Below are 56,967 nucleotides of genomic sequence, written 5' to 3'. Positions count from 1 at the left end.
AGACTTCGCCCGCCGGAACCGGCGTCGCTTGCGCTTGTTCTATGGCCTCCGCGAGCGAACCCAGCCGAGCGATGACCGCGGCGAACGAGGAAAGGGACTGGAAGTTGGTTACGATCAGGGAGAACGCTCCCAGAAGATGCGCGAAGGCCATGGCCGCCTGGGGAATCACGCCGAACTCGACCTCCCCGCGGATGAAGAGCGGAGCCACGATCAGGGCGGGGATGATCTGTATGAGGTAATTGTAACCGGTGGTAAAGAATCCGAGATTACGGTTCACACTGATGATTTTCCGGAAATTGGCCGTCAATTCATCGAGATGACGCAGGATTCTGGCTTTGGCCCGGCCCTCGCGCCGCAACAGCGCGACCGCCTCGGCATTCTCCCGGAGATGGATGAGATCCGCCCTGAAATTGGCCTCTTTGTCGAGCTGGCTGTAATTCAACTCGATCAGGGGATAGCCGAATCGGATGGTCAGATAGGAACCCGCCACCGCGTAAACGACGGCCACGCCGAACAGCAAGGGGCTGATCGACCACATCACCCCCGAGAAAGCCACCACGGTAAAGGCGCCGTTGAGGAACATCAACAGGAAAGAAAGCGTCGTCGTCGTGAATGCGCGCACGTCGTCGGCAATCCGCTGGTCCGGATTGGCGATTTCCCCGTTGGCGATCAACCGATCGTTGAGCCGGTAATAAGTGGGATGTTCCAGATAAGTATTGACGAACCGGCGGGTCAACCATTCCCGCCACAGCAGCCCCAGGCGCTCTTCGGCAAAACGGTAAAAAACCGCGACCAGGGTACTGCCCATCAAGACGCCGACATAGACCATCCCCTGCCAGACGAACCCATCCCAATCCCGTTGCGCGATAGCCGTCATGAAATCGCGGCCGACGTAGCTGTTAAGAACGTTCAAGCCGTTGATCGCAAACAGAAACGCGATCAACCCCGCGAACAGCATGATGGCTTTGTGGCCGACCTCGGAAACGACAAAACTCTTGATGCCCCGGACGAAACGAGCCCAGGTCAGCCGGTTGATATGTGAAAATGCTGCACTCATAACAATAGTCTTTACGTTATCCGCCGCAGATCGTCCCTCACCCGGCGCACGGTTCCGAGAAGCATTCGGCCTTACAGGAACCAAAGTTGATCTTATCCGGCCCCCTGGCACGGCCGGGCCGCGATACCTTTTTTCATTTCAGACTGGGCGGCAGTGTGAATCAAACCCCGTATTGACCGCAAGGGGCCGGACCGCCGCGGCCATCGCCGGAGACGCCGATCGAAACACGGAGGAACGCACGGGCGATCATGAGGCTTCGATAGGATCCGTCATCATCCAAGCTTCGCTCGCGACCTATATCCTATCCGCCGGAATCGGCTAAACTGCTAACCGGATCCGGTCGAAAATCGAACGCCCGAACGAACATGAATTCCGAGGATGATGTCATGGCCGCCAAAACCGTCGAGCGCGAATTGAGTGAACAGACCCTTGCCGCGTTATGGAAGTATGTGAAATACATCCTGCGGATACACATATCGGGAATCCTCGACGAAGCGGAAACGAACGGCCGCGCCGGAAACATCGGCACGCATTCGACGTGACCGTTTCGGACCGCCCCGAAAATTCCCGCGGGCGGCCGAAATCGTCCTCCGATTTCGAGGAAATTTGACGAACGGCTAACGAAGCGGCGGACTCGCCGGAGAGAACGGCCGATTGTTCGAAACCCTTACCGTATCGGAGAAGCCCGCCATCTCCGCGGCGATCATCCGGTAAAGTTCGGGCGTCCAGGACGGCAGCCCGTAACCCTCGGGATCGAGCGGCAAGATGCGCGGATCGCGCGGCGCGATGATCACTTTGACGTTTTCTTCCCCGACCTGGGCCGTAAGCACGAACAGATCTTCTATCGCTTCGTCACCCATGGCGAGGCAGCCCGCGGATACGGCATTGCCGTGGATAAAAATGTCCGAGCCCGGATCGAAACGGCCTTCGCGCCGGGCATGGAACCAGTCGAACTCGTTCGGATAGTTCAGCTTCATCGACAGATGATAGTTGCTGTTCGGGTTTAGCCCGACGATGCGATAGACTCCTTCGGGAACCTGTTTGTCGCCTTGCCGCAGCTTCGGTCCGGTCACGCCGCTGGCCGCCTTGATGTCGTAGTCGCGGATGAAACGGAATTCGCCTCCGTCTCTGGCCCAAACCTCGAGTTTCTTTTCCTGTTTCAGCGCGATGAAGGTGACTTCCCGCGGCGGATAGGCCACCCCGGCTTTCTGGAAAAAGGGCTTCAGTTGCCGGGCGGCGTAGGGTCCGAACTGGTCGAGCACGTCGCCGGTGGTCCGCTGGCCGGATTCGAGGATGCGTGGCGTAAGCATGGGAGATTGAGTCATGATCGGCTCGGACGACTGAGCGGCGGGCGAATGGTGTTTCTTGGCCACTTTCAAAATTTGTTTGCCGCCCGTCCGCGCGGTTTTTTTACCGGCCCCGGCACAGGCCGCCAAAAGAGCCGCCACCACTATCAGCAACAGAATATTCTCGAATTTCGATTTCATACGCTGATCCCTCAAAAAGAATCTCGCTTCCTTGGCGATGCGGCTGTCGGTCGAACGAATATCGGTTGCAAGCCCCTACCCCTTCGACCGCAAAAGCTCAGTTCATGTCGTGACATGTCTCGCGCCAAACAATATATCTTCATATGTCTCCAAGCAACCCGATCGGCGGCCCTGCTCAGTCGGCCGTATCGGGTTCGAAAAACACCCATTTCACCTGGGGAAAAGCCGTCTTCAAACCCGTCTCGCAGCGATTGATATCGGCAATCATGTCGCTCGTTCCGGCTACCCGGCGCATCTCCGCCTTCACCGCCACCATCACGTCGCTGCCGAGTTGCAACGTGATCAGATTGAATATTTGGGCAACTTCCTCGCGCTTGTCCAGATAATTATGAATGGCTTGCTTGACCTCGGACTCCACACTTTGGCCGATCAGCAGACCGGAAACTTCCGCGCCGATGCCCACGGCAACCAGCACCAGCAACGCGCCGATAGCGATACTGCCGGCCGCATCGTAAACCGGATCGCCGGTCATCATGGCCAAGACGACGGCGATCAGCGCAAACACCAAGCCCGCCAAAGCGGCCACGTCTTCTCCCAAAACCACGATCAATTCGCTCTGGCGCGTGTCGCGAAACCATCGCCAAAGTCCTCGCTTGCCTCGTGCCTTGTTGACTTCCCGCAGACATCCGTAAAGCGAGATGCTCTCCATGATGATGCTGAACGCCAGGATTCCGATCGCCAGCCACGGCGACTCCAGCCCTTCATGCGCCTCCAGCTTGTGTATGCCTTCGTAAATCGAGAATAATCCGCCCATGCTGAACAGAATCAGCGCAACGATGAACGACCAGAAATAAATCGCCTTGCCGTAGCCCAGGGGAAAGTCGGGCGAAGGCGGACGTTTCGCCCGCTTGAGGCCGAGGATCAGCAATCCCTGATTGCCGCAATCGGCAAATGAGTGGATGGCCTCCGCAAGCATCGAATTGGAGCCGGTATGAACGGCCGCGAACAGCTTGGCCGCCGCGATGGCCGCATTCGCACCCAAGGCAAAAAAGATAGACTTTAGAGAATCGGTTTGATGGGACATGACTCTTTGTGGCTTATTTTTCTTTTGCGGACGGAAAGCCGGAAAAGCATAGCATTCCTCGGGCGCGGTGCAGAACGGCCGGCCCTGCGCGCCGGGGAAAAGACATGATGCGGCGCGTACTGACGATCGTCGCCGCACTCGTCTTCACGCTATCCGTTGCGGCCGACGAGCCGCCGGGCCGGCTGGTGGACGTAGGCGGCTATCGTTTGCATATTCGCTGCATGGGCCGCGGCACGCCGCCGGTGATTCTCGATCACGGACTCGGCGGCTCGTCGGCGGATTGGGCCAAGGTGCAGAGCAGGCTCGCGACCGTTACGCAGGTATGCGTTTACGACCGGGCCGGCTACGGATTCAGCGACCGCGGGCCCTCGCCGCGCACCAGCAGCCGCATTGCCGGCGAGCTGCGGACCTTGCTGGACCGCGTCCGGCAAGACGTCCCGCCGCCCTATGTTCTGGCCGGGCACTCTTTCGGCGGCTATAACATGCGCATGTTCGCGGGGCTTTTTCCGGAACAAACGGCCGGATTGGTTCTGGTGGATACGCCGCACGAAGATCAGGCGGAAGGCATCTTCGAACACCGCCTCATACGCGAAATCGATCCCCACGGGATGTTGCAGGGCCTTTGGGAGCCCGGGTTGCTGAGTGCCGTGGCCGAACTGATCGACCCGGGACTCCTGGCGCCTTCGTTCGGCGTATCCGCCAAAACGTTGCAGGCGATCCTCGCCGAAGCGGGCGCCTACGAAGAAAGCGGCCGAGAACTTCGTTCCGCCGACATTCATCCGGATATGCCGTTCGCCGTCATCATGCATGGCGTTCGAATCATGCCGGACGGCCAACTCGGGGACGATATCGAGCGCGAATGGTTGCGACTGCAAAGAGGGCTGGCCGGGCGCTACAAAACCGGCGAAGTTTTGCTGGCCGAAAAAAGCGCGCACAACATCCCGCTCGACGAACCGGAGCTGATCGTCGACGCGATACGAAAAATGATCGATTCCCTTCGAAACGCCAATTCATTGAGAAAACACGATGGATAAACGCCGCTTTCCCGCCGATTTCATCTGGGGCGCCGCCACCTCCGCCTATCAGATCGAAGGTTCGCCCTTGGCCGACGGAGCCGGCCCCAGCAACTGGCATCGGTTCTGCCGCACGCCGGGAGCGATTCACGCCGGCGATACCGGCGACGTGGCTTGCGACCACTACCGGCGCTGGGCGGACGACGTGAAACTGATGAAGGAACTGGGCCTCGAGGCTTACCGGTTCAGCATTGCCTGGAGCCGCGTTCTGCCGAGCGGACGCGGAAAACCGAATGAAAAAGGTCTGGAGTTCTACCGCAATCTGACGGATGCGCTGATCGCCAACGGTATCGAACCCTTCGTCACGCTGCATCACTGGGATCTCCCGGCGGCGCTCGACGATCTCGGCGGCTGGGCCAACCGCGACTCGGTCCATTGGTTCGCCGATTACGCCCATCTGATTTTCAGGGCCCTGGAAGACCGGGTCCGCTACTGGACCACCCTCAACGAACCGTGGGTGATCGTCGATGCTGGATACCTGCACGGCGTCCATCCTCCGGGTCTCGAGTCGCTCGAAAAAACGCCGCAGGCGGCCCACAATCTGTTGCGCGCGCATGCCTCGGCGGTGCAAGCCTTCCGCGCCGACGGCAAAGGTCAAATCGGTCTGGTGGTGAACCTCGAACCCAAATATGCCGCCTCGAACGATCCCGAGGATGCGGCCGCCATGGCGCGAACCCATGCCTATATGAACCGGCAATTTCTCGATCCGGTTTTTCTCGGCGCCTATCCCGAAGAACTCGCCGAAATCTTCGGCCGTGATTGGCCCCGCTTTCCCGAAGACGATCTGAAGCTGATCCGGGAGCCCATCGATTTTCTCGGCATCAACTATTACACCCGATCGGTGGTCCGCAGCGCCCCATCCTCCCCACCTTTCTACGCCGCCCCGGTGCCGCAAACCAATGCCGAACACACGGAAATGAATTGGGAAGTGTTTCCGGAGGGTCTCAAGTCCTGCCTGCTCTGGGTGAAAAGGCGGTACGGCGACATTCCGCTGTATGTCACGGAAAACGGCGCCGCCCTGCCCGACCCGCCGTCGGCGGAAGGACGCATAGAAGACTCGCGCCGGATCGATTATTTTCGAACTCATCTCCGCGCGGCGCACGAAGCCGTTCGACAAGGCGCCAATCTGAAAGGCTATTTCGCCTGGTCCCTGCTCGACAATTTCGAATGGGCTTGCGGCTTTTCCAAGCGATTCGGCTTGGTACGGGTCGATTACGCGACCCAGAAGCGCACTCCGAAAGCCAGTGCATCGTTTTACCGGCAGGTTATCGAGAGCAATGGAGAGGCGATTTGGGACTGAACGATCGAAGCTTCGACGTTTTTTCTCCATAGGGCACGGCCACGTCACGACTGTCCGGAGCGCGGCGCGAGTCGGCGATGCCTCGGACAGCATTGCAGGAAACGCTGAACGCGTCGATTCTCTTCGCACCATTGTTCCGGCATCCGGCCCGGCCGCGAACCGCATCGGCTCTTATTAATCAGGCCCGTAAATATGCTCCCGGTATTTCGGGCCGATGCAGGCCCGGTTACACGCCCGGCCTTGCCGATGCGGTTCGCGGCCGGGCCTGATCGAAGCCTCCTTGGTTCGTAACTCGATCTAAAAACAACGTTGTTATCATTCGATGCTTACAAGATAATCCTCACTCACGCGCAACACACTATTCACTTGATTGCCATAATGCGCGATCATGCACAGACTGAATAACCACACTCTCACCGAGGGTTAAGTGATTTCGGTTTTAAAATATATAAAGAAATTTCGAGGAGGATCTGCTTATGAGAAAAATCGGCACTTTAATTTTGAGTACGGGCCTCATCGTCGCCGCAGCGCCCTGTGCCTTTTCCGACGAGGACTCCCGTTATCCCGCGCATCACTTCAAATCCTCGGTGATTTACCAAGATCGCGAATTGATCGCCCAAAAAGGTTCAAACTCTCCCGCGGATAACCATTCCGATACCTATCGAGACCCCAAGTATCCGGGTTCCAGCTTCACGCCGACCGTGATTTATCAAAATCCCGAATTCATCAAGAAGTAGGCTCGATACCATCCGAGCATTGTGGAATGCACCGCCGAGCCCGATGTCGACCATGTCGGGCCGTCAATTTTCCGGAGAAACCGATGTCCGATTTGTCATCCCCTACGTCAAACTCAGGCTTCGGCCTGAAAACAGTCCTTGAGCGCTTGAACGGAGAGGTCTTTTTGAATTATCCGCTGCTGACCAGCCTGTTCGTGACGGACTTCGCCTTGCTGAGCTTCGGACGAGAGCCGCTGCTGCTCCGTTTCTTTCTGCTCGCGGGGCTGGTTTATCTCGCCATGTTCTTCAGTACAAAGTCGGTCGCTCGAGGCGCGGGTTCCCGAAAACCATCCTGACGCAAGGACGGATTTCGCGAACTCGAACGAAAAACCTTGGCATCGTTGGTTCTGAAGTTTTTTCCTTCACTCAAGAGGCGAAAGCGATGAGGAAAATCGATAAGACGTCGACAATGAAAGCCTCGCGCGGCGGTATTCAAGTCGCGCGCAACGGCTCCGTCACGAAGCTGCACGGCGACTCCGCCAATGGAGCGCGGGTATGAACATAGCAAAAACGTCGAAGCCGGAAATCGGCTTGCCGGACTGGCAGAAATTTATCCCGATCCTTCTGGATCATCCGATCCAAACCAGTCTTTTTATCGTCAGTTTTGCGTTTCTCCTTCTGGTCGACGCACCCATTCTGCTGTCGATCCTGCTGCTCTCGGCACTGGTTTATTTTATTTTTGATTTTGGCGGGCAGTTGCCCCGAGCCGCCGAGCGGTCTAAAACTCATCCGAATGCCGCTGTCGAACGCGCCGCAGCCGCGAGTTCGGTCGTTGCCGACAGTGTCGAGCCGCCGAAACGTTCGACGAGACGAGTCGCGCAGAGCGCGAGCAGCCCGCAAGAGCCGCAGACAAAACCGCGCAGAACCCGACGGCGGGCAGGCAAATCCTGAGGGAATCGAGAGTCGTCCGACGAATGGCCGCGCCGGTTTTGTGACGTCCCGGCGGATTATCGCGATAGCACTCGGAGACATTCTTTCCCGCCAAGCAATACCGGATAAACCTAAAAACCGCCGTCGAATCGCCGAAATGACCGCGGTGCCGCGCCAGCCGCCGCAGGCCCTCTCCCCACCCCCTCGCCCGGAGGGCGAGGGGCCAAACGTCCTCTCCCTTTGGGAGAAGGTCGGGGATGAGGGCTCAGGGCTTTCCGGGTTGTCTCCAACGGCCGGATTAGGATAAACGATACAGCGGCAAGAGCGGGCTGTTCCTGCATTTCCCGGTGTGGGACGGAAAAAGCAATGGGCGCCAAGGCGCCCATTCTCGATCGTCGAAACCGGAAGGTCTCGTCGTTCTCTTCAGCCCTCGCCGACTACCGTGATTTTCTTCGGTTGTACGGCGGCTTTCTTCGGTATGGAAATCTCCAACACACCGTTGCCGCAGCGAGCCGAGATGCCTTCTGCATCGGCGGTATCCGGCAGCGAGAAGCGGCGATAGAAGGAGCCGTAAACCCGCTCGATGCGTTTCAGTCCTTCGCGGCGGGCCGTGGCCTCGGTTTTCCGCTCGCCTTTCAGCGTCAGTATGCCGTTCTCCATCGTGATATCGATGCTGTCCGGGCTGACGCCGGGCAGATCGGCCCACAGAATATAGCGGTCGGGTTCCTCTTTGATGTCTACGGCGGGAGTCCATTCCGCGGTGGCCGCGGTATCGGTGCCGGGACGGCCGCCTTCGAACGAACGTTCCAATTCTCTTTGGAGTTGATTCAACAGGCTCCAGGGTTCATACCTACTCATCGTGCTCATCTCCTTTGGTTGAAGCGTTTCTGCTCTAAACCCGATATGGAGATGCGCGTCGGTTTTTCAAGCGCTCGCCCGTCAGCCGACCCAGACCCTCGCGTTTCGGAACAGGCGCATCCACGGCCCGTACTCGCCCCATGCCTTGGGATGCCAGGAATTCTGCACGGTACGGAAGCATCGCTCCGGGTGCGGCATCATGATGGTGAAGCGGCCGTCGAGCGTCGTCAGGCCGGTAATGCCCAGCGGCGAACCGTTCGGGTTATAGGGAAACGCTTCGGTAATTTTCCCGTATGTATCCGTGTAGCAGAGCGATACCAACCCGAGGCTGAGCGCCTTGCGCGCATCGTCGTGGAACTCGGCCCGCCCTTCGCCGTGAGACACGACGACCGGCATCCGCGATCCCTCCATGCCGGCAAACAGGATGGACGGCGATTTCTGAACTTCCACCAGGGCCACCCGCGCCTCGAATTGCTCCGATTCGTTACGGACGAAGCGCGGCCAGTGCAAGGCGCCGGGGACCAGTTCGGCGAGATGGAACATCATCTGGCAGCCGTTGCAGACGCCGAGCCCGAATGTATCCTGCCGATGGAAGAACGCTTCGAATTCGTCGCGGCCGCGCGGATTGAGCAATATCGACTTCGCCCAGCCGCCTCCGGCGCCCAGCACGTCGCCGTAGGAAAATCCGCCGCAAGCGGCCAAGCCGACGAAATCGCGAAGACTCGCGCGCCCGGACAGGATATCGCTCATATGCACGTCGACCGCGGTGAAGCCGGCCCGGTCGAATACCGCCGCCATTTCCACGTGGCCGTTCACGCCTTGTTCCCGGAGGATCGCCACCCGCGGGCGGCCTTTATTGAAAAATGGCGCGGCGACGTCGTGGCCGGGATCGAAGGTCAACTCGGCGCTGAGACCGGGATCATCTTCGTCCGCGATTGATTCGAATTCCTGGCGGGCGCAGTCCGGATTGTCGCGCAGCGCCTGCATGCGGTAGCTGGTTTCCGACCAGATCTGCTGGAGTTCCGCGCGGGTCTGGAACAGCAAGACTTCATCGCCGCGCTTGAACACGATTTGCTTGTCGGCGCGGGGCGCGCCGACGACACGGCTGAACCGGCCGAGTCCCGACCGGCCGAGGCGATCCATGACCTCCTTCAAGTCCGCCTCGCGCACCTGCACCACGGCCCCGAGTTCCTCGGAAAACAGCGCGGCGACGGCATCTTCCCCGAGGTCGGAGACATCGATTTCGAGGCCGCAGCGCGCGGCGAAGGCCATTTCGCAGAGCGTCGCGAACAAACCGCCGTCCGACCGGTCATGATAAGCCAGCAAACGGCCGTCCGCGTTCAAGGACTGAATTGCGGCGAAAAAGGATTTGAATGCCGCCGGATCGTCGAGATCCGGGGATTCGCCCCCCGTTTGCCGGTAAACCTGAGCCAGAGCGGAACCGCCCAGGCGGTTCCTACCTTGGCCGAGGTCGATCAGGATCAAGCGCGTCGGACCGCCGTCGAGTTGAAGCTCCGGCGTCAAGGTGCGGCGGATGTCGGCGACCGGCGCGAATGCGGAAATGATCAGCGACAAAGGCGCCGTCATGACGATGTCCCGCCCGTTCTGCCGCCATACCGTCTTCATCGACAGCGAGTCTTTCCCGACCGGGATGGCGATCCCCAAGGCCGGGCACAATTCCAGGCCGACGGCCTTTACCGTATCGAACAGCTTGGCGTCTTCTCCCGGCGCGCCGGCCGCGGCCATCCAGTTGGCCGACAGCTTCACCCGGCTCAAGGGACCGATCTGAGCGGCGGCGATATTGGTCAAGGCTTCTCCCACGGCCATCCGGCCGGATGCCGGCGCATCGATCACCGCCAACGGCGCGCGTTCGCCCATCGCCATGGCTTCGCCGGTATGCGCCTTAAACCCCGAAGCGGTGACCGCCACGTCGGCCACCGGCACCTGCCACGGTCCGACCATCTGATCGCGCGCCACCAACCCGCCGACCGAGCGGTCGCCGATCGTGACCAAAAAACGCTTATCCGCCACGGCAGGGAAACTCAATATCCGCCGCGCCGCTTCCCGGATTTCGATGCCGTCCCGGCAAATGGGAGATGGCCCGCCGGAAATTCTCGTCACGTCGCGCTGCATTCTCGGCGGTTTGCCGAACAGCAGCGCCATCGGAATATCGATCGGGTGAGTACCGAATCGATTGTCGCCGAGGACCAGGCGCTCTTCTTCGGTGGCATGGCCGATCACGGCATAGGGGCAACGCTCGCGTTCGCAGAAGGCCCGGAATCGGTCCAGCGCCTCCGGCTTGAGCGCCAGGACATAACGCTCCTGCGACTCGTTGCACCAGATCTGCATCGGCGACATGCCCGGCTCGTCGATGAGTATGTCGCGCAGTTCGAAACGCCCTCCCCGTCCCGCGTCGTGAATGATCTCGGGCACGGCATTCGAAAGCCCGCCGGCGCCGACGTCATGGATGGACAGGATCGGGTTGTCCTCGCCCAGCGCGGTGCAGCGGTTGATCACTTCCTGGCAGCGCCGCTGCATCTCGGGATTTTCCCGCTGGACCGAGGCGAAGTCCAAGTCCTCGGCGCTCTCCCCCGATGCGACGGAGGACGCCGCTCCGCCGCCGAGACCGATCAGCATGGCGGGGCCGCCGAGCACGACGATGGGCGCTCCCGCGGGGATCGTCTCCTTGGCGAGATGATGCGGCCGGATATTGCCCATTCCGCCCGCGATCATGATCGGCTTGTGATAGCCGTGCAGCCCGGAACCGCCCGGGGCGGGCTGCTCGAATGCGCGGAAATAGCCGCACAGATTGGGGCGGCCGAATTCGTTGTTGAACGCCGCCCCGCCGATGGGGCCTTGCAGCATGATGTCGAGTGCGGAGGCGATGCGGCCGGGTTTGCCGTGGTCCTGCTCCCAAGGCTGCCCAAATCCCGGAATGCGAAGATGGGATACGGAAAAACCGGTGAGCCCGGCCTTGGTCTGTGAGCCCCGGCCGGTGGCCGCCTCGTCCCGGATTTCGCCGCCGGAACCGGTCGCCGCGCCGGGATGGGGCGAAACCGCCGTCGGATGATTGTGGGTTTCCACCTTCATCAGAAGATGGACCGGCTCTTCCCGATAACCGTATGCCAGGGTTTCCGGGTCGCGCAAAAACACTTTCGCCGCCGTGCCCTGGATGACGGCGGCATTGTCCCGATAAGCGGACAGGACGCCCTCCGGAGACCGCTCGCGCGTATTTTTGATCATGCCGAACAGGGTTTCGCCCTGCGATTGGCCGTCGATGCGCCACTCGGCGTTGAAAATCTTGTGCCGGCAGTGCTCGGAGTTGGCCTGGGCGAACATCATCAGTTCCACGTCGGAAGGATTCCGACGAAGCGCGGTGAAGCTTTCGACCAAATAGTCCAGTTCGTCATCGGACAAAGCCAACCCGAGCTTGCGGTTGGCCTTGATTAGCGCCCATTTTCCCTCTTCGAGCAGCGGAATGTACTCCAACGGCGCCGGCGCATGGTGCTGAAACAGAAGATGCTCTTGCCCGCGCGCGAGCACCGTCTGGGTCATCCGGTCATGGATCAAAGCCTTTATGGCGTCTCGGTTCGAGAGAGCGATCCCGTTATCGCTGCGAATGTGATACTCGATGCCTCTTTCGACGCGCAGAACGGCCGCCAGATTGCTGCGCCGCACGATGTCGGTCGCCTTGCTCGACCACGGCGAAATCGTGCCGAGCCGCGGCACCACGAGAAAATAGTCGCCCGGGACGCTTTGCGAATCGCGCGCCGGCCCGTAATCCAGAAGGCTTTCCAGGGCCCGGTTCTCCAGCCCGTTCAACTCGCGCTTGGTCTCGGCGAAATGCACATAAGCCGCCGAAACCTCGATGATGGACGGCTCGGCGCCCCGAAGATCGGCCAACAGTTTTTGCAGACGGAACGACGAGAGCGCGGGAGGACCTGGAAATTTAGCAAACATGATCTGATTTTCTACCATGATCGGCGATAAACGGCGTCGTTTGATGGAAACAACGCGGAAAAGCTATTGCTTTTCCGGTTGCCGGGGTTCTTCGAGAGACTGTAGCGTTTGGTGCAGACGCTTGAGCAGTTCGAATCCCGGACCTTCGGTCTGAGGCTTGCCCTCTTGGTCGAGAACATAAACCACGGTCACGTCCCTCCGGCTCTCCAGCTTGACCCGATATTCCTTGACCGGCGTTTCGGACCCCGAGAAGAAGGAAGCCAGATCGGCCAGCAGTCCCCGATCTGCGTAGGGCTTGTCGTCGCCGCTGAAATAGACGTAATAAACGCCGTCCGAACGGTTCCGATCGCTGACTTCGAGCTTGAGCCGGCCAAGAGCCTTGTCGATATCGTTCCAGGCCTCGGCATAAGGCCCTTCGAGTTCGATCAGCGGAATGTCGTCGGAATTCTGCGCTAAAGTGGCCGGCGGCCCGTTCGACGGCTCCTGGGTTCCGGTTCGCTTCTCGGCGGACGAACCGTCCCGATCGGAGCGTTCTTCTTCCTCTCCCGCCGACCGGTCGTCGGCTCTTTCGATGGTCGATGCATGCAAATCCGGAGGAATTTCCAAGGGCGGAATCTCGGAACTGTACTTATATTGCTTCTGCTTATCGGGAAAAAGGCCACTGATGAAACTGCAACCGCTCAAAACGAGAGCGCTTGAAATCAAAATAACCGCTCTGAGGTCGAATCGATTCATACTACGCCGGGCATCAAACCACGCCGGCTCGCTGCATTGCGTTGCGCACCGTCTCTCGACACCCTTCCGATAGCCAGGTCAACGGCAGGCGTATGCCCGAATCGATCCATCCCATTTCGTGCACCGCCCACTTGACCGGGATCGGATTCGATTCGATGAACAAGTCGCGATGGAGGGCGGCCAGCTTGGCATCGATGGCGCGGGCGGCTTCCGCGTCGCCTGCGACGCTCGCCGCGCACAGCTCGTGCATCAGCTTGGGCGCCACGTTGGCCGTCACCGAGATCACGCCTTTTCCGCCGAGCAGGCAGAATTCGCACGCGGTCGCATCGTCGCCGGAATAAAGGAAGAAATCCGGGCCGCACAAGCGCATAATTTCCCTAGCGCGATCCAGATTGCCGGTGGCTTCCTTGATCCCGACGACGTTGGGAATTTCGGCAAGGCGCGCGACGGTTGCCGGCAGCATATCGCACGCGGTCCGGCCGGGAACGTTATAAAGGATTTGCGGAATGTCCACCGCCTCGGCGACGGCCTTGTAATGAAGATAAAGACCTTCCTGCGTGGGCTTGTTGTAATAGGGCGTCACCAGCAGACAGGCGTCCGCTCCGGCCTCCTTGGCGCGAGCCGTCAGGTTGATCGCCTCCGTGGTGGAGTTGGCGCCGGTGCCGGCGATCACGGGAATCCGCCCGGCAACCCGGTCCACGACGAATTGAATGACGCGGCAGTGTTCCGCCTCGTCGAGCGTCGCCGATTCTCCGGTGGTTCCCACGGCAACGATGGCATCGGTTCCCTGCTCGATATGAAATTCGATCAAGCGGCTCAAACTTTCGTCGTCCAGTGCGCCGCCCCGCTTCATCGGGGTCACCAATGCGACGATGCTACCTTGAATCATGCAACTTAACTCGGTTCAATAAAAAAAACATGTTACCGTGCGTCGCGGGCATCTGACAACCGCGTGCGCCGCGCGAACGAGGCGAAATCGGCAGGAGCCGAAGCCGCGTCGGCAGCGGCGCCGCCTGATTGAAAGTGATACACTTTTCGCATTTTTGATGAAGAGAAACGACACCTCTATGCAGCTCGCCATTACCGTCCTAGGCGAAGACCGCCCCGATCTGATCGTGGAGATCACCCGTGCGATCAAGGACTGCAAATGCACGATTCTCGAAAGCCGGATGACCGAACTCGGGCATGAGTTCGCCGGTCATTTGCTGGTCGAGGGCAACTGGAACCATATCGTGCGGCTGGAAAGCGCGTTCGAAGTCCTGGCCAATCGCTTTGCCTTGAAGATCAACGTGTTGCGCGGACGGGAGCCGGAAGACCGGGAAGACAGCACCCTGCCCTACGCGATCGATATTTTCGCCACCGATCAAATCAACAGTATTCACGAGCTCAGCGCGTTTCTTACCGGCCGCAACATCAAAATCCTGGATCTCAGCACCAGCCGCTATCCGGCGCCGTTCAGCGGCACTCCGTTGTTTCTCGCGCATATGGTCGTCAAGATTCCGACCGAAATGCGCATCGTCTCGCTGCGCGACGAATTCCTGGATTTCTGCGATCAGCAGAACCTGGACGCCATACTCGAACCCGTAAAACGCTAACCCCAGGAATCTCCATGACCACGATTTCTCCCGGCCGGGCGGCGCCGGATTTCTCGGCTCCGGCCACTTCGGGCAAAACCGTCACGCTGGCGGATTATCGAAACAAGTACGTCGTCCTTTACTTCTATCCCAAGGACAATACGCCCGGCTGCACCCAGGAAGGCCTGGATTTTCGGGATCTGTACGCCGAGTTTCAAAATCTGGACGCCGAGATTCTGGGAGTTTCACGGGACGGCGTGAAATCCCACGAAGGCTTCAAATGCAAGTTCGAATTTCCGTTCGAACTGATCTCCGACCGGGACGAAACGGTCTGTACGCTCTACGACGTCATCAAGATAAAGAACATGTACGGCAAGCAGGTGCGGGGCATCGAGCGCAGTACCTTTCTCATCGATAAAACCGGCGCGATCGCCGCCGCCTGGCGGAAAGTCGGCGTCAAGGGGCATGCGGCCGAAGTACTGGGGAAAATCCGGGAATTATCCGGCGGCTAAGCTTTCATCCCCGGCCGTTTCCTTCCACTCGCAGAAAATTTTCGAGATGAGCCAAGACCAAAACTCCGAGCGAAAGCTTTTCATCCTGGATACCAACGTACTGATGCACGATCCGGCCTCGCTGTTCCGCTTCCAGGAACACGATATCTACATTCCCATGATCGTGCTGGAAGAACTGGATCATTCGAAAAAGGGCCTCTCGGAAGTCTCCCGCAACGCCCGCCAATCCAGCCGCTTCCTGGATGAATTGATCCAGCACGCCGATATCCACGCCATCAACAACGGCATTCCGCTGAACCAGTTGCAATACGCCGCCCGCATCGACGAAAAATGCAGCGGGCGCCTGTTTTTTCAAGTCCGGCGCATGGATTCGGTACTGCCGGAGAGCCTGCCCGGCGATTTGCCGGACAATTCCATCCTGGCCACCACCCTGGCCTTGTCCAAGGAGCAACCGGAAATCCAGGTGGTGCTGGTGTCGAAAGACATCAACATGCGGATCAAGGCGTCGGTTCTCGGAATACGCGCCGAGGACTACCACAGCGATCAGGTGCTGGACGACATCAACCTGCTGTACAGCGGCGCGCTCGAACTGCCGCTCGACTTCTGGGAAATCCACGGCAACAAGATGGATTCCTGGCAGGACCCGCAGGGTCGCACCTTTTACCGCGTGTCGGGTCCGCTGTTGAAAAACTGGTATCCCAACCAGTTTCTTTATCTGCCCGACGAGTCGAACTTCGAAGCCATCGTCCGCAGCAAGGAGAACGGCAGCGCCGTCATCGAGCTGGCGCGCGACTACCGAAATCCGCAGCATGCCGTATGGGGCATCCGGGCGCGCAACCGGGAACAGAATTTCGCCTTCAACATGCTGCTGGATCCGGAAATCGATTTCGTCACCCTGCTGGGCACCGCCGGAACCGGCAAGACGCTTCTGACCCTGGCGGCCGGCCTTGCCATGACGCTCGAGCAGAAAATCTACCGAGAGATCGTGATGACCCGGGAAACGATTCCTCTGGGCGAAGACATCGGCTTTCTGCCCGGCACCGAGGAAGAAAAGATGACCCCCTGGATGGGCGCGCTGCTCGACAACCTGGAATTGCTGAGCAGCCATGACGGCAACGGCTCCAGTTGGGAGCGGCAGGCCACCAACACATTGCTCCTGAACCGCGTCAAGATGCGCTCGCTCAACTTCATGCGCGGACGCACTTTCCTGGACCGGTTCATCATTCTCGACGAAGCGCAAAACCTGACATCGAAACAGATGAAAACGCTGATCACCCGCGCCGGCCCCGGCAGCAAAATCGTCTGCCTCGGCAACATCGCCCAAATCGATACCCCTTATCTGACCGCCACCACCTCCGGCCTGACCTACGTGGTCGACCGGTTCAAGGATTGGCCCCACGCGGCGCACATCACCCTGAAACGGGGCGAGCGTTCCCGCCTGGCGGACTTTGCCGCGGAAACCCTATAGAACGAGCCCGGCGCCGTTCACTACAAACACGCTCCGCAGGATAAAGAAGCATGGACCAGAATGCCGCACCCGAACCTGAAAGCTGGTACCGCATCCGGCTTTCGCGCGACGAATACGAAGGCGGCGAAGTCGCCGTCATACAAGATGCTTTCCGGCGCATCTATATCGCGCGAAACGGACCGAAGGGAATGGCGATGTTCGGAACCCAGCCGGACGACGAAGAGGCTTACTTTGTCTATTTCACGCCCGAGTCGCTGCCCCATGCCCGCGTGTTGATCGAGGCCTATTCCGCAGAGTCTCATGCGCCGCCACCCTATCGGCGCCTTTCCCTGATCGTCGGAGAAGAACGGAATCGGCGGTAACGCTCCGAGGCGGCCGCCGATGGGGAATGCAATCGGGCAACAATATCGCAAACACGAGGCCCTGCTCCGCCTTCGGAGCGGGTAACGAGCGACCATCGAGACCCTGAGAATGACGACACGATGAGAAAAACATGAGCTCCGCCGTGCGGGCTCTGACAGCAAGGCGGACCACGTCATCGAGGCCGCCAAGGTCTATCCGTCGCTGGAGGCCGCCATCGCCGGTCTCGAATTCGTCTATGCGACGACGGCACGCGACCGCTATGGCTACAAGCAGGTCCGCTCGCCGGCGGTGGCGGCTGGCGATCTGCGCCAGCACTTCCGTGAAGGACGGGCGACGGGCATCCTCTTCGGACGCGAGCGCACGGGCCTCCCAACGAGGAGATGCACTGGCCGACGAGGTGACTTTCCCGGTCAATCCCGCCTTCGCCTCGCTCAATCTTGCCCAGGCCGTGCTGCTGATGAGCTACGCGTGGATGAAGAGCGGCCTCTCGTCGGTCGAGGCGACGCCGTTCGGCGCCTTGCCGCAGCGGCCGGCTCGCAAGGACGAGTTGCAGGGCCTCTTCGATCATGTCGAGGAGACGCTGGATGTGCGCGGCTATTTCCGACCTGCCGACAAGAAGCCGAAGCTCGTCGAGAACCTGCGCACGCTTCTCACCCGCCCCTCCTTCACCGGTTCGGAGATCCAGGTCTTGCGTGGCGTCGTCTCCTGTCTCGACCGGTTCACCCGGGAATCGCCGCGCGGCGCGGGCGGCCCGAACCGCACGCGCAACCGCCGGCCCAAGGTGCCCCGTGACAGCGAGTAGCGCAAAACCCATCCTTGTCTTCGACAGCGGCATCGGCGGACTGACCGTGCTACGCGAGGCGCGCGTGCTGATGCCCGAGCGGCATTTCACCTATGTAGCGGACGATGCGGGCTTTCCCTATGGCGGATGGGAGGAAAGGGCGTTGAAGCGGCGAGTCATCGAGCTCTTCGGCAAGCTGCTTTGCGATCACGACCCGGAAATCTGCGTCATCGCCTGCAATACGGCCTTCACGCTGGTCGGCGCGGACCTGCGCGCCGCCTTTCCCGACATGCCCTTCGTCGGCACCGTGCCGGCGATCAAGCCGGCCGCCGAACGCACGCGCTCCGGCCTCATTTCGGTGCTGGCGACGCCGGGCACCGTCCGGCGCGCCTATACGCGCGGCCTGATCCAGTCCTTCGCCAGCCGCTGCGACGTGCGTCTCGTCGGCTCGGAGAACCTTGCACGCATGGCGGAAGCCTATATTCGCGGCGATGTCCTGGCCGACGAGGCGGTACGCGCCGAAATCGCCGACTGTTTCGTGGAGGAAGGAGCGCGCAAGACCGATATCGTCGTGCTTGCCTGCACCCATTATCCCTTCATGGGCAATGTCTTCCGCAGGCTTGCCCCCTGGCCGGTCGACTGGCTCGATCCCGCCGAGGCGATCGCCCACCAGGCCCGCCGCCTCGTCCCGCCGCTGGAGGCCCTCGCGCCCGGTGAGGACCTTGCCATCTTCACTTCCGGCAAACCCGACTTTGCCACCTGCCGGCTGATGCAGGGGTTCGGGCTGCGCGTTGCCTGAGATGGCTTTCCCTGTGGGTTTCCTCAAAGCCGGGCGTCACGCAGGGGGATTTCATGTTAGGGCTTGCCGGTTGACCGGCGGCGGCCTGGGGAATCGCGGGTGTCAGGAACGAGGAATGGAATAAAGGTCGGCATCGACATGGGAACGGTGCAAGGTGGCGCACCGGCCAGGCTCGATAGCGAGGAACTACTGGCGACGCGTCTTCTGGTGCAGGGCAATTCGGGCTCCGGCAAGTCGCACCTGCTGCGGCGGCTGCTTGAGCAGTCCGCTCAATGAGGGCAGCGGGTTATCATCGACCAGAGGGGGATTTCGTCACGCCCTCCGACCGTTTCGGCCATGTGGTCGTCGACGGCGAGCGCACGGAGGCCGAACTGGTCGGCATCGCTACCCGCATCCGCCAGCACCGTGTCTCCGGCGTCCTCTCGCTGGAGGGGCTTGAAGCCGACGAGCAGGTGCGCGCTGCCGGCATTTTCCTCAACGCGCTATTCGATCGGTTCACTGGCGTTCAAGGATGCTCTGAATAACTGTGACGAACCGTTCGTGTTGAGCGTAGCGCCAGCCACGACCGCTCCTAAAACGGCATTTGAAGCGGGTGGCAGACCGTTCGTGCTGCTATACATCAGGGCAAACGGGATCTTCTGCCGTTTTTAGGATAATCGTAACCGGCTCTGAGCCGGGCCGAACCGGCATTCACAAAATTTGCCCTGTTTGAAAGGCGCTACGCCTCTGCGCAGCGTTTTCCATTCCATTCCTTCACGCGAGACCGGCTGACGTGTCAGCCCGATCTTACACTGTTTTCCATATTTCACTGACTTGACACGTGATCCCGGTGGGCGTCTCCTAGCGGGGCCATTGCGCTCAGTCTTTTTCCCCGATTTAAGCTCCCCAGCTTTTTTGTGTGGCGACTCCTGAGCCGACAATTCGGTTCTTTTTCTTATCTGGTTGATCCGCCTGCCTCGTCGCTCGGGAAAAACGCCCGTGCATTGGCGAACTCGGTGCGATAGCCGGATGAGAAAGGCATCGGCGATGCTTGATGTAGATGGACAATATTGGAGGAATCAATCGAACGCTGTTGACACATTGATCACATGCTGGATTCGACGTTGTTTGACTTACGGCTTCACTTGGATGATTTCGAAAAACGAGGAGTGTTAAATGAATAAGAAGGCAGTTGTTATCTACGCGCTACCCTTATGGCTGACGGCAGCACCGGGCGTGGCGCAGACGTTGACGCCCACCGAAGAATTGGGGAAAGCTATCTTCTTCGACGAACGTTTATCCATCAACGGCAATCAAGCCTGTGCTGCGTGTCATGGCCCCGAATCCGGCTGGACCGGACCCGACTCCGCGATCAATACGGCGGGAGCGGTTTATGAAGGCTCTATAAGCGGGCGCTTCGGCAACCGCAAACCGCCCAGTTCGGCCTACGCGACATTCAGCCCGATCTTGCACTACGTGATCGAAAAGAAGAAGGCAGTATTCGCCGGCGGCAACTTCTGGGACGGTCGCGCCACCGGCGAGAAACTCGGCAGCCCGGCCACCGACCAGGCGCAAGGCCCCTTTCTGAATCCCTTGGAACAGGCCCTGTCCTCGCCGGCCGATGTCGTTTCCCGGGTCTGCGGCGGCGCCTATGCCGGCCTCTTCATGCAGGTCTGGGGGAATGACGCCTGCGATCAGGATAAAGTGAACGCCGCCTATGACGATATCGCGCGCTCCATCGCCGCCTTCGAAGCCTCGCCCGAGTCGAATGCCTTTACCTCGAAGTACGATTATTACCTCAAGGGCATGGTCGACCTGACTCAAGAAGAGAAGAAAGGCCTAAACCTGTTTAAAAGCAAAGGCAAGTGTGCAAACTGCCATGTTGCCGATCCCGGTCCCAACGGCCAGCCTCCGTTGTTCACCGATTTTACCTACGACAATCTCGGCGTACCGCGCAATCCTGACAATCCTTTCTACACTCAGACAGCGTTCAATCCTGCGGGGCTGGGTTGGATCGATCTCGGTTTGGGAGGATTCCTGGCGAACCGCTTGGATTACTCGCAATTTGCACCGGCAAATCTGGGGAAACAGAAGGTGCCCACGGTGCGTAATGTCGACAAGAGGCCGTATGCAGGATTCGTCAAGGCTTATACCCATAACGGCTATTTCAAGAGTTTGAAAGGAATCGTTCATTTTTACAACACGCGAGATGCCAAACCGGCCTGTATCGATCCGTTCACTACCGAAGCGGATGCGTTGGCCCAGAACTGCTGGCCGGCACCGGAGGTTCCCGTGAACGTGAATACCCGGGAACTGGGCAATCTTCATCTGACGGAAGACCAGGAAGATGCGATCGTGGCTTTTCTGAAGACACTGTCGGACGGTTATCAGCCCTGACCCGAAATTCCGGCGCTGCCGACGCAGCGCCGGCGGCCTCCCGGTGTCGGAGCATTTTCAATGCGGATGTAGGGGTGACGTAGGGTGACTTGGGTCGCTCCCACTATATACGACACAGGCATTCTGCACGGAATGCCGTTAAGGAAACTCTGATGAAGTCCTTCGACAGGCTCAGGACAGGCTTGTCGAACGCTCTCCTGAGCAGGGTCGAAGGGCCTGAACGGAATCCACTTGTTCAGAGCTTCCTTAACGCGAGATGAAAACGCTCTAGCCATCCCAAAAGAATAAGAAAACATGAAAAACCTGATCTTGATCATGATCGGAATCATCGGGGGACTCGCCCTGCTCAGCTCGATCGCCATCGTCCATAGCTCGGATGCCGGAAATACTATCGAAGGGTGTGTCGACTTTCTGCCTGCCGGGAAATCGTATTCCTTCAGCATCGTAGGCAGCGTAGATACAACCGGCTCAACGCCGAAGATGGTCGGATCGTTTACGCTTTCAGATCCCGATCTCCTGGCCGGACACGCCGAACTCCCCGAAGAAGCGAAAATTTTCGCATCGTGCGTCGCCGCCCTGATTCAATGAGGGCCGACCGATCGCCCACGGCTCCGTGGGCGTGGCCGACTCTCGGAACATCGCGCGGCATCCCCGCTTCGCCGAGACGGTCTCGCTCTATCGTCGGACGTGCTGCGCAGCCGGCTCTATTGCCCGCACGGCGAAGCGGAAAAGCGCATCCGGAACGCTCGACTCGCGTTGTTCGGCCTCCCGGCAGCGGCCTCCGGGAGGCTACGGTGAACGATCCGGGCTAAGAGCATCAAGCTTCCGAATGATCGAGACCGTCATAGGCGAGCTGTTTGCCGAGCACGCCGGCGACCGCCAGAAAAAAGGCCAGCCCGCGTCGGACATCGGGATCGCGGGCCATGCGCAGCAGCCCCATCAGAGAAGGCGTTTCCGACGTGCCGGAAACACGGGCGCCGGCCATGCGCACGGCATTGCCGGCAGTCCAGGCCGTCGCCATCGCTTCCTCATAGGCCTTGCACAGTTTTTCGATCATGTAGGCATCGCTCATATCGACCGCATCGGCAGCAACCGACAGCAGGTCGACGACCCGGTTCAGCCGGCGTTGGGCCAGCAAGGGCTCGATTTTTTGGATGAGCTCGTTAAGACCCTCCGCGGCCGCCGCGTCTTGCAGCAGGCGCTTGCCATCGAACGAGTCGAGAACGGACGCGGCGGAATCGGCCGCGCGACCGGAAACGGATTGATTCGTCGTACTCATTTTAATTTCTCCTGTGTCGTTGATCCGATGCGGGAGGCATTGCCGGCGCGCTACGCCCTCACACCAAACCTCGGGCGACCGCCCAATAAATGCCTCGGTTGAACGATTTCCGCATCAGGCCGCCCAGCTTGTTGGGAGGATTGGGCTTGACGTCGTTCTTATAGTCGTACCAAAGCGGCATGCCGTCCTCGAGCCCCATCTGAGCGATGGCGACGACTTTGCCGTCATAAGCGTCGCTGATCCGTCCCAAGCGGAGTTCCGAGGCGATGTTGTTGACCACGACGGGGGATTGGTTATGGGCGGCGCCGCCGGCTTTGCTCACGGGAAGATCGACCGTGTCGCCCAGCACGTAAACATTGTCGAGACCCAAGACCTTCAGGGACTCATGGTCGGTGGGCATCCAGCCTTCGTCGGCGGCCGCCCGGGATACCCCGGATTCGCGCACGGCATCGACCGCGCGTATCGGCGGAGTCGCCATAAGAATGTCGAAATTCTCTTCCTGGCCCTCCTCGGAAAACGCGACTTTCGTATCCGGATCGACCCGCTCCAGGGTGAAGCCGCGTTTATATTTGATGTCGCGCTGTTCGAAGATGGCCGGCAGCACCTCGCAAGTTTCTCGCTGCAGGAACAGACAGTTGCGGAGGAGTTGTGACACCGTCGGGTAGGTGTAAACGATCTCCACCCGGTCGCGCACGCCGCGCTGCCGCAAAAGGTCGTCCAGCATCAAGGTGGTTTCGATCGGGGCGATACCGCATTGATGAGGCACGTTGTGGGTCTTCGGAAAGCTGACCGTGATGAAGATCCGTCCCTTTTCGATCGTGCTGAGTTTCTCCGCCAACTGCCGCGCCGGCCGGTATTGGTAGAAATGATCCCCGGCCTCGGCCAGTCCCTCGATGCGCTCGGGCGAAGGAATGCACCCGGTTGCGATGACCAGGAAGTCGTAGCCGTGCTCGCGTCCGCTCCGGCATTTGACCCGGTTTCTTGAAAAATCGAAGCGGACCACCTCGTCGACCTGAAATTCGATTTCCGGCCGCAGGAGCGCGCGCTGCGGACGACGCAATTCATTCAGGAAAAAACTGTTGAACGCCACGTACATGAATGCCGGCTTGTAATAGTGCCAGGGCGAATTGGACAGCATCATGACCTGGACCTTGCCGGATCGAATCTCGGGATACAGCTTGGTGACCAGATGGTTGGCGGTCATGGTTCCGCCGATCCCTCCTCCAACGATCAAAATGCGCGATGCCATAGGATGACTCCTGAGTGGGGTTAATCAACCTAAAAACCGCCGTTGAATCGCCGAAATGACCGCAAGGCTGCGTCAGCCGCCGCAGGCCCTCACCCCCAACTCTTCTCCCGGAGGGCGAGGGGCCAAGCTCCCTTCTCCCGACCTTCAAAACGCCCTCTCCTTTTGGGAGAGGGCCGGGAGAGGGTTTAGGGCTTTTCAGGTTGTATCCAACGACCGAATTTAGGATAAACAGAACGAGCGTTCGTTCTGATTTCGGGGCAAAAAAATTTATGGGCGCAAGGCTTGCCAGGTGTTGGCCCATAGCTCTTCCAAATAGCCGTCCAAGGCTTGTTCGATCACGCCATCGAGACGCAGGCAAATCATGCGGATCGCGCCGCCATAGGTAATCACCGCCGCCATCATCGGGTCCATCCGGCGGATTTCCCCCCGTTCGATGCCCTCGAACACGAAGCCGCGCATCCGGATGAAGGCGGAAGCCGAGCAGATCGCCTTGGCATCGGGCAGGAACTCCCGATGGCGCGCATGGATAATGAAGCCCATGATGTCGGGTTCCGCCTCGGTCAGTTCGAACAGCATCTTGATCACGGCGTGACAACGCGCTTGCGCGGTTCCGTGGGTGGCCTCGATGTCGTCGATCAACGCGTTCATCCGATCCAGCAGGTGGTTGTACAAAGCCCACGCAATCCCTTCCTTATCCCGGAAGTGATGGTAAATGAACCCGACCGAGGTCCCGCTTTCGCTCACGATATTCTGGAGCGAAGTGTTGAAGAATCCTTTCTGGGTAAAAAGCCGCAGCGCGCTCCGGAGCGCGACGGAGCGTCGGGAACCGGAATCGGGGAAAAGCAGGGAAGATTTTATTGCCATGATCGAAATGCTAGAACGAACGTTCGTTCTAGTCAACAAAAAATTTGCGTCTGAAAGCCGGAAGCCCGTGTCCGGGGCGATCCGGCCATTGTTATCATCCGGCGCGACTTCAACACGGTGACGATCGGCCCGATGCCCGAGCACTCGGGCGAACGATGCCGGCATCCGGCGCCGGGCGGCAACCACCACATGAGAGAGGCGAAGGCATGACCCAACTATTTGAATGGCCCGCGAAGGCTCGCGAAATCCACAATCATCATTTCGATTCCACGATCTGGAACGACTTTCGGTTCCGGGACGACGACATCGTCGTCGCGACCTACGGAAAATCGGGGACGACCTGGATGCAGCAGATCATTGGCCAATTGATCTTCGGCGGCGACCCGGACATCGCGGTCGCGACGCTGTCGCCCTGGCTCGACCTGCGCGTTCCGCCGAAAGCGGCAAAGCTGCCGGTCGTAGAGGCGCAAGCCCACAGGCGGTTCCTCAAGACGCATTTGCCGGTAGACGCCCTGGTATTCTCGCCCCGGGCAAAGTACATCTACATCGGACGAGACGGGCGGGACGTGGTCTGGAGTCTGTACAACCACCACGCGAATGCCAATCGGGCGTGGTATGAAGCGCTGAACGACACGCCCGGACGCGTGGGTCCTCCGATCGAGCCGCCGCCCGACGACATCCGGCAGTATTGGCGCGACTGGATGGATCGTGACGGCCACCCTTTCTGGCCGTTCTGGGAAAACGTCCGCAGTTGGTGGAGCATCAGGCATCTGCCCAACGTCATGCTGATCCATTTCACCGATTTGAAGCGAGATCTGCCGGGCCGCATGCGCCGTATCGCGGCCTTTCTCGACATTCCGATAGACGAATCCAGATGGGAAATCATCGTCGAGCATTGCTCCTTCGACTGGATGAAGCGGAACGTGCCGAAAAGCGCCCCGCTGGGAGGCGTGTTCTGGGACGGCGGCGCTCAGGTCTTCATCAACAAAGGGACGAACGGCCGCTGGACCGACACCCTCACGGCGGACGATACGAGCGAGTACGAATCGCGGGCGGTCGCGGAATTGGGCGCCGAGTGCGCGCGCTGGCTCGCATCGGGAGAGAAAACGGACTAAGCTCCGATCAGGATTGCCGGCCCTTCTTGCCTCCGGGATGACGAACATGACCGTACTCACCCGACGCTTTCTTGCCGCTGTGGGTTTCGCGACCGCCGCCATCGCGGCCGGACTGTTGATCGAAGCACTCCTCAGTCTTCGGCACGACAGGCCGTTCGGCCATACTCAAAAAGGGCATCTCCTCGGCTGGTTCGGACTTGCCGTCATTCTGACGGTATTCGTATATCCCCTGAAAAAGCGTTACGGCCGGAAGGCAGGCTGGCCGAAAGGCTGGTTCCGGGTGCATCAAACGGCCGGCATCGCGGGTCCCGTGCTGATCCTGATTCACGCCGGGCCGCACTTTCACGCTCTGGTGCCGATACTCGCCATGCTGTCCATGATTGTCGTCGTGATGAGCGGGGTTATCGGACTGGCGGTGCATCGAAAGGCCGTTCGTTTGTTGAACGACGAGCGCAGGGAATTGCTCGCTCGGGGGCTTTCCCGCGAGGATGTCGAGGAGCGGCTCTATGATTTGGCCTCCGGCGAAGAGACCTTCAGGGTCTGGCAGATCGTTCACGCGCCGATGACGGTGATGTTTCTGGCGCTGATTGCCGCCCACGTCATCGGCGCCTTGTATTACGGAGGCGCTTGAATGCGGTTTCATCCGCTCCCGCGCGGCGCCGTTCGATGGGTGGCGGTCGCCACCGCGATTCTGCTCGGCGGGCTGATTTGGGGAACCTTCGAATATCCCGAGACGCTCTGGGCGCCCGGCGATTTGAGCCGGTTTCATGCGGATATCGCCGATTGTAGCGACTGCCACCAGGCTTTCCGCGGCGCCGCCGCCGGCACATGCATCGCGTGCCATAGCGAAAACCGCTTTGCCGTCCGATCGAGACCCGCCGTATCCGACATCCACCGGGCGTTCGTCCGCGCGGGAAAACCGTGTACGGACTGCCATACCGAACATCGCGGCGCAATGGCGCAAATCACCGTCGGAGCGATGACGAATCCGCACGGAGAATTCGTATTCCGCGCCACCGGCACCGATTCATGCGGCGATTGTCACGACTTCAGTGCAGATTTCCCATCACGCGCGAAGCTGCTCGACAATGCGGTCGTCGGAGATTTGATGAAAAAGGGCAAAGGCGCGCATCGGCCGGGCGGAATGGCGAATTGTCTCGCTTGCCATAGGGGCGGACGCCCGGATGTGGAAGAGAAAGGCGACCGGTAGCTCGCCCGAGATGGCGGCTCGTTCTCGAATGTAATCCCGGCCTGCCGCCCGACGCCTGTTCGGTGAACCGTGCAAAAGTCTGATTCGCCGTTCAAGGATCGGAGTTGAAAGGTTTGTGCCTGAGAATAAAAGGGTTTGTCCGGCGCTATCGCAAAATGTAACCCGAATGTCCTAGAGACTGTCAGTCTTTTTTACGATCACGAAGAACGGGGCGGCTATCTTATTGTTTTACTTACATAGGCATATTTCATGCTTGACATTCAAGTTGAGCAGCGCCCATGCCTTTGGGGATGAAGCTGCCGGGCGAGAAACGGAAATTCTAGGAGAAAATCATGAAAAATCTGAAATCGCGATGCTCAGGTATTCTGCTTGCGTTACTCACTGCTGGAAATGCCCATGCGATTTTCGTCACCGATGTTAACCCCTCGGACGCCAATCGCATTACAAGCCAAGGGATTCTTATCGACGTGCCGGGAATACTATCCGTATACCAGGTAGTCGAAGATTACAACGAAACAACTCTCGTACCCTACCCATCGCATGATGGTCTGGCCATCGTCAATCCACAAGGTGGTTTTTTCGACAAGGTTGTCGACCTTGAAAATAACGACGGTTGGTGGACATTCCAATTCACGGTCACAAATACCTATCGATATCCGTGGTCGGACTACCACTTCGAATTTTGGGACGCCGATTTCCAAAACAGGTTATTGGAGTTTCCCTTACGGCAAAGCCCCGGTCCATTCCCTCAGGCAACTTGCAGCAACCTGATTTTTTTGAACGACAACTGCTCAGGCGGAACGGCAGCCATCGGCCCCATCGCAGAGTTTTGGTCGCCAAATGAACAGAGGCCGGGGCAGACGAATGACTTCCGACTTACGATGAATCTCGATGAAATCCGTCGGCTATACGGCAATACATTCGGTATCCGCCAAGTAGCTACGACGCCGGAACCCGGCACCTTGGCTCTTTTCGGCCTCGGACTGGGCGGCTTTACCCTGTTGCGCCGCCGCAGATCTTTGCTTGGCTAAGCAAAAGCTGATTTTCGGAAGAATTTAGAAACACCTCTCACGCGTTTTTGATGATCGTCGAAATCCAGCATCGATCCTGCTTGCCGAGCCGAACCGGGCGGTGCCGAACGACATGCCGCGGCATCGCTCGCCTTTTTCACCTTTGACCAAAAGTGCGAAAGTCCTTTTTTCTCTCTCTCGACTTCAGCCCTGTCATCGGCGATATACCGATGAACGCATCCACGACCATCCCCATGTGATAATCCGAGACGCCGGCGGGCACCTCGAAATACCTGCCCCGTTCAGGCTTCGACAGGCTCGGCACGAACGGAACCGATCGATCCGATGGGAACCGCTCGCACCGAGCTTGTCGAAGTGCACGGTTTTTCGAGGTACCCAAGCGTTCCGCGCGGAATGTCGTTGACGCGAGATGAAAACGCTTTGGTCGGCACCCGAGCCGGCGACCGGGATGGCCTGTTGCCGGATCGGTTCCTTTTTCTTCTTTACCGATCCGCCGTTCAAGGCCCGGAAACGAAAGCTCGCTACCGAGAGTAAAGGGCTTTTTCCAGTATTTATCGCCCCAAAATGTGCTCTGAGCGGTACAGAGACCGTCAGTTTTTTTTACAAAGAAATAACCACTATTCAATCGGCCCAAAATCGGTAAGAGCGATTTCGATCAAAAACGTATCATCTATGACACATATATCGCAAATGCAGAAAGTCGAGATCGTGCGACTCAATATGGACATCGCGGATGGCTGTCAGAAGAAGCTCAAAATCGACAGGACTGTCGGAAATTTTTACATACTCTTGCCCCAATACCGTTCATTCAAATGATATCAATATCTTACATAAATGGCGTGATTCATGCTTTCTGATCCGGCGGGAATATCTAAGGACTCGTTAATCAATGCGATCATTCCCGTTTGACCATTATCTAACTAGAAGGATATAGTTGTTATGAATAAGGTAATTTCGATAGTTTGGGGCCAGCGCTTTTCCCTCGCTCTGGGATTGTCCTTGCTGGCGGTTTCCGGTATCGGTCACGCCACGGTCATCAGTGGCAGTAGTTCCTCCTACGGCGTCAATGCCAACGCCGCTCTTGACCAGGTTTTCCCCTTACCTGACGTTCAGCTCAATGTCGGCCCCGTCCCGGTTTCAGGCGGTTCTGCGCCTCCGCCGTATAATGACCCGCAACAAGTCCTCAACCTCCAGGCCGGGGTAGCAGGCGCCTTGAGCCTTAGCGCCTCGGTGTTGGATACCAACGCCGTTTCCAACATCGATGGCGGCAATGGCCCCAGATTTGCCTTCGCCGATGCCTCGGTCGACGACCTTTCATTCAATGCGCTCGGCGCGCTCGGATTGACTCTCGGCGCGGAACAGGTGTCTTCCACCGCCAGCGCTGCCGGCGACTACGGCGCATTAGGAGGTTCCGGCGGCGCGTCGCTGACGAATGCATTCATCAGTCTCGGCGGCATCTCCATCGCTCTCGACGCTTTGCCGGCCCCTAACACTACCGTGGACTTGTCGCTGCTCGGGCTAGCCGGTATCACCCTGATCCTCAACGAACAGTCGATCACTGGGGATGGCATCAGCGGCAAAGATGTGTTCGTGAACGCCATCCATCTCATATTCAATGCCACCGCGTTGGGATTGGCGACCCTTACTGGAGATATCGTCATCTCCCATTCCGAAGCCCATATTGCGGCGCAACCGACCCCGGCGCCCGAGCCGGCCACGCTCGCCCTGATGAGCTTGGGGTTTGCCGCCATGAGCTGTAAATCTCGCCGCAAAGCGGCTGTCTCCTTCGGCTGACGCGCCTCGAACCGAAGGTCTGCTCCGGGACGCCGGAGCAGACCTTCGGTCGGCCCGTATTCCACGACAAGCCTTCGCGACTCCGTAGCGGCCTGCCTGACTCGTGACAAGGCACGATAGGGTCGGGCCTTTATCGTTTTCTTCGCCCGGTCCATGCCGCTCATCGAAAGAAAGTCGGCCGCACCTACCGAAAACGGATATCGCGTCGTTCCCGACGGCATCGGCCGCGGTGTTGGCGTAACTATTTCACGGAATGCGCGGACTAATTTCTTTACTTTAAGGACTCGCTGATCGAGCCGGCGAATCCGGCACGCCATGCCGCCGCTCCGGCCGCAGCGATCGTTTTTTGTGTTCTGTGGATTTGGATTCTTTTTGGAGAATACGGAAATGAAAAGATGGGTTTATGGGCTTCTGATCGGATCGGCGTTATCGATTCCCGCATCCGCCTTCGCGGAAAATCGCGCGGTTAAAATCGATGTCGTCAGTGACGGCCGCGGCGTCGATTCAACCGCTTTGCGAACCGCTCGCCAGATCATCGGACACGCGGTCGCCAACGGCACCGTCGATACATTCCTCGTGCACAGTCCCAGGATAGGCGGGCCGATTCCGATAGAGGGCGGTTTGTCCGCCTGTGCCGAAGCCGGCTTCGGCGCCACGACAAAAAAGTTCGAAGCCTTCGTTGCGCAATTGCGTTCCATTCATCCCCGGCCGGGAACGACCTTCAATCTGGAATCTGCCGCGAACTGCACGAACGAGCCTGAACCGCTGAGCTGCGGCGGATTGGCTGGACTCCAATGTCCGGGCGACCAGATTTGCGTCGACGATCCCCGCGACGATTGCGACCCGAATCGCGGAGGCGCCGACTGTTCGGGCATCTGTCAGTCCAAAATCCCGTCTGCCGGGCTAGCGCGGTAGATCGGAAAAACGAAACGCGGCTCCATAATCCATGGCTTAACCGTCGCATCGACTCCGCGCGGCGGTTAAGCCTGCCTGAAAATCTCCAATCCGTCGCCGGCGAAAACGGCCGGCCTTTCGATTCCGCGGCTCGAACGGACGATGAATTTTCTCGAATGGCGCGGCTCCGCGTTCGATAAAACGACGCTTCCGGCCTGGCCGATGGACCGGTCGCGCATCCGCCTCGAAGTATTCCCGAAAAGGCGTCGGGCTGCTCGGCCATAGTCATCCGTTTGTTCGGATAAAGCCCCCCGTTCACTGCGAAAAGGCCGGCCGAGCCGTTCGCTACGGCAACAGATCTTCCACTTTGCGAGTGGCGGCCTCGCACTCGGGAACCGCATCGACCAGCCGCATTTTGGCCCGAAAATCGGTATCCTGGCCGGTCATGGATTCCGAAACGACTTCGTTGAGCGATGCGCAGACTTGGAGCATGTGCGCTTCTTCTTTGGCGAGTTCGGCGGATTCTTCGTCATCCATATCGTCGCTCTCGCCGGAAGTTTCGATGAGTTCGTTGACGACCTGATTGTGATAGCGGAAAACCTTCTCCACGTATTCGGCAAATTCGCTCTGGCTCATCGTGCGCGTGCTGCCTCCCGGGGTGTGCACCGTGAGAGAGCACGCCATAAGGGGAAGGCCGCACAGAATGGCCATGACGCGGCCATTCGACCGAGCCGGCCAGCCGTCCCTAATTTTGCGGTTCATAACGTCTCCTGTAGCAGGGTATTCATTTTGCAGAGCCGAATGCCGAATCGACGGCGCGGCACGCCGATTCCGGACTTCCGATCAACCGCTTTCTCTGGTCGGCCCGAGATTTACATGTATTCATCGCGCCGACGGATTCGATCCGATCCGCCGGGAATGTATCCTCACGCCTCGAACGGCAAAAGCGTTCGGGCCTTTCTCCGGCGAATCCGTCGGCGCACCTCGGCCGACGCCGACGCATAATTTTACCGACAGAACGTGCCTGAGGTTGGTTTGTCCGATCGATGATACCCAACAAACGACGGAGCGCCCGTTCTAACGCAAAGATTTATGAGGGGCGATCTTGCCCGAGCGTTGTCGCTCGTCTGCGAATCGGCACGGCCGCAAGCCGCGTTTTTCTCGGTTTCGAGAGACCGGTGCGTCCGTCCGTAATATTCCTTAGCAACCGGAAGAACTCATTGGCTTACTAATCCAGTATCGGCCCCGGGCTTTCTTCGAGCCGGCATCGGTCAAGGGAAAAAACTATGCGCAGGAAGATGCTCATCGGTCTATTCATGTCATGGTTCGGCCTGAATGCGACGTTGGCCGCGGAAGCCGCACGATTCGCCCCGACCGGGAGCGCCGGAACGAACGCCCAGGGACGTGCGTTCACGAAGAAAGGTCACCTCATAGAAGCCTGGAAACATGCCGAAGCCGCGGTCCTTGCCGGCGAACAGGGCAACGCCAGAGGTATGGGCGAGCAGGCCAAACTTGCGCGGGCGTACGTGGAAGCCGCCCTGACCCAATCCGCACCCGACGAACACCTGACGGCGGCGATGAAAAGCCTGGACAATGCCGTCGAATACGGCGACGCAAACCAAGCCGGCAAGGGGCGGCAGGCGGCACAGGAAGCCATCGATCATCTCAGGGCGGCGAAAAAATAGCTGAGTGCATTGTCTCCATCCATCATCGGATAAGGCCTTATGACCGCCGGCACTCCAAGGGGGCCTCTACTCCTTCCTCCAAAGAGGGAAAGGCCGCTGCGGAAGCGGGGCTGGAATGGCGATGAGCCAATAGGTAAATCGCCCTTTTCATCGTCCCCGCCCTAACCCTCTCCAGACGGGAGGCCGACTCATGAGCTATTCGCGTAAATCCCCACTTTTCAATCTACCTACCTCGACAGTTATGAAAAATAGCGGAGACAGCTATGAATAGACCGACTCAAGAAGGAAAAAAGCGCTATCAGCCGGACGGCATCTATAAGGGACCCTTTCCGGGCGATCAAAGCTTTTGGGAAGTCTGCACCTGCACATCGGAATGCCCGGATCCCTGTCTCGGAGAATGCGGGTGTCAAGCGTGCGAGACCGCGTACGAAGATACGCTGTACTTCGAAGGCGTGAACTGTACCAAGTTATGACGCCGGTTTGTTGAGAGCCGCGCCCTTGCGCGCGCTCTGCGAACAAACCGCGCCAGAGCGAATCGCTTCGACGCGGTCAGCCAGCCCAAGCTCTCCGAGACTTGTTCTCAACAAGAAACCTGCGGGCGCAATGCAATCCGGCACATCGGAAAACATTCAAGAGATCGAAGATGACCGCGATTCAATCCTATGAAACCGATCGGGTCCGGCGGCATACGCCGCCAGAGATCAACGCGCGCATCGATGATGATATCCGATCGAGCATAAACCACCACGTCGACGCGAACCGGGAGACCCTGACCCGACGCATCGAGGAACTGGAACGGGAGTGGGATATCGAACGGATACTGGAAGCCAATGCCGCCAGTTTTTCGCTCGCCGGTTTGGCTTTGTCGCAAATACATAGCCGTCGCTGGCTTTGGCTTTCGACCGGCGCGGCAGGTTTCCTGCTGCAACACGCGTTACAAGGTTGGTGTCCGCCGATTTCGGTGTTCCGCCGGCTCGGCGTCCGCACGCGCCGTGAGATCGATCGGGAAAAATATGCGCTGAAGGCGCTGCGGGGCGACTTCCGGTCGATATCGGAAATTCACTCCGCCTGGGGTGATGCCGACAAGATATCGCAGGCGATCGAGGCATGAAGTCCGACCTTCCCAGGTCCCCGAAACGGAGGCTGCGATGACCCGAAAAATGGCTTTTGTTTTGGCGAGTCTGCTCATGGGAAGCTCGATCAGTCAAGTTTCGGCGGGTCCCAAACAGAGCTGGCAGTATCCGGTGATCCGGGGCTACGGAAAGGTCCGGCCGTATGCGGACGCGGCGGCGCGGCCTTCGCCGGATCGGACCTACAAGGTGCTTTTCGATATCGCGCAGGGCGCCGAAACACCCGAAAAGCCGAATCCCGGTCTTGATCGCGTAGCCCGGCTAATCAACATATTCGCCCTGGCCGGCGTGCCGACGGAACATTTGAAGCTGGCGTTGGTGGTACACGGCTCTGCGACGCCGGCGATCCTGAAGGACGAGCGCTACCGTAACCGGTTCGGCAACGGAAACCCCAACACGGAACTGATCCAGGCGCTGAAGAAGCTCGGCGTTACGCTGTACGTCTGCGGCCAGGCTCTGGCGGAAAAGGAATTCGAACCCGCCGACGTCAATCCGGACATCACGGTGGCGCTCTCGGCCCTGACCGTGCTTCCGCTGTATCAGATGGACGGCTACATGCTGATTCCGGATTAGGGCCTCATGCCCTCTCTCGCTCAATGGAGTAACTGACGTGCGGAAGCGCTTTTGGCTCGTCATCTCGGCCTATCTGTACCACGGCTCAATCATGAGCGCCGATGATCCTGCCGCCGCCGCATCCTCTGACTTCTTTCCGCCCTGGCGCGGAGAAACCTCTCCCGCTGCCCGGCCGGGCGTAATATTCACAGTACCGGAAGTCGACAACATGTCGGATTTTCACGGCAATCCGATCGCTGCCGATTTGGTCGTATTTGCCGGCGGCAACTACTTCTTCGCGCTGAAGGAACTGGTCGAAGCATTCGAGCGGCAAAAGCCCAAACTCCAGGGCCGGATCTTCTTCGAAACGATTCCGCCCGGCATCATAGAGCGGCAGCTTCGAAACGATAATGCTATTACAGTGGGCAATCTGACTCTGTCGATCCAACCCGACGTGGTTCAGGCCGGCGAGCAACGAATCGCCGGCCTGATCGAACGGGGCGTTCTGAAAGGCCCGCCGTTGCGCTTAATTCAGAATCGCCTCGCCATTATGGTGAGAAAGGACAATCTCAAACAAATCCGTTCACTCGAAGATCTCGGGAAACCCGGCGTGCGGCTGGCCAATCCGAACCCGGAAACCGAAGGCATCGCCCGGCTGGTCAAGGCCGCTCTCGAACGCGCGGGCGGCGGAGATCTGGTTCGGACGGTCTACGAAACCAAGCCGAAAAACGGCGAGGCGTTCCAGACCCAGATCCATCATCGGCAGACGCCGCTCTGGATTTTGCAGGGCAAGGTCGATGCCGGGCTAACCTGGATCAGCGAGCCTCGCTACCAGATGATGATCGGCCACCCGATCGACTACCTTCCAATCCCTCCGGAACACAATCAGGAAAGCGTCGAGGCCGCCGCCATCACCGAGAAAGCCAAGCATCCCGATGCCGCAAAGGATTGGCTGGCTTTTCTTTGTTCCAACGAGGCCCGAGCCGTCTTCGAAAAATTCGGAATGGCGAGACCGCGTTGAGGGCCCGTTCGTGAATCCGGCAGCTTCGACCGCCCCGTCGTTTCACGGGTATCTGAAACGATTTACAATGACCCGAACCTCACGCTTGCCTCGGGTAAGCGGCAAAATAAAAGGAAGCCCAAGCCATGGCCGAGCAGCGCAGCTTTCTGCCCCGGAGTGAATTTCCCCGGCTCTTGTCCGAACTGGCGACTGCCGGTTACCGGTGCATCGGTCCGCGGGTTCGGGATGGCGCCATCGTCTACGAACCGATCGAGCGAGCCGAGGATCTGCCGCGGGGCGTCCACGACCAGCAAGCCCCCGGCCAGTACCAACTGAAACAAACCCCCGAACCTCGCTACTTCGCTTGGGCGAACGGCCCCCAGGCCTTACGTCCTCTCACCTTCGCCGGCCGCGACAAGCTCTGGACCGCAGAGCGCCGCGCCGACGGATCGGTCGAATTCACCGGCGAACCGCCCAAGGCCGAGCCCGTGGCCGTCATCGGGGTCAGGGCCTGCGATCTGGCCGCGCTCTACATCCACGACCGCCACTTCATGCAGGGCGAACATCCCGACCCCTGGTACACGGCGCGGCGCCGGAACCTTTTTCTGGTCGCGGTCCATTGCACCCAGCCGTCCCTCAACTGTTTTTGCGCCTCGACCGGGGACGGGCCGCGGGCGACCTACGGCTACGATCTGGCGCTGTCGGAGCTGGACGAAGGCTTTTTGATCGAGGCACGAAGCGCCAAGGGCGAGCAAATCCTGGCCCGGTTGCCGGTTCAGGAGGCCAGTCCCGAACAGAGGGAAACATCCGACCGCGAGATCGAAAGCGCCGCCCGGCGGCAGGTCAAGAGCGTGCCCTCCCGCAATTTGCGCGACGTGCTGTTCGCCCGGCTCGATCATCCCCGCTGGAACGAGGTGGCGCAGCGCTGTCTTTCCTGCGCCAATTGCACTCTGGTCTGCCCCACCTGCTTCTGTCACGACGAGACCGAAGCGCCGAGCCTCGACGGCCGCCGCAGCGAACACTACCGGGAATGGGGGTCCTGCTTCACTCAAAGCCACAGCTACATCCACGGCATCACCATCCGCGCCGACACCCGCACCCGCTACCGGCAATGGCTGACCCACAAGGTCGGGAGCTGGCACGACCAGTTCGGCCGATCCGGCTGCGTGGGCTGCGGACGCTGCATCACCTGGTGCCCGGTGGGGATCGACATGACCGAAGAATTGGCGGCCATCTGCCGCTGAGGAGGCCCATGCAAAACCCCTATCTGCCGCGCGAAGCCGAAATCGTCGAACGCATTCAGGAAGCGCCGACCATCTTCACCCTCAAGCTGCGCCTCACCGATCCCGCCGCCCGGGGTGCCTATGGATATATGCCGGGCCAATTCAACATGATTTACCTGTACGGCGTCGGCGAAGTGGCGATTTCCATCGTCTCCGATCCCGAACAGACGGAAACGCTGGACCACACCATTCGCGCCGTCGGCCGCGTCACCCGCGCGCTCGGCCGGCTCCGGCCGGGCGACCGGATCGGCGTACGCGGACCTTACGGCCGCGGCTGGCCTTTGCTCGAAGCGCAGGGAAAAGACGTCGCGCTCATCACCGGCGGTCTCGGCTGCGCGCCGCTGGTTTCGGTGATCCGCTACATCGTGGCAAGGCGGGAACGGTTTCGGCGGCTGTTGATCATGCAAGGGGTCAAGCGTTCGGACGACCTGATCTGGCAAGAACAGTACCGGCGCTGGCGGGAACTGCCCGACACGCAAGTGCTTTTGGCCGCGGAAGTAGCGGGGCCCGGCTGGACCTGGCACCAGGGGCTGGTGACCGCACTGTTCGACCGCACCGAGATCGATCCCGGCCAGACCATCGTGTTCCTGTGCGGCCCCGAGCCGATGATGCGCGCCTCCGTTTACGAACTCGGCCAGCGCGGTGTGGCCGACGACGACATCTGGCTGAGCATGGAGCGCAACATGCACTGCGGCCTCGGCCATTGCGGGCATTGCATGATCGGCGCGCCTTTCGTGTGCCGCAATGGCCCTGTGTTTCCCTATCCCGACCTGAAGGCCCTCCTGGGCAAGAAGGGGTTCTGACATGGACAAGAAGCTTCGCGTCGCGGTCCACAAATTCTCCTCCTGCGACGGCTGCCAACTGGCCTTTCTCAATGCCGGGGAGCAACTGGTGGAACTGTTCGAACTGGCGGACGTGGTGCATTTCGCCGAAGCCGGCATCGTCGACCCCGACGCACCGGCCGACGTGGCCTTCATCGAAGGCAGCATCTCCACCCCGGAAGAACGGGAACGCATCCGCCGCATCCGCGAAAACACCCGCTTTCTCGTGCCCATCGGCGCCTGCGCCACCTCGGGCGGCCTGCAGGCGCTGCGCAATCAGGCGGACGCCGGCCAGTGGTTCGCCGACATTTACGCCGATCCTTCGAAAATCGACCACCTGGACACGGCGACGCCGATCGCCACCGACGTGCCCGTAGACCTGGAACTGTGGGGGTGCCCCGTCAACGCCCGCCAGGTGATGACGGCGCTGCGTTCGCTATTGCTCGGGGCCGCGCCGCGCGACGAGAACGAGAAAGTCTGCATGGAATGCAAGCGCAAGAACATCGTCTGCGTGATGGTGACGAAGGGGCAGCACTGCATGGGGCCGGTCACCCGCACCGGCTGCGGCGCGCTATGCCCCAGCCTCGAGCGCGACTGCTACGGCTGCTACGGCCCGGCGGAGAACATCAACGGCGACGCCTGGGGCCGCTGGTTCGAGCAGAAGGGCATGCCCGCCGAGCGCATCGTTCGCCGCTTCCGCTACATCCACAGCGAGGCCGAGGCCTTCCGCGAAGCCGGCAAGCATTGGAGAGATCGGACGGGTCCGAAGCCAGCAAATGATGCCTCGGACCCGTCCGATCTCTCTCCCTCATCCGGCCCTTCGGGCCACCTTCTCCAAGACCCTCACCCAACCCTCTCCCAAAGGGAGAGGGAGCTCGAAAATCGGGGAGAAGGAAACAAAGCGCGGTCTTCGACCGCCAATTCATCGAACGAGAAATCATGAACGAGCGCCGGGAAATCAAGATCAACGTCCCCGTCCTGGCGCGGGTCGAGGGCGAAGGCGCCTTGGATCTCCATATCCGCGACGGCCGCATCGAGAACCTGAAGTTCAGCATCGGCGAGCCGCCGCGCCTGTTCGAGAAATTCCTGGAAGGCCGCGAGGCGTTCGAGGTGCCCGACATGGTGGCTCGCATCTGCGGCATCTGTCCGGTGGCTTACCAGATGAGCGCGGTGCAGGCCCTCGAAAGCCTGTTCGGCTGGCGCTCCACACCGTGGATCGAGGCCATGCGCCGGGCCATGTATTGCGGCGAGTGGATTCAGAGCCATAGCCTACACATCCACCTGCTGGCGGCGCCGGATTTCTTCGGCTATTCCAGCGCTCCGGAAATGGCGCGGGATTATCCCGACGAAGTCCGCCGCGGGCTGCGCCTGCAAAGTCTCGGCAACGAACTGATCCGGCTGTTCGGCGCGCGCTCGGTGCATCCGGTGGGCGTGCGGCTCGGCGGCTTTCATGCCGCGCCGTCTAAAGAAAACGTAACCAAACTGGTGGAACGGTTGCGATCCGCCCTGCCCGACGCCGAGAATCTGGTGGCCTGGACCGCCAGCGTCGACGTGCCCCGAGACCCGCAGGATTTCGTCAGCGTGGCGCTTAGGCACGCCTCCGAATACCCGCTCTATTCCGGCCGTATCGTTTCGGATACCGGGCTCGGCATTCCCGTCGACCGGTACGAAGACTACTTCGAGGAGCATCAGGAAGCCCATTCCACCGCCCTGTATTCCCTGCTCGACGGACGGCCTTATCTGGTCGGACCGCTGGCGCGGCTCAACCTGAATTGGGACCGGCTGCCGGAACCGGTCCGCTCGACTCTGGCGAAAACCGGCATCCCCTTCCCTTCCCGCAACGTCTTCCACAGCATGCTGGCGCGCGCCGTCGAGATCCACCTCGCCATCGTGGAAGCCATACGCCTGCTGGAAAACTACGAGCCGGACGTCCCGTTCGTCTCCGGCGAATGCCGCGCAGGCAGCGGATTCGGCTGCACCGAGGCGCCGCGCGGAATGCTCTGGCACCGCTACGACGTCGACGCGGGCGGCAAAATCCTAAAGGCCCGCATCGTCCCGCCGACCAGCCAGAACCAGGCGCGCATCGCCGAGGATCTGCACCGCTCGATCGAAGCCTTCGGCCTCGATCGCAGCGACGACGAATTGCGCCTGCACGGGGAAAAGGTCATCCGCAACTACGATCCGTGCATTTCCTGCGCCACACATTTCCTGAAGCTGAAGGTGATCCGGGAATGACGCCGGTCCGCGTCCTGGGACTGGGCTCGCCGTTCGGCGACGACCGGATCGGCTGGATCGCAGTGGACAGCCTGATTCGCTCGAGCGGCTTCCGCGCGCTGCCCGAGGGAGTCGCGTCGGCCGAAATCTGCGAGCCGGTCGGGAGCCGTCTCCTCGACGCCATGCGCGGCGCGAATCTCGCGATCCTGATCGATGCCGCGCAATCCGGAGCGGAACCGGGCACGATCCGGCGCCTGAACGCACAGAATCTCGAAGACGGCACCGAGCCCTGTTCCAGCCACGGCTTCGGGCTTTCGTCCACCCTGGCCCTGGGCCGGGCTCTCGGCGATCTGCCGGAAAATGTCGTCGTATTCCTCGTCGAAATTCCGGCCACGGCCGAGTTCGGGCCGGCCGAGAATTTGAGCGCGCCGGTGACCGCGACGATTCCGGGTCTGCTCGTAGCCCTTCTGTCCGAAATCGCGGAATGGACGGCCAGGCCGCGTTGCGACAAGGCTGCCGCCGTACAAGGCCCGGCATAGGGCCGATCGGTTTTTTCCGCGCGTTCCCCGAAACCCCGGCGGAAGCGCCGAGGTCTTATTTTCATGGAGACGCGCGCCGCGCGACCCTGATGGATCGTACGAGGACCCGTGACATGGATAATCCCCGCTATCCTCCGATCAGCGATTACGGCTTCATCGCCGATTGCCATTCCATGGCCCTGATCTCGCGGGCAGGCTCGATCGACTGGTGCTGCATGCCTCGGGTCGATTCCGGGAGTTGCTTCGGCCGCCTGCTCGACTGGGAAAACGGCGGATATTGCCAAATCGTTCCGGTCCGGGATTATCGGACATCGCGCCGCTATCTGCCGGACACGCTGGTGCTCGAAACCACCTTCCGGACCGACACCGGAACCGCCCGTCTCATCGACTGCCTCACCTTGCGCGCCGGGGGAGAACGGCGAAGCCATCGCCAAATCCTTCGCATACTGGAGGGCGTCGAGGGACAGGTCGAATTCCGGGTCGAAGTCGTGCCGCGCTTCGATTACGGCGAGATCCGCCCGTGGATCCGAAAGCGTCGGAACGGCGAGGATCATGTCGCCATCGGAGGCGCCGACGGATTGCTCGTTTCCGGCGAGATATCGCTGAATTTGCGCGATCTCCACGACCTGAGCGGACGCTGCACCGTCGAACCCGGCCAGCGCAAACGCCTGTCCCTGCTCTATCGGCGGCCGGAACGGCTGGCCGGCGACCGTTTGCGGCCGCCGGTCGGCGGACTGCTGGACAAGCGACTCGAACAAACCCTCCGCTGGTGGCGGAACTGGAGCGCCCAGGGCCGGACCGACCTGCCCCACGCCGATCTGGCGCGGCGTTCGGCGATCGTGCTCAAGGGACTGTCGTACGGCCCCACCGGCGCCATCGCCGCGGCGGCGACCACCTCGTTGCCCGAGGCGCCCGGCGGCAGCCGAAACTGGGACTATCGCTTCAGTTGGGTGCGGGATTCGTGCTTCGCGGTGAATTCGCTCGCCGGACTCGGTTACGTGAAGGAGGCTGACGCCTTTCGCCGGTTCATCGAACGCAGCGCCGCCGGCAGCGCCGACGAGCTGCAAATCCTGTACGGCGTCGGCGGAGAGCGGCGGCTGCACGAATACGCACTCGCCGAACTCGAAGGCTATCGCGGCGCGCGGCCGGTACGGATCGGCAATGCCGCCGAAAACCAAATCCAGCTGGACGCCTACGGAGAATTGCTGGAACTGGCCTGGCGCTGGCATCAGCGCGGCAAGACGCCCGACGAGGATTATCGAAGGTTCCTGATCGGCCTGGTGGATACCGCGGCGAAATACTGGCGCGAACCGGACCGGGGCATCTGGGAGATGCGCAGCGAACCGCGCCATTTCGTGCAGTCCAAAGTCATGTGCTGGGCGGCGCTGGATCGCGGCATCAAGCTTCTGAAAGACGCGCTTCCGGCGCGGGTCGAGGGTTGGATCCGCGAGCGCGAGGCGCTGCGTCGGGCCATCGAAACCCACGGCTACGACCGCGAGCGCGGCGTGTTCGTCCAGGCGTTCGGCTATCCGACCCCCGATGCGGCGCTGCTCCTGCTGCCGACCGCCGGGTTCGTCGCCTTCGACGACCCGCGCATGATCCGCACCACCGACGCGGTACGGGCGGCCCTGGACGAAGACGGCCTGCTGCGCCGCTACCCCGTCGGCAGCGACCGGCTCGAAGGACGCGAAGGCGTGTTCCTGCCCTGCTCGTTCTGGCTGGTCGAATGCCTGGCCCGCCAGCGCCGTTTGCGCGAGGCGCACGCAGCGCTCGACCGCGCCCTCGCCACCGCCAACGATCTGGGCCTGTTTGCCGAGGAATACGACACGCGCGCCGGCGAGATGCTGAGCAACTATCCCCAGGCCTTGACCCATCTTTCGCTCATCTCCGCCATCGTCGCCCTGGCGGAAATGGAAGCCGGAGAAGAAAGCCGTGCCGGTGAAATCAGATATTGAGGCGGCGTTCGTTCAAAGCATTTTCGACCGCACCGGTTTTCCGTGCGATCCTATCGAGCATCGCGTCAAAGCGGCCCGCAGGGAGCGGTTTCGCCCGGGGCCGGTCTAATATCTTGCGGATGCATGCGCGGCTCATCTGTCCGTTACGGGAATCGCGGCTCCTCGCAACGGCATGGAGCGGAGAACATCGTCTTCATGGTCCGAAGCGCCGAGCCGCGCGGAGACGCCCGATTATTTCGAGGAGGCCCGACAACATGCCAGATCGCCGCAAAAACCCGATTCTTCGCTGGTGCGGAATTCTGACCGCACTGCTGCTGTGCCTTTGCCGGATTGCCTCCGGCGCGCGGGTGGACGAGCCGTCTTACCCGTATCCCTACAAGAATCCTTACCTCGCCACGGCCACGGTAGCCATTCTGAAAGACCGCGAACAGCGCTATGTATGGGACCGGACCCGCGATCTGGATATCGAACTGATCCCCGGCCGGAACGATACCTATCTGCTGGAAGGCAAAGGAAAACTGCGTGTCCGTTATTCGCCCCAGCAAGGACCGGCGCCACTGGTTTTTCTAGTGCCGGGCTTCGGCGGCTCCGCCTATTCGGGCGTGGCGCGTTATCTCTCGCAGTTGCTCGCCGATCACGGATTCCAGGTGCTGGCGCTGCCCTCTCCGTTTCACTGGAACTTCACACTGGCGGCCAGCCGCTCGGCCTTGCCGGGACTCACCGAGCGGGACAGCGAGGACTTGTACCGCGCCATGCAATCGGCTTTGAACGCCGTGCGCGAGCAGTTTCGCCCCGAGATCACCCGCATCGGACTGGTCGGGTTGAGCCACGGCGCCTTGGCGGCGGCTTATTTGAGCAAGCTCGACTCGGAACGCCAGAAAATCGGCTTCGACGCCACGCTTCTGATCAATCCTCCCATCGATTTGTCCGGCGCCCTCGACACGATAGACCGGCTGGCGGATTTGAAGCAGCGCTACACGCCCAAGCAGAGAACCAACATCCAGTCCTATGCCGTCGGCGTGGGCAGCAACGCGCTCCGCCGCGACATCGAGGAACCCGATTACTTCCTCCACTGGGACCAGCGCCTCAAGCTGAACGACGAAGAAATACGCTACCTGATCGGCTGGACCTTGCGCATGCCCGTGGGAAGCTCGCTTTACGTCAGCTCGCTGATCCTTCCGGACATGGGCATTCTCCAAACGCCGATCAGTTGGGGATATCGCAGCGCGCGGATGGAAGAAGCCCAATCCTTCGACATCATGGACTATCTCAAGCGGGTCCTCGTGCCGCACCTGGAGCGGACCGGCGGGAGGAATCTCAGCTTCGACCGGCTCGTCCGCGAATCATCCCTGAAGCACATCGCGCCGGTCTTGCGGGACAATCCGAAGGTTTACCTGATGCACAATGCCGATGACTTTCTGGTGTCCGAAAAGGACCTGATCTTCGCCGAACGGATCTTCGGCGACCGGGTCACCATTTATCCCTACGGCGGACATCTCGGCAACCTGTGGTATCCGCGGAACCGGCAGGACATTCTGACGATACTGGAGCCTCTGCTGACCGAACGTTCTCCGGCGAGACTGACCGGGGAACGGGACACCACATCTCTCGCGCCGTAGTTTGGACGTTTTAAGCCCGCAATCGCCGCGGGAGCGGTTGAGGTTCCGGCCGGATCGATTCGGAGCGGGGATGCCTCGGCGCGGCGACGAGCCGTGCCGGCCAAGGCCGAACGCCACCGGTCCGAAATGCCGGGAAGATATTTACGGGCCCGGTTAGCAATCTCTGGCGAACGCCCTCTCCGCTCGTCGGCCAAAGGAGTGACATCATGGAAACAGAGCCGGGTACTCCGGAACGCGGCGGGTTTTGGCGCCTGATCCACGGAGCCTGGATCTTTCTCGTCTTCATGGCGCGCCTCGCGGTTGCGCTGTTTTATCTCGGCGTGTTGGTCGGGTTGTGGTTTCTCTTCACCGGAGGACCGGCGCCCACCGTTCCGGACCGGGCGGTATTGGTGTGGGCGCCGCAGGGCGATCTGACCGAACGGCCGGACGCCGGCAACAGGCTGGCCCGGTCTTTTTGGGGCGGCAAACCGGACCACACGCGGCTGGCGGATCTGATTACGGTTCTCGACCGGGCGGCCGGGGACGACCGCATCAGGCTCGTGCGCCTGAAGCTGGACGATATGGGCCATGCGGGCCTCGCCCAGCTTCAGGAACTCGCGGACGCCATCCGCCGTTTCCGGAAAAGCGGTAAACCGGTGATCGCCACGTCGTACCGCTACGATCAGGGGCAGTATATTCTGGCCGCGCAAGCGAAGAAGATCTGCCTCGATCCGATGGGCGACGTGTTGCTCAAGGGTTTCGGGTCCTATCACTACTACTTCGGGAAAGTTCTCGGCGAATTGGGCATCCGCGCCCACGTATTCCGCGTCGGCCAATACAAATCGGCGGTCGAGCCCTTCGTCCGCAACGACATGTCGGCGGCCGCCCGCGAAGAGAGCCGGGCGCTGCTGAGTTCGCTGTGGAACGTTTACAAGCAGGAGATCGCGGCCGGGCGTCCGCAGATGCCGGGATCGATCGACGACTATGTTTCCCGTTATGGCGACCGGATCGCCGCCGAACGCGGCGATTCTGCCCGAACCGCGCTCGAGGCAGGCCTGGTCGACGAACTGGTTACGGCGGAACAGATATCCGTCAAGCCGGCCTCGTTATTCGGCCCGGACGCCGAGCCGTATCGGCCGATCGACGACCGCGATTATCTTGCGGCCACCGATGCCGAACGAAGCGGACGCCCGCCGAAAGCGGTCGGCCTGATCGTGGTGTCCGGCGCCATCGTCGAGGGCCGGAGCCTGCCCGGCATGGCCGGCGCCGACACGCTGGCCGGACTGATCGAGCGGGGGCGAAAAGATGAGGACGTCTCGGCCCTGGTGGTGCGCGTCGACAGTCCGGGCGGCGGGATGGACGCCGCCGAGAAAATCCGGCGGCAGCTCGTTCTGACGCGAGACCAGGGCAAGCCGGTCATCGTCTCGATGGCCGACGTGGCGGCTTCCGGCGGCTACTGGCTCTCCGCCGACGCCGATCAAATCTATGCCGAGGACGCCACCATCACCGGCTCCATCGGCATCTTCAGCATTCAGCCGTCCATCGTGCCTTTGCTCGAAAAGCTCGGGATCGGCGTCGACGGGGTCGAAACCGCGCCTCTGGCCGAAGCCCGGCGCCCCGATCGGCCGCTCTCGCCGGAGGTCGGGCGGATCATCCAGATGGAAGTCGACCACGCCTATGAACAGTTCGTCCGGGTGGTGGCCGAGGGCAGGCATTTGAGCCCGGAGGCGGTCGAGCGCATCGCGCAAGGTCGGGTGTGGAGCGGCCGCGACGCGCTGCGGCTCGGCCTGGTCGACCGGATCGGCGGCCTGGAAGCCGCGGTTCGCGCCGCGGCGCAACTGGCCCGGCTGAAACCGGGCGAATACCGGCTGACGCCGATCGTAGAGCCCGCCGAACTGTTGAAGAACTTCAACGAATGGTTTCCGTATCCGGGCAAACCGCCGCTTCGGGACGGCGCGCGGTCGATCCCGTTCGTGCGCGGCGTTCTCCGCCGGGTCGCGGACATGAACTTCGCCTGGATGAACGATCCGCGCGGCATTTACGCGTATTGTCCCTGCATGCCGGATATCGTCGCCGCGATCAGATAAACCGGCGGAAAACCCGATCGAGACAAGCGTTTCGGGAGACGACCATGACCGACCAAAGAGTGTCCCTCGTCGCACCGGAAACATCCGGGTTCCGCCCGCTTCGGCGTAGCCGGGCACGCTCATGAAATGGCAGCTCCCTTCGGCCCGGTCGGCCACGCCGTCTTTTTTCATTCTGGCCTTCATGGCTGCGCTCGGGCCTTTCGGCGATACGGAATACACCCCTTCCCTGCCGAGCATCGCCCGGGCCCTGGGCGTGACTTACGGGCAGGCGCAACTGACGATGACCGTCTATCTGATCGGATTCGCGATCGGCCAGGTGCTGTACGGACCGGTGTCCGACAGTTTCGGCCGGCGTCCCACCATCCTGTTCGCCATCGCCACGTTTTTCCTGGGCTCGTTGATTTGCGCCGTCAGCGTCGATCTCGACATGATCCTGTTCGGCCGCTTCGTGCAATCGGCGGGGGCCTGCGCCGGCGGAATCCTCTCCAACGCGGCGGTTCGCGACGCTTTTCCGCCGGAGGAGCAAACCAAGGTGTTTCTCGAGGTCAACACCGTTTTCGCGCTGGCGCCGGGGATCGGGCCTATCGCCGGGAGTCTGGTGGATCATTATTTCGGCTGGGAGGCCAATTTTTATCTGCTGGCCGTCCTGGCCTTGTTGCTCCTGATCTGTCTCCTGCTGTTCTTCCCGGAAACCAATCGCTACGAGAATCCGGAGGCGATTCGTCCCGGCCGGGTGGTGAAAAATTACCTCTCTCTGTTCAGGCATCCGGATTACCTGTGTTACGTCCTGGTGGTCGGACTCGGGGAAGGCGTGGTCTATTGCTCGCTGGTCGAGGCGCCCGCCCTGGTCATGATCGAAATCGGGCTGCCGAGCAAAACCTTCATCATCGTGACCACCTGCGTCAGCGGCGCCTTCCTGCTGGGCGCCGCCGCCTGCGGCCTGTCGAGCCGATTCGCCTCCGACCGGACGCTGATCACGGCCGGATGGCTGATCATGCTGACGGGTGCTCTGGCGATCGGTTATTTCGATCACGAGCACCGGATTACCTTGTTCACCCTGCTCGGACCGATCTCGGTGATCTTCGGCGGAATCGCCTTCGTCATCCCCGTCGCCACCGCGGTGGCCTTGGCGCCTTTCGAAAAAATCGCCGGCTCGGCCTCATCGATGCTGGGCAGCCTGAGCATGGGCATCGCCTCGGCGAGCACTTATTTCATCAGCACCCTGAGCGGCAGTCCCTCTTTTGCCGTGTTCTTCACGTTTACCTTATTGATCGGTCTGGGTCTTTCATTGGCGATACTGGGGCGCGCCTTTTCCGATAAGGCGGCCTCCACGAGTTATTGATGCAGATTTCCGAACAACGATTGCAGACGTTCAGCCTGCTGGCTCTTGCCGTCATCGCGTGCGGAACGGTCTTGCATATGCTGCAGGACGTGTTCATGCCCTTCGTGCTGGGTGCGTTTCTCGCTCTCGGCCTTTCGCCCGTGGTCAATCTCCAGGCCAGGTTCTTGCGCATTCCGGTCGGCCTGGCGGTCGTCATAACCTTGTGCCTGACGCTGCTGCTCTTTTGGCTGGGCGGGCTGATCGCGTCGGCCTCGGTCGAACAGTTGGCGAATTCCGCCACGCTCTACGAGACCCGACTGATCCGGGCGGCGCAGCACTTGATGGAAGCTATGCCGCTGGAACGCCTGCACCTGGACACCGACCGGCTGGTCGCGCCGCTCCGGCACATTCCGATCGAAAACCTCGTCATCGGCATCACCAACAGCCTGATTCATGCGCTGTCGCTGTTTTTGCTGACATTCGTTTTCACCGCCTATCTGCTGGTCGTTCTGTCCGGGCAAAGACCCGCCGCCGGCGTCTGGTACGAGATCGAAAGCCGCGTCAAGCATTATCTCGTGGTCAAGATCGTGGTATCGGTCGTGGCGGGGGTGGCCATCGGGCTGGCTTTGTTCCTGTCCGGGGTCAACTTGGCGCTGTTTTTCGGATTGATGGCGGGACTGTTGAATTTCATTCCTTACTTGGGACCTACGGTCGCGTCCCTGGCGCCCTGGCCGATCATTCTCATTTCTCCCGAGCTGTCGACCGCGGCGACGATCTTTGCCCTGTTTTTTCCGGGGACGCTCTTCTTCGTCGTCGGCAATTTCATCGAGCCGAGAATTTTCGGCAGCTCGGCGCGGCTGCATCCCTTGGCGGTGCTGCTGGTCTGCATGTTCTGGGGAGCCCTGTGGGGGCCGCTGGGCATTCTGCTGGCCACGCCGATCACGAGCGCGTTCGCGATGCTGTTGTCTCAACTGGACATCACCCAGCCGGTCGCAGACCTGTTGAGAGGCGAAGTGGCGCTCGCCGAAGAGATCGTCGGCGAGGATGAGTCCAAGCGAGAAAAAGACGGGGCTCCTCCTGCGGGAAACGGAGGAAGATGAGTCTAGCGTTTCCAATACGGCCGTAGGGGCGACTTCAGTCGCCTCTCCGCGCGCCATACGACGCAAGCGTTCCGCGCGGAATGCCGTCAACGCGAGATGAAAACGCTCTAAACATTCGGAACGACAAAATACCGGGCTGGTGCCCTTTTTTATCCCGGCGAAGCGTACCCCCCGGACATTCGCCTACCGGCGTCGATTCCCCGGCGCGGCACTCATTCTCTTTTTCCGGGAAGGAACGGCCTCACATGACAAACACCGTAACCGATACGAGCCGCACCATAGAAGAAGCCGCAAGAGAGCTTCTGGCGCTGGTGCGCGAAATCGGCGACGAACTGCATCTGCCGCGGGCGGACGTCGAAGGGCTTGGCCTCGACAGCTCCTTTCACGACGACTTGAGGCTGGACAGTTTGACCCAACTGGAATTTTTCGCCCGCGTCGAAAAACATTTCGGGGTCGCCCTGCCGGAAAAAGCGTTCACTCATATTTCGACGCCGAGGCGCTTGCTGGAATACATTCTTGCTGCGGAGAAGCCGAATCATTCGGAAATCGTTTCCCGCATCGACCGCCTGCGGCTGACGCCGACCGGCAAAATGCTCCGCCATCCCAAGACTCTGCTCGACGTGCTCGACTGGCATGCGGAAAAAAATCCGGACAGGCCGCATATCACGTTTTACGGCGATACTCCGGCGGGCGAAACCGTCACTTATTCCGCACTGAAACAAGGCGCCGAAAAACTCGCCGGCGGACTGGTGAAGCAAGGGCTCCGGACCGATGAAACCGCCGTCATCCTGTTGCCCTCCGGCAAAGAGTATGTCGCCGGTTTCTTCGCCGTTCTGCTGGCCGGCGGCATTCCCGTACCGATCCCTCCGCCGACGAGGCATCAACAACTGAAAACCCATCTGGCTCAATACCGGAAGGTTTTTTCAGACTGCCGGGCAAAAATTCTGATTACCGACGCGCCAACCAAGGCCGGCGTGACGGAACACCGAATCGGGTTCGAATTCGTCCGCACGCTGCTGACGCCGGACGAACTCGACGCCGATACCGCCCGGTTCGTCCGCCCGGTGCGTTCCGGCCACGATATCGCCTATCTCCAATATACCTCCGGAGTTACCGGAGAGCCCAATGGCGTCATCCTCACCCACGCCAACCTGCTCGCCAATATCCGGGCGGTCGGCGAATGGAGCCGTTTCTCCAGTCAGGATGTTTTTCTGAACTGGCTCCCGCTTCACCACAACATGGGACTGGTCGGCTCCTGGCTCGGCAGCCTTTTCTACGCATTTCAACTGATCAATGCGCCTCCATTGTTTTTTCTGATCAAGCCGGAACGCTGGCTATGGGCGATACATCGCTTTCGGGCCACGATCACCGCCGCGACCGATTTCGCTTACGCCGTCTGCCTGCAACGGATCGAAGACGACGATATCCGAGGGCTCGATCTCAGCCCTTTGCGCATCGCTTTCAACGGCGGCGAGCCGGTTCAAGCGGATACGACGGAAAAATTCTGCGAGCGGTTCGCGCGATACGGTTTTCGGACTACTGCCATGACGCCCCTGTTCGGTCTTGTCGAGAACGCTTTCGCGCTGACGCTTCCTCCCATCAACCGCGGTTTACGCATCGATCGCATTCAACGGAGCGTATTCATGCGTAAAGGGCGTGCCGTACCCGCGGCCGATCGGAAAAACGCGCTGCGCCTGGTTTCTCTGGGCCAGGCCTTGCCCGGCCATGAAATTCGCGTGGCCGATCCTCTGGGCGGAGAATTGCCGGAACGCCGTCTCGGCAGACTGGAATTCCGCGGGCCTTCGGCAACGGCGGGTTACTTCAACGATCCCGAGAAGACGCGCCGTCTCCATCACGGCTCATGGCTGGACAGCGGCGATCTGGCTTATACCGCCGGAGGAGAACTGTACGTCGTCGGGCAGGCCGAACGACTCATCCGCCGCCGCCGCGGCGGCGCCGTTCATCCCTCGGAACCGGTTCAAGCGATCGGCCGCTTGCAGCCCTGGCTCCAGGCGGTCTCCGCCAGACTCTACGGCGCTTATTTCTGGGCGGCGGCCGTTCCGATCACGATAGCCGCCTATTGTTTTTTCATGGCTTGCCCGATTGCTTCCTGGCGTTGGCGTTTCGCGCGCCGGGCGGCCAAGATGCTTTTCGGCGTGACCGGCATACCGATCGCGGTCAAGGGCAAGGAAAATCTCCCTCCGAAACGCCAGCCCTGCATTTTCGTTTGCAACCATTCGAGCTATCTCGACGGCTTCATCCTGATGAAAGCCTTACCCATCCGATTCAGCTTCGTGGCCAAAGCCGCCCTGTCGCGCCGATTTTTCAGCAGGACCTTCCTGAGCCGGCTCGATACGGTTTTCGTCAACCGCTTCGACAAGGAAAAAGGAATCAGGGATGCAGGCAACATTACCCATCAGGCCCTCGCCGGAAAATCGTTCCTGTTTTTTCCGGAGGGCACATTCACCCGGAAATCGGGGCTTAGGCCGTTTCGCCTGGGCGCTTTCGTGACCGCTTGCGACACCGGGTTGCCGATCGTTCCCGTCGTCATACACGGCGCGCGCTCGCTCTTGCGCGACGAAACCCGGTTGCCGCGGCGGGTTCCGGTTTCAGTGACCGTCGGCGAACCGATCGATCCGGGTCGTTTTATCCGGACTCGCGGTCGATCGGACCGGTTGTCGGCGATATTGGCGCTGCGCGACGCGGTCCGGGAACGGATGTTGAACGACGTGGGGGAACCCGATCTTTCCTGACCGAAGCCGCTTTCGTCCGGACGGAATCCATCCAGAGATGCCGATATCCAAACGTTCGCCGTCGCATGATTCCCGCAACTACGCTTTGGCGATCCTGCTCGGAGTCAACCTTCTCAATTACATCGACCGGCAGGCGCTCTACGCGGTTTTTCCCCTGATCAAGGCTGACCTGCACGTGTCCGACGCCGCCCTCGGCCTGCTCGGAAGCGCCTTCATGATCTGCTATATGGTCTCCGCCCCGTTGCTGGGGTGGCTGGGAGATCGCCTGAGCCGGGCCAGGCTCGCCGCCGCCGGCCTTCTGGTCTGGAGCCTGTCCACCGTGCTGAGCGGGCTCGCGCCGAACTATGGGATGCTTTTGGCGGCCCGTACCGCGGTGGGCATCGGCGAGGCCAGCTTCGGCACGGTCTCTCCGGGGCTGATCGCCGACTATTTTTCCAAGGATCGCCGCGGCCGGGTGCTCGCCTGGTTTTACCTGGCCGTCCCGGTCGGGAGCGCCATCGGCTATCTATCGGGAGGCAGCGTCGGCCACTTTTTCGGCTGGCACGCCGCTTTCCTCATGGTCGGCCTGCCGGGGCTCGTGATGGCGCTCCCGGTCTGGCGGCTTCGGGAGCCCAGGCGCGGCGGCGCGGAAAATCCGGATTCGTCTTCGGACGAACGGAACTACCGCGAGCTGTTCGGCAATTATTCGTTCATCTGCGACACCCTCGCCACGGCCGCCATGACCTTTGCCCTCGGCGGACTCGCCCAGTGGATTCCCACCTTTCTCCACCGGGCGCACGGTCTGAACGTGGCGCAGGGCAATCTCCTGTTCGGCGCGGTGACCGTCGTCGCGGGCATAGGCGGCACGCTCGGCGGCGGCTGGCTTGGCGACCGGTTGCAAAAGCGGAGCGCGGCCGGATATCTCGTCGTTTCCGGCTGGGGCCTCGCCATCGGCGCGCCCTTGACGGCATGGGCCATCGTCACGCCCTCGCTCCAGGTCTGTTTGATCCTCACGCTGTTCGCCGAATTCTTCCTGTTCCTGAATACCGGCCCCCTCAACACCGTCTTGGTCAACGTGACCCGGCCGACGGTGCGGGCGATGGCCTTCGCGGTCAATATCTTTTTTATTCACGCCCTGGGGGACGCCATCTCTCCCACGTTCCTCGGCTGGCTGTCGGATCGATGGGGGTTGCAGAAAGCTCTGCTGGTGACGCCGGCGGCCGTGGCCGCAGCCGCCGGCTTCTGTTTTCTCTGCCGGAAGTTCGTCGCCGCGGATTCCGCTCGGGCGGAAGCGTAAGCGGAAAGCCGGCATCGATTCGGCGCGAATTCAACCTCGACCCCGGTCCACGTTTACCGGGCTTCCTTTCCGCATGGCGGTCGCTTTGCTCCGTCTTTCTACCCGGCCTTGCCCAGCAGAAAGGACGTCACGAGCAACGCCAGAACCGCGGCGGTAACGAGCGCGTAGACAAAGTCCCTTTGCAACAGGAATCCGATGATGGACACCGCCACCCGAAGGATCGGTGTGCCGATCAGGAACAGCAGCCCCAGAGTCGCGATGGCTTGTCCGTGGCCGGCACGTATTCCCGCCGCGACCGCCGACAGATCGTGCGGAAACGCCGCACCGGGCGCCGTGAGACGCTGCAATTCCCGGTTCGAATCGAGATAGCCGGCGTGGTGGACGAACATGACCGCCAGCCCTCCCAACATCAGGCCCAGGCTGGTCCAGACGCCGGTCCTCAGAAGTCCCGCGATCAGCCGCTCGAATCGTCCGGGAAGACTTTTCCTCATTCCGGAGCCGGATTTCTTCTCCCGGTTCATCGCAGCCCCCGGTAGATCATCTGGCCGGCAATCGCCAGCAGCAGGACGACGAGCAAGACCCGGAGCACGCGGTGGTCGGTTCGGCCCAGTATCCTCGAACCCAGCGTCGCTCCGATCACCACGCCGATGGCAACCGGCGCGGCGATGAACGGATCGATGTCGCCCCGCCCGAAATAGACGCCCGAACTGGCTGCGGCCGTCACCCCGATCATGAAATTGCTGGTCGCCGACGAGGCTTTGATCGGGATGCCCATTGCCAAATCCATGGCTGGCACCTTGAACGGTCCGGAACCGATGCCCAAAAGGCCGCTGATGACGCCGGCCAGATACATCAGGAACAGGCCCGTGCGGGTCCGGGTGACCCGATAATCCACCTCCCGATCCAGGGCGGCGTCGAAATAGCGCCCGTGGAGCCGCAAGCCATCGGCCCAGGCATCGGGCGGCACCGGTCCTGCGCCCGGTTTGAGCCTGGTCAGCATGGCCAGCGCCGACAAGCCCAGCATGGCGCCGAAGATGACGAACAACCAGCGACTGTGCAGAATTCCGGACAGATAGGCGCCGGTCATCGCCCCGCTCGTGGTGCCCAGCTCGAGAAACATGGCCACTCGGAGGTTGGCCATGCGTTCCCGCACGTAGGCCGCGCCGGCGCCGCTCGAGGTGGCGATCACCGAAACGATGGACGCGCCGATCGCGTAGCGGATGTCGATGCCGAACAGCAAAGTGAGTACCGGCACGATCACGATGCCGCCGCCGATGCCGAACAGCGATCCGCAGAACCCCGCCGCCACCGCGATACCGGACAGCATGAGCGTGAACTCCAAAGGCGATAGTTGCACCGGCCACGTCTCCCGGGTACGGGCTAATCAATCCGTTACGACGATTCGGGCTTGCGGAATCCGCGGGTTTACCCGGTCGGTGTCCTCTACGGGCTCCCATTCGGTGAGCAGCAGGTCCGTCGTGATCGTGTAAATGCCGACGAGCGGCAGTCCCTCGCTCCGGGCCAGGACGATCTCGACCGATTGTCCCGGATCCAGTCGCCGTTTCTCCCGGCCGCCGATCGGGAACGACAGAACCGACGACGTTCTGTCCAGATTCGCCTGCGCCTGCACCTCGAACGATTCCGCCGCACGTCCGCCCTGGTTGCTGATCGTGAGTTTCACCGTGAACGCCTGATTGCGGCGCACGAACGGCTGCGAAACCTCGAACGCCGTCACCGAGAGATAAGCTCGGTCCGGATGCGGCTTGCCGGAAGAAACCGCAGGTGGCGATACGGCGCCGACCTTGGGCGGCAATGCCGCGCGGACTTCCGGCGGTCCGTCGGGCGGCGCGGGACGGGTCGGCGCCGGCCGACAGCCCGGCAGGCACAGCGTGCAACAAAGAAACGCGGCGCCGAGCCGTGCTTTCGGCGGGCGAGTCATCCCGGCTCGATCGGCGATGCGTTCCATGTCATACCTCCGCCCGGCCGGAAGCCTCCGGTCCGGGGGAAAGAACGGACGCCGGCGCGCATGGGCCGGTCGGCGTCCCGGCTACTCGATGGCGATGAACAGGGCGCTGTCGCCGCGGCGGACGTTCAGCAGGAGGACATCCTTCGAGCTTTCCGCCGCGGCGCGGAACTCCTCCAGGTTTTTGACCGGACGGCGGTCGACGGAAGTGATGATGTCGCCCTGGCGCAAACCGGCCATCCATGCCGGACTGCCGCGCTCGACGCCGGTCACCTCGACGCCTTCGATGTGGCCGTACAAGGGATGTCCGGGCTCGATGGCGCCGAGTTGGGCGCCCTGGAGACGCCGGCTGACCTGGGCTGCCTGGATTTTCCCGCCCCGCGGTTTCGCGATTTGCGCGATGACCGTCTCGTGCTTGCCGTCCCGGATGATGTCGAGCTTGACTTCGGTGCCGATGCGCATCAGCCCCACCGCATTGCGCAACGCCGAAGAGCTGGCCACGGGCTTGCCGTCCAGCGCGGTGACCACGTCGCCGGCGCGAAGCCCGGCCTTGGCCGCGGCCGAACCGGGCTGCACCTGGGCGATGAGGGCGCCGCCGCTCTGTTCGAGATGCAGCGCCTTGGCCAGATCCGGCGTCAGGTCTTGAACTCCGATGCCCAACTGGCCGCGCTGGACCTCGCCGTATTTGACCAGTTGCTCCACGACCGGGCGCGCCAAGTCGCTGGGAATGGCGAAACCGATGCCGACATTGCCGCCGCTGGGACCGACGATGGCGGTATTGATGCCGACCAGCTTGCCGTCGAGATCGACCAGGGCGCCGCCGGAGTTGCCGGGGTTGATGGAAGCGTCGGTCTGGATGAAGTCTTCATAGCCTTCGATGCCGAGTCCGGTTCGGCCGAGGGCGCTGACGATGCCGGAGGTGACGGTCTGGCTCAGGCCGAAAGGACTGCCGATGGCCACCACGAAATCGCCGACCCGGAGCGAACCGGAATCGCCGAAAGGCACGGCCGTCAGTTTATCCGCCTTGATCCGAACCACCGCCACGTCGGTCTCCGGGTCGGCGCCCACCAGCTTGGCATCGAAATGGCGGCCGTCGCGCAGCGTCACGGTGATCTGGTCGGCATGCTCGATGACGTGGTTATTGGTGACCACCAAGCCCTCGTCGGCGTCCACGATCACGCCGGAACCAAGGCTTTGCCGCTCCTCTTGCCGGGGCCGTTCCGGTATGTCAAAGAAGCGGCGGAAGAAGGGATCGTTGAACAGCGGATTTTGTTCGATGCTGACTTTGGTGGTGGTGGAAATGTTGACCACGCCGGGAACCACCTTTTCCAGCATGGGCGCCAGCGAGAACCGGCCGTCGCTCCCCGCGCCGGCCGGCACGTGTCCGCCCGCTTCGCACGTCGAGGCGATCAGACACAGACAGGCGAGCGCGAATCCTTGCATCGCTCTCATGACGTTCTTCATGTTCAAACTCCTCTCGGGGATCAGACCGGGCTTCGAGCTTTGCGCCGTTCCGTCCAATCGGCTCCTCTACAGGATGGCTCGCGCTCGTTGGGGACGCGGAAATGCAAGGGATGGGCTCGAACTGCCGGGTCCTGCGGCGGACATGCGCGCAACTCGCTGTTAGAAGTTAGAGACCGGAGCGGGGAACCGAGTTCAGAATCGCGCCGCGCAGCCTCGGGCGGACCGCGGACCCTTGGAATTCAAAGGGACTGCGCGGCGGTCATGACCGAACGTTTACGATTTCTCAAAGTCGAAAAAAACATCACGCCGAAATCGGCAGGGTTCGAGCGCCCGAATTTCGATTCCGCGCCTCCGGCCTCGTCGCCGATTCCGGTCATCGTTCTGATTCGGTACAGGAGGTCGTCATGGAACCGAGATACGTTCAATCGACTCGCCCGGAAGAGGGCGCCGTGGCCGTCCGCAGCTATGCCAATCCCACTCCGCTCGGGTTCGCCGGCTTTTCCATCACCTTGTGGATGGTGGGCATGGTTTACGCCGGCTGGTTTCCGGATGCGGATCTGGCTCGCGACGTCATGCTGGCCATCACCTTCGGCGGAACCGTCATGGCCATCGCCGGCATACTGGAGTTTTTCAAGAGCCGGACCTTCGAGATGATGCTGTTCCTGGTGTTCAGCGCCTATTGGTGGTCCTGGGCGCTGGGTCCCAATCTCGCGGGCGCCGCGCCGCAGGCCGGCGTGATCTTTTCGGCCTATACCGGCTGGTACTATCTGGTCTGGGCGCTGTTCGCCTTCTTTCTGTGGGTCGACGCCTTCCGCGAAAGCCGCGCCTCGATGGCCTTTACCCTGGGGCTCTGGCTGACGTTTCTGGCGTTGGCCATCGGCGAATTCGCGGCTTCCACCGGCTTCGTTATGCTGGGCGGCTATCTTGGATTGATCACCGCTCTGATCGGCGCATACACCTCGGCTGCGGAGTTGATCAACACCAATTACGGCAGGACGCTGCTGCCGATCGGGTCGCCCATCGAGCACCGGTGATTCGAAGGCGGATGCCTTTCGGCCCCGGAGCGGGCAAGCCGGACCCGCGGCTTACCCGCTTCGCTCGATCCGGCCGCTATGGGCCGGAAACGTTTCGGCGGCTTTCGACTTGCCGCTTCAGAGATTTCGCCCGCCTACGTCCGTCGACCGTCGTGGAACACGAGTCTTCGACGTCTCCGGACGCTTCGTTCGGCGTCGTAGCCGCGCCTGTTCCCCCGGAAAATCGTCGCCGCCGGCGCCAACCCGGCGCTAACGGATTCGCGCCTGGAGCATGCCGCTTCCAACCGGCGCGAGCCTCCGAACCATGCGCCCGAACCGGAGCGTCCCGCGCTTCGACGGACATCCCGCGGGATATTGGCCATTGACATAAACGCCAAATTCCATAGTCTGCGTTCGACCCGAAACCAATCGGCGGTTCGGGACAAGGATTTTCTAGAACGAATCAACCTAAATCCGGCCGTTGGAAACGACCTGAAAAGCCCTCATCCCCGGCCCTTCTCCCAAGACCCTCACCCGCTCCTCTCCCAAAGGGAGAGGGCGTTTTGAAGGTCGGGCGAAGGGAGCTTGGCCCCTCTCCCTCTGGAGAGGGGGTGGGGTGAGGGCCTGCGGCGGCTGACGTGGCCTTGCGGTCATTTCGGAGAGTCAGCGGCGGTTTTTAGGATCAACCATCAATCAATCAATCA

Annotated in this window: 56 protein-coding genes (1 of these 56 running past the window's edge); 40 read left to right on the top strand and 16 right to left on the bottom strand. The window is 60.9% G+C overall.

From position 1 onward, the window contains the following. Positions 1–1,057, bottom strand: partial view of an ABC transporter ATP-binding protein/permease gene (locus tag ACWJKU_RS07405; protein ID WP_454147271.1) — the 5' portion only. It extends 755 nt beyond the left edge of the window; 1,057 of the gene's 1,812 nt are visible here — the first part of the coding sequence; its start codon is at positions 1,055–1,057; its stop codon lies beyond the left edge, outside the window. 386 nt (positions 1,058–1,443) lie between these two features. Here ACWJKU_RS07405 and ACWJKU_RS07400 point away from each other — a divergent pair, with 386 nt between their 5' ends. Further along, positions 1,444–1,599, top strand: coding sequence for a hypothetical protein (locus ACWJKU_RS07400; protein WP_454147269.1), 156 nt, complete (start codon positions 1,444–1,446; stop codon positions 1,597–1,599). A 75-nt stretch (positions 1,600–1,674) separates the two neighbouring features. Here ACWJKU_RS07400 and ACWJKU_RS07395 read toward each other — a convergent pair whose 3' ends face one another. Together ACWJKU_RS07395 and ACWJKU_RS07390 are read right to left on the bottom strand one after the other, a co-directional pair. Beyond that, positions 1,675–2,544: a L,D-transpeptidase family protein gene (locus ACWJKU_RS07395; RefSeq protein WP_454147267.1), complete on the bottom strand. Its 870-nt coding sequence runs from the start codon at positions 2,542–2,544 to the stop codon at positions 1,675–1,677. A gap of 175 nt (positions 2,545–2,719) precedes the next feature. Continuing rightward, positions 2,720–3,628: a cation diffusion facilitator family transporter gene (locus ACWJKU_RS07390; RefSeq protein ID WP_454147265.1), complete on the bottom strand. Its 909-nt coding sequence runs from the start codon at positions 3,626–3,628 to the stop codon at positions 2,720–2,722. 104 nt (positions 3,629–3,732) lie between these two features. Here ACWJKU_RS07390 and ACWJKU_RS07385 point away from each other — a divergent pair, with 104 nt between their 5' ends. From ACWJKU_RS07385 to ACWJKU_RS07365, 5 genes are all read left to right on the top strand, one after another. Further along, positions 3,733–4,662, top strand: a complete 930-nt coding sequence (locus ACWJKU_RS07385; protein ID WP_454147263.1) for an alpha/beta fold hydrolase — start codon at positions 3,733–3,735, stop codon at positions 4,660–4,662. Then, complete coding sequence (locus tag ACWJKU_RS07380; protein WP_454147261.1) at positions 4,655–6,001, top strand: GH1 family beta-glucosidase; 1,347 nt, start codon at positions 4,655–4,657, stop codon at positions 5,999–6,001. Before ACWJKU_RS07385 ends, ACWJKU_RS07380 begins: the two co-directional genes overlap by 8 nt. Positions 6,002–6,477: 476 nt before the next feature. Next, complete coding sequence (locus ACWJKU_RS07375) at positions 6,478–6,738, top strand: hypothetical protein (RefSeq protein ID WP_454147259.1); 261 nt, start codon at positions 6,478–6,480, stop codon at positions 6,736–6,738. Between the two features lie 164 nt (positions 6,739–6,902). Further along, complete coding sequence (locus ACWJKU_RS07370; protein ID WP_454147257.1) at positions 6,903–7,073, top strand: hypothetical protein; 171 nt, start codon at positions 6,903–6,905, stop codon at positions 7,071–7,073. Between the two features lie 235 nt (positions 7,074–7,308). Continuing rightward, a complete protein-coding gene (locus ACWJKU_RS07365; protein WP_454147255.1) occupies positions 7,309–7,668 on the top strand; it encodes a hypothetical protein in 360 nt (119 codons plus the stop codon). 402 nt (positions 7,669–8,070) lie between these two features. Here ACWJKU_RS07365 and ACWJKU_RS07360 read toward each other — a convergent pair whose 3' ends face one another. The 4 genes from ACWJKU_RS07360 to dapA form a co-directional block, all read right to left on the bottom strand. After that, the gene (locus tag ACWJKU_RS07360; protein ID WP_454147253.1) at positions 8,071–8,505 is read right to left on the bottom strand and encodes an Hsp20/alpha crystallin family protein; all 435 of its coding nucleotides are present in this window, start codon (positions 8,503–8,505) and stop codon (positions 8,071–8,073) included. A gap of 81 nt (positions 8,506–8,586) precedes the next feature. Next, positions 8,587–12,465, bottom strand: a complete 3,879-nt coding sequence (purL, locus tag ACWJKU_RS07355) for a phosphoribosylformylglycinamidine synthase (protein WP_454147251.1) — start codon at positions 12,463–12,465, stop codon at positions 8,587–8,589. Between the two features lie 63 nt (positions 12,466–12,528). Beyond that, complete coding sequence (gene bamC, locus ACWJKU_RS07350; RefSeq protein WP_454147249.1) at positions 12,529–13,071, bottom strand: outer membrane protein assembly factor BamC; 543 nt, start codon at positions 13,069–13,071, stop codon at positions 12,529–12,531. 142 nt (positions 13,072–13,213) lie between these two features. After that, the gene (gene dapA, locus ACWJKU_RS07345) at positions 13,214–14,089 is read right to left on the bottom strand and encodes a 4-hydroxy-tetrahydrodipicolinate synthase (RefSeq protein ID WP_454147247.1); all 876 of its coding nucleotides are present in this window, start codon (positions 14,087–14,089) and stop codon (positions 13,214–13,216) included. 178 nt (positions 14,090–14,267) lie between these two features. Here dapA and ACWJKU_RS07340 point away from each other — a divergent pair, with 178 nt between their 5' ends. The 10 genes from ACWJKU_RS07340 (at position 14,268) to ACWJKU_RS07295 (ending at position 21,661) form a co-directional block, all read left to right on the top strand. Beyond that, entirely contained in the window at positions 14,268–14,795 is a 528-nt protein-coding gene (locus tag ACWJKU_RS07340; RefSeq protein WP_454147245.1) for a glycine cleavage system protein R, read from the top strand. Between the two features lie 14 nt (positions 14,796–14,809). Beyond that, on the top strand, positions 14,810–15,286 hold the full coding sequence (locus ACWJKU_RS07335) for a peroxiredoxin (protein WP_454147243.1): 477 nt from the start codon (positions 14,810–14,812) through the stop codon (positions 15,284–15,286). 46 nt (positions 15,287–15,332) lie between these two features. Then, on the top strand, positions 15,333–16,754 hold the full coding sequence (locus tag ACWJKU_RS07330; protein WP_454147241.1) for a PhoH family protein: 1,422 nt from the start codon (positions 15,333–15,335) through the stop codon (positions 16,752–16,754). Between the two features lie 50 nt (positions 16,755–16,804). Continuing rightward, positions 16,805–17,116, top strand: a complete 312-nt coding sequence (locus tag ACWJKU_RS07325) for a hypothetical protein (protein ID WP_454147239.1) — start codon at positions 16,805–16,807, stop codon at positions 17,114–17,116. Positions 17,117–17,376: 260 nt separating this feature from the next. Beyond that, positions 17,377–17,919 (top strand): hypothetical protein, encoded by a 543-nt coding sequence (locus ACWJKU_RS07320; RefSeq protein ID WP_454147237.1) that lies wholly within the window; start codon positions 17,377–17,379, stop codon positions 17,917–17,919. Beyond that, positions 17,906–18,697, top strand: a complete 792-nt coding sequence (murI, locus tag ACWJKU_RS07315) for a glutamate racemase (protein ID WP_454147235.1) — start codon at positions 17,906–17,908, stop codon at positions 18,695–18,697. Before ACWJKU_RS07320 ends, murI begins: the two co-directional genes overlap by 14 nt. 99 nt (positions 18,698–18,796) lie before the next feature. Next, positions 18,797–18,973, top strand: coding sequence for a helicase HerA domain-containing protein (locus ACWJKU_RS07310; protein ID WP_454147233.1), 177 nt, complete (start codon positions 18,797–18,799; stop codon positions 18,971–18,973). Further along, a complete protein-coding gene (locus ACWJKU_RS07305; protein WP_454147231.1) occupies positions 18,970–19,221 on the top strand; it encodes a hypothetical protein in 252 nt (83 codons plus the stop codon). The genes ACWJKU_RS07310 and ACWJKU_RS07305 overlap by 4 nt, the downstream gene beginning before the upstream one ends. Positions 19,222–19,852: 631 nt before the next feature. Beyond that, positions 19,853–21,073 (top strand): cytochrome-c peroxidase, encoded by a 1,221-nt coding sequence (locus ACWJKU_RS07300; RefSeq protein ID WP_454147229.1) that lies wholly within the window; start codon positions 19,853–19,855, stop codon positions 21,071–21,073. A gap of 294 nt (positions 21,074–21,367) precedes the next feature. Then, positions 21,368–21,661: a hypothetical protein gene (locus tag ACWJKU_RS07295; RefSeq protein WP_454147227.1), complete on the top strand. Its 294-nt coding sequence runs from the start codon at positions 21,368–21,370 to the stop codon at positions 21,659–21,661. A 229-nt stretch (positions 21,662–21,890) separates the two neighbouring features. Here the strand turns inward: ACWJKU_RS07295 and ACWJKU_RS07290 are convergent, their stop codons facing one another. From ACWJKU_RS07290 to ACWJKU_RS07280, 3 genes are all read right to left on the bottom strand, one after another. After that, complete coding sequence (locus ACWJKU_RS07290) at positions 21,891–22,352, bottom strand: DUF1641 domain-containing protein (protein WP_454147225.1); 462 nt, start codon at positions 22,350–22,352, stop codon at positions 21,891–21,893. Positions 22,353–22,410: 58 nt separating this feature from the next. After that, a complete protein-coding gene (locus ACWJKU_RS07285) occupies positions 22,411–23,601 on the bottom strand; it encodes an NAD(P)/FAD-dependent oxidoreductase (RefSeq protein ID WP_454147223.1) in 1,191 nt (396 codons plus the stop codon). A gap of 267 nt (positions 23,602–23,868) precedes the next feature. After that, on the bottom strand, positions 23,869–24,465 hold the full coding sequence (locus tag ACWJKU_RS07280; RefSeq protein WP_454147221.1) for a TetR/AcrR family transcriptional regulator: 597 nt from the start codon (positions 24,463–24,465) through the stop codon (positions 23,869–23,871). 206 nt (positions 24,466–24,671) lie between these two features. Here ACWJKU_RS07280 and ACWJKU_RS07275 point away from each other — a divergent pair, with 206 nt between their 5' ends. The 4 genes from ACWJKU_RS07275 (at position 24,672) to ACWJKU_RS07260 (ending at position 27,821) form a co-directional block, all read left to right on the top strand. Then, positions 24,672–25,580, top strand: coding sequence for a sulfotransferase domain-containing protein (locus tag ACWJKU_RS07275; protein ID WP_454147219.1), 909 nt, complete (start codon positions 24,672–24,674; stop codon positions 25,578–25,580). A 46-nt stretch (positions 25,581–25,626) separates the two neighbouring features. Beyond that, complete coding sequence (locus ACWJKU_RS07270) at positions 25,627–26,211, top strand: hypothetical protein (RefSeq protein ID WP_454147217.1); 585 nt, start codon at positions 25,627–25,629, stop codon at positions 26,209–26,211. Further along, on the top strand, positions 26,212–26,790 hold the full coding sequence (locus ACWJKU_RS07265; RefSeq protein WP_454147215.1) for a cytochrome c3 family protein: 579 nt from the start codon (positions 26,212–26,214) through the stop codon (positions 26,788–26,790). It abuts the gene before it with no gap. Between the two features lie 332 nt (positions 26,791–27,122). Further along, positions 27,123–27,821 carry a PEP-CTERM sorting domain-containing protein gene (locus ACWJKU_RS07260; protein WP_454147213.1) on the top strand — a complete coding sequence of 233 codons (699 nt, stop codon included), beginning with the start codon at positions 27,123–27,125 and terminating at the stop codon, positions 27,819–27,821. Between the two features lie 136 nt (positions 27,822–27,957). On the opposite strand, the gene ACWJKU_RS07255 is transcribed toward ACWJKU_RS07260, so the two are convergent. Continuing rightward, positions 27,958–28,446, bottom strand: a complete 489-nt coding sequence (locus ACWJKU_RS07255) for a hypothetical protein (protein WP_454147211.1) — start codon at positions 28,444–28,446, stop codon at positions 27,958–27,960. A 314-nt stretch (positions 28,447–28,760) separates the two neighbouring features. On the opposite strand from ACWJKU_RS07255, the gene ACWJKU_RS07250 reads away from it, so the two are divergent. After that, entirely contained in the window at positions 28,761–29,615 is an 855-nt protein-coding gene (locus tag ACWJKU_RS07250; protein WP_454147209.1) for a PEP-CTERM sorting domain-containing protein, read from the top strand. A 387-nt stretch (positions 29,616–30,002) separates the two neighbouring features. Continuing rightward, positions 30,003–30,530 carry a hypothetical protein gene (locus ACWJKU_RS07245; RefSeq protein WP_454147207.1) on the top strand — a complete coding sequence of 176 codons (528 nt, stop codon included), beginning with the start codon at positions 30,003–30,005 and terminating at the stop codon, positions 30,528–30,530. Between the two features lie 324 nt (positions 30,531–30,854). On the opposite strand, the gene ACWJKU_RS07240 is transcribed toward ACWJKU_RS07245, so the two are convergent. Next, complete coding sequence (locus tag ACWJKU_RS07240) at positions 30,855–31,271, bottom strand: hypothetical protein (protein WP_454147205.1); 417 nt, start codon at positions 31,269–31,271, stop codon at positions 30,855–30,857. 524 nt (positions 31,272–31,795) lie between these two features. Here ACWJKU_RS07240 and smbP point away from each other — a divergent pair. The 17 genes from smbP (at position 31,796) to ACWJKU_RS07155 (ending at position 51,823) form a co-directional block, all read left to right on the top strand. Then, on the top strand, positions 31,796–32,194 hold the full coding sequence (gene smbP, locus ACWJKU_RS07235; RefSeq protein ID WP_454147203.1) for a small metal-binding protein SmbP: 399 nt from the start codon (positions 31,796–31,798) through the stop codon (positions 32,192–32,194). Between the two features lie 263 nt (positions 32,195–32,457). Continuing rightward, entirely contained in the window at positions 32,458–32,667 is a 210-nt protein-coding gene (locus tag ACWJKU_RS07230; protein ID WP_454147201.1) for a hypothetical protein, read from the top strand. A 170-nt stretch (positions 32,668–32,837) separates the two neighbouring features. After that, the gene (locus ACWJKU_RS07225) at positions 32,838–33,305 is read left to right on the top strand and encodes a YgaP family membrane protein (RefSeq protein ID WP_454147199.1); all 468 of its coding nucleotides are present in this window, start codon (positions 32,838–32,840) and stop codon (positions 33,303–33,305) included. Between the two features lie 37 nt (positions 33,306–33,342). Beyond that, positions 33,343–33,897, top strand: a complete 555-nt coding sequence (locus ACWJKU_RS07220) for a DsrE family protein (RefSeq protein ID WP_454147197.1) — start codon at positions 33,343–33,345, stop codon at positions 33,895–33,897. Positions 33,898–33,934: 37 nt separating this feature from the next. After that, complete coding sequence (locus ACWJKU_RS07215; protein WP_454147195.1) at positions 33,935–34,897, top strand: molybdate ABC transporter substrate-binding protein; 963 nt, start codon at positions 33,935–33,937, stop codon at positions 34,895–34,897. Positions 34,898–35,022: 125 nt separating this feature from the next. Beyond that, the gene (locus ACWJKU_RS07210; RefSeq protein ID WP_454147193.1) at positions 35,023–36,120 is read left to right on the top strand and encodes a 4Fe-4S dicluster domain-containing protein; all 1,098 of its coding nucleotides are present in this window, start codon (positions 35,023–35,025) and stop codon (positions 36,118–36,120) included. Positions 36,121–36,128: 8 nt separating this feature from the next. After that, positions 36,129–36,962 carry an FAD/NAD(P)-binding protein gene (locus ACWJKU_RS07205; protein ID WP_454147191.1) on the top strand — a complete coding sequence of 278 codons (834 nt, stop codon included), beginning with the start codon at positions 36,129–36,131 and terminating at the stop codon, positions 36,960–36,962. Between the two features lies 1 nt (position 36,963). Beyond that, complete coding sequence (locus ACWJKU_RS07200; protein WP_454147189.1) at positions 36,964–37,923, top strand: NADH-quinone oxidoreductase subunit B family protein; 960 nt, start codon at positions 36,964–36,966, stop codon at positions 37,921–37,923. After that, a complete protein-coding gene (locus tag ACWJKU_RS07195) occupies positions 37,920–39,215 on the top strand; it encodes a Ni/Fe hydrogenase subunit alpha (RefSeq protein ID WP_454147187.1) in 1,296 nt (431 codons plus the stop codon). The genes ACWJKU_RS07200 and ACWJKU_RS07195 overlap by 4 nt, the downstream gene beginning before the upstream one ends. Then, positions 39,212–39,733 carry a hydrogenase maturation protease gene (locus ACWJKU_RS07190; protein ID WP_454147185.1) on the top strand — a complete coding sequence of 174 codons (522 nt, stop codon included), beginning with the start codon at positions 39,212–39,214 and terminating at the stop codon, positions 39,731–39,733. Before ACWJKU_RS07195 ends, ACWJKU_RS07190 begins: the two co-directional genes overlap by 4 nt. Before the next feature lie 113 nt (positions 39,734–39,846). Further along, entirely contained in the window at positions 39,847–41,688 is a 1,842-nt protein-coding gene (locus ACWJKU_RS07185; RefSeq protein WP_454147183.1) for a glycoside hydrolase family 15 protein, read from the top strand. A 254-nt stretch (positions 41,689–41,942) separates the two neighbouring features. Further along, entirely contained in the window at positions 41,943–43,307 is a 1,365-nt protein-coding gene (locus tag ACWJKU_RS07180) for an alpha/beta hydrolase family protein (RefSeq protein WP_454147181.1), read from the top strand. 206 nt (positions 43,308–43,513) lie between these two features. Further along, positions 43,514–45,373 carry a signal peptide peptidase SppA gene (gene sppA / locus ACWJKU_RS07175; protein WP_454147179.1) on the top strand — a complete coding sequence of 620 codons (1,860 nt, stop codon included), beginning with the start codon at positions 43,514–43,516 and terminating at the stop codon, positions 45,371–45,373. Between the two features lie 121 nt (positions 45,374–45,494). Further along, positions 45,495–46,715 (top strand): multidrug effflux MFS transporter, encoded by a 1,221-nt coding sequence (locus ACWJKU_RS07170; RefSeq protein WP_454147177.1) that lies wholly within the window; start codon positions 45,495–45,497, stop codon positions 46,713–46,715. After that, on the top strand, positions 46,715–47,794 hold the full coding sequence (locus tag ACWJKU_RS07165; RefSeq protein ID WP_454147175.1) for an AI-2E family transporter: 1,080 nt from the start codon (positions 46,715–46,717) through the stop codon (positions 47,792–47,794). The genes ACWJKU_RS07170 and ACWJKU_RS07165 overlap by 1 nt, the downstream gene beginning before the upstream one ends. Positions 47,795–48,039: 245 nt before the next feature. After that, entirely contained in the window at positions 48,040–50,547 is a 2,508-nt protein-coding gene (locus ACWJKU_RS07160; RefSeq protein WP_454147173.1) for an AMP-binding protein, read from the top strand. Positions 50,548–50,584: 37 nt separating this feature from the next. Then, positions 50,585–51,823: a spinster family MFS transporter gene (locus tag ACWJKU_RS07155; RefSeq protein WP_454147171.1), complete on the top strand. Its 1,239-nt coding sequence runs from the start codon at positions 50,585–50,587 to the stop codon at positions 51,821–51,823. A gap of 98 nt (positions 51,824–51,921) precedes the next feature. On the opposite strand, the gene ACWJKU_RS07150 is transcribed toward ACWJKU_RS07155, so the two are convergent. From ACWJKU_RS07150 to ACWJKU_RS07135, 4 genes are all read right to left on the bottom strand, one after another. Further along, positions 51,922–52,314 (bottom strand): DUF1634 domain-containing protein, encoded by a 393-nt coding sequence (locus tag ACWJKU_RS07150; RefSeq protein ID WP_454147169.1) that lies wholly within the window; start codon positions 52,312–52,314, stop codon positions 51,922–51,924. A gap of 26 nt (positions 52,315–52,340) precedes the next feature. Beyond that, positions 52,341–53,180 (bottom strand): sulfite exporter TauE/SafE family protein, encoded by an 840-nt coding sequence (locus tag ACWJKU_RS07145; RefSeq protein WP_454147167.1) that lies wholly within the window; start codon positions 53,178–53,180, stop codon positions 52,341–52,343. A gap of 27 nt (positions 53,181–53,207) precedes the next feature. Next, entirely contained in the window at positions 53,208–53,789 is a 582-nt protein-coding gene (locus ACWJKU_RS07140; protein WP_454147165.1) for a hypothetical protein, read from the bottom strand. An 81-nt stretch (positions 53,790–53,870) separates the two neighbouring features. Beyond that, positions 53,871–55,250: a DegQ family serine endoprotease gene (locus tag ACWJKU_RS07135; protein ID WP_454147163.1), complete on the bottom strand. Its 1,380-nt coding sequence runs from the start codon at positions 55,248–55,250 to the stop codon at positions 53,871–53,873. A 404-nt stretch (positions 55,251–55,654) separates the two neighbouring features. Between ACWJKU_RS07135 and ACWJKU_RS07130 the strand changes: the two genes are divergently transcribed. After that, the gene (locus ACWJKU_RS07130) at positions 55,655–56,284 is read left to right on the top strand and encodes an acetate uptake transporter (RefSeq protein ID WP_454147161.1); all 630 of its coding nucleotides are present in this window, start codon (positions 55,655–55,657) and stop codon (positions 56,282–56,284) included. Positions 56,285–56,967 lie beyond the last annotated feature (683 nt).

Source organism: Methylocaldum sp. MU1018 (genome assembly GCF_053646775.1).
Note: the sequence above shows the minus strand (reverse complement) of the source record. Positions and strands in the feature narration are given on the sequence as shown.

Excerpts from the sequence above, each read along its gene's own strand:
- ACWJKU_RS07400 (WP_454147269.1), top strand. The coding sequence starts at position 1,444 with ATGGCCGCCAAAACCGTCGAGCGCGAATTGAGTGAACAGACCCTTGCC.
- ACWJKU_RS07395 (WP_454147267.1), bottom strand. The coding sequence starts at position 2,544 with ATGAAATCGAAATTCGAGAATATTCTGTTGCTGATAGTGGTGGCGGCT.
- ACWJKU_RS07390 (WP_454147265.1), bottom strand. The coding sequence starts at position 3,628 with ATGTCCCATCAAACCGATTCTCTAAAGTCTATCTTTTTTGCCTTGGGT.
- ACWJKU_RS07385 (WP_454147263.1), top strand. The coding sequence starts at position 3,733 with ATGATGCGGCGCGTACTGACGATCGTCGCCGCACTCGTCTTCACGCTA.
- ACWJKU_RS07380 (WP_454147261.1), top strand. The coding sequence starts at position 4,655 with ATGGATAAACGCCGCTTTCCCGCCGATTTCATCTGGGGCGCCGCCACC.
- ACWJKU_RS07375 (WP_454147259.1), top strand. The coding sequence starts at position 6,478 with ATGAGAAAAATCGGCACTTTAATTTTGAGTACGGGCCTCATCGTCGCC.
- ACWJKU_RS07360 (WP_454147253.1), bottom strand. The coding sequence starts at position 8,505 with ATGAGTAGGTATGAACCCTGGAGCCTGTTGAATCAACTCCAAAGAGAA.
- purL (WP_454147251.1), bottom strand. The coding sequence starts at position 12,465 with ATGTTTGCTAAATTTCCAGGTCCTCCCGCGCTCTCGTCGTTCCGTCTG.
- dapA (WP_454147247.1), bottom strand. The coding sequence starts at position 14,089 with ATGATTCAAGGTAGCATCGTCGCATTGGTGACCCCGATGAAGCGGGGC.
- ACWJKU_RS07340 (WP_454147245.1), top strand. The coding sequence starts at position 14,268 with ATGCAGCTCGCCATTACCGTCCTAGGCGAAGACCGCCCCGATCTGATC.
- ACWJKU_RS07335 (WP_454147243.1), top strand. The coding sequence starts at position 14,810 with ATGACCACGATTTCTCCCGGCCGGGCGGCGCCGGATTTCTCGGCTCCG.
- ACWJKU_RS07330 (WP_454147241.1), top strand. The coding sequence starts at position 15,333 with ATGAGCCAAGACCAAAACTCCGAGCGAAAGCTTTTCATCCTGGATACC.
- ACWJKU_RS07325 (WP_454147239.1), top strand. The coding sequence starts at position 16,805 with ATGGACCAGAATGCCGCACCCGAACCTGAAAGCTGGTACCGCATCCGG.
- ACWJKU_RS07320 (WP_454147237.1), top strand. The coding sequence starts at position 17,377 with ATGGCTACAAGCAGGTCCGCTCGCCGGCGGTGGCGGCTGGCGATCTGC.
- ACWJKU_RS07305 (WP_454147231.1), top strand. The coding sequence starts at position 18,970 with ATGAGGGCAGCGGGTTATCATCGACCAGAGGGGGATTTCGTCACGCCC.
- ACWJKU_RS07300 (WP_454147229.1), top strand. The coding sequence starts at position 19,853 with ATGAATAAGAAGGCAGTTGTTATCTACGCGCTACCCTTATGGCTGACG.
- ACWJKU_RS07295 (WP_454147227.1), top strand. The coding sequence starts at position 21,368 with ATGAAAAACCTGATCTTGATCATGATCGGAATCATCGGGGGACTCGCC.
- ACWJKU_RS07290 (WP_454147225.1), bottom strand. The coding sequence starts at position 22,352 with ATGAGTACGACGAATCAATCCGTTTCCGGTCGCGCGGCCGATTCCGCC.
- ACWJKU_RS07285 (WP_454147223.1), bottom strand. The coding sequence starts at position 23,601 with ATGGCATCGCGCATTTTGATCGTTGGAGGAGGGATCGGCGGAACCATG.
- ACWJKU_RS07280 (WP_454147221.1), bottom strand. The coding sequence starts at position 24,465 with ATGGCAATAAAATCTTCCCTGCTTTTCCCCGATTCCGGTTCCCGACGC.
- ACWJKU_RS07275 (WP_454147219.1), top strand. The coding sequence starts at position 24,672 with ATGACCCAACTATTTGAATGGCCCGCGAAGGCTCGCGAAATCCACAAT.
- ACWJKU_RS07270 (WP_454147217.1), top strand. The coding sequence starts at position 25,627 with ATGACCGTACTCACCCGACGCTTTCTTGCCGCTGTGGGTTTCGCGACC.
- ACWJKU_RS07265 (WP_454147215.1), top strand. The coding sequence starts at position 26,212 with ATGCGGTTTCATCCGCTCCCGCGCGGCGCCGTTCGATGGGTGGCGGTC.
- ACWJKU_RS07260 (WP_454147213.1), top strand. The coding sequence starts at position 27,123 with ATGAAAAATCTGAAATCGCGATGCTCAGGTATTCTGCTTGCGTTACTC.
- ACWJKU_RS07250 (WP_454147209.1), top strand. The coding sequence starts at position 28,761 with ATGAATAAGGTAATTTCGATAGTTTGGGGCCAGCGCTTTTCCCTCGCT.
- ACWJKU_RS07245 (WP_454147207.1), top strand. The coding sequence starts at position 30,003 with ATGAAAAGATGGGTTTATGGGCTTCTGATCGGATCGGCGTTATCGATT.
- ACWJKU_RS07240 (WP_454147205.1), bottom strand. The coding sequence starts at position 31,271 with ATGAACCGCAAAATTAGGGACGGCTGGCCGGCTCGGTCGAATGGCCGC.
- smbP (WP_454147203.1), top strand. The coding sequence starts at position 31,796 with ATGCGCAGGAAGATGCTCATCGGTCTATTCATGTCATGGTTCGGCCTG.
- ACWJKU_RS07230 (WP_454147201.1), top strand. The coding sequence starts at position 32,458 with ATGAATAGACCGACTCAAGAAGGAAAAAAGCGCTATCAGCCGGACGGC.
- ACWJKU_RS07225 (WP_454147199.1), top strand. The coding sequence starts at position 32,838 with ATGACCGCGATTCAATCCTATGAAACCGATCGGGTCCGGCGGCATACG.
- ACWJKU_RS07220 (WP_454147197.1), top strand. The coding sequence starts at position 33,343 with ATGACCCGAAAAATGGCTTTTGTTTTGGCGAGTCTGCTCATGGGAAGC.
- ACWJKU_RS07210 (WP_454147193.1), top strand. The coding sequence starts at position 35,023 with ATGGCCGAGCAGCGCAGCTTTCTGCCCCGGAGTGAATTTCCCCGGCTC.
- ACWJKU_RS07205 (WP_454147191.1), top strand. The coding sequence starts at position 36,129 with ATGCAAAACCCCTATCTGCCGCGCGAAGCCGAAATCGTCGAACGCATT.
- ACWJKU_RS07200 (WP_454147189.1), top strand. The coding sequence starts at position 36,964 with ATGGACAAGAAGCTTCGCGTCGCGGTCCACAAATTCTCCTCCTGCGAC.
- ACWJKU_RS07195 (WP_454147187.1), top strand. The coding sequence starts at position 37,920 with ATGAACGAGCGCCGGGAAATCAAGATCAACGTCCCCGTCCTGGCGCGG.
- ACWJKU_RS07190 (WP_454147185.1), top strand. The coding sequence starts at position 39,212 with ATGACGCCGGTCCGCGTCCTGGGACTGGGCTCGCCGTTCGGCGACGAC.
- ACWJKU_RS07185 (WP_454147183.1), top strand. The coding sequence starts at position 39,847 with ATGGATAATCCCCGCTATCCTCCGATCAGCGATTACGGCTTCATCGCC.
- ACWJKU_RS07180 (WP_454147181.1), top strand. The coding sequence starts at position 41,943 with ATGCCAGATCGCCGCAAAAACCCGATTCTTCGCTGGTGCGGAATTCTG.
- sppA (WP_454147179.1), top strand. The coding sequence starts at position 43,514 with ATGGAAACAGAGCCGGGTACTCCGGAACGCGGCGGGTTTTGGCGCCTG.
- ACWJKU_RS07170 (WP_454147177.1), top strand. The coding sequence starts at position 45,495 with ATGAAATGGCAGCTCCCTTCGGCCCGGTCGGCCACGCCGTCTTTTTTC.
- ACWJKU_RS07165 (WP_454147175.1), top strand. The coding sequence starts at position 46,715 with ATGCAGATTTCCGAACAACGATTGCAGACGTTCAGCCTGCTGGCTCTT.
- ACWJKU_RS07160 (WP_454147173.1), top strand. The coding sequence starts at position 48,040 with ATGACAAACACCGTAACCGATACGAGCCGCACCATAGAAGAAGCCGCA.
- ACWJKU_RS07155 (WP_454147171.1), top strand. The coding sequence starts at position 50,585 with ATGCCGATATCCAAACGTTCGCCGTCGCATGATTCCCGCAACTACGCT.
- ACWJKU_RS07150 (WP_454147169.1), bottom strand. The coding sequence starts at position 52,314 with ATGAGGAAAAGTCTTCCCGGACGATTCGAGCGGCTGATCGCGGGACTT.
- ACWJKU_RS07140 (WP_454147165.1), bottom strand. The coding sequence starts at position 53,789 with ATGGAACGCATCGCCGATCGAGCCGGGATGACTCGCCCGCCGAAAGCA.
- ACWJKU_RS07135 (WP_454147163.1), bottom strand. The coding sequence starts at position 55,250 with ATGAAGAACGTCATGAGAGCGATGCAAGGATTCGCGCTCGCCTGTCTG.
- ACWJKU_RS07130 (WP_454147161.1), top strand. The coding sequence starts at position 55,655 with ATGGAACCGAGATACGTTCAATCGACTCGCCCGGAAGAGGGCGCCGTG.